Raw genomic sequence first — 57,671 nt, 5'->3', positions numbered from 1 at the left:
ACTAGAAATTTCTTAAGTTGATGGAGATGTGGAGATACCCTATGCCCACCAAGCTAAGGTTTTGAAGTACCCCCTAAATGAAAATATTCTTTCTCTATAGTTAGTTATTTTGAGAAGTCGGCTCATTTTTTCATTTTAGGGGTTATTTTGTTTTATTAGGTTGATAGCAATGGGGCGGAACCCCTAACTAGGCATGTATATTATACTCAATCAAAATTTTACTAGGGGGAAGAGTCCAATAAGCTCTTTTCCACTATTACTAAGTAAATGGACTATACCTAAAGATGATGGAAAAAACCTTCTACGTTTTAATAGAAAGCTTCTTTTTTTGTTCGAGCACTTTTTGGAATTTTATATAGCAAGCAATTCGCCACGGAACAATGTAGCAAATGATAAAGGTGAAAAATAACAGACCAAGTGTACCTGAATCGACTGTCGTAATGTCTTGTCGGATAAAATAACGTAAAAGGAGCATTAGGATAAAAGCCACGACAAATTTCCAGCTTTTCTTTGCGTAAATGTTACCATGCTCTCTAATTTCGTAATCTGACAAAATGATAATAAGCACCGAAAAAGCAAGCCCTAAGACAACACTTACGCATAATTCAAAAAACGTCGGGTGCCCTAATTGAAGAAAAAATGAAAGTCCCGGCGTTAAGTAAATAAGTGGCAGGAATATTCGCACCCCACTTCCCTTGATTGGTTTATACATCGAACGAATCCTACGTAGTAAAATGAGCGCGCCAATAAATAAAAACAAATAAGACGGCATAACAGTTTGCATATACATCCCCCTTTTTATAATCTTCTGAATATTAATATACATATTATTCCATGCAACTGTAAATATATTTGTTATATATTATGTTTTCCAATTCATCAAGAAGAGGGAGAGAGGCTGGTTAGGATAGGAGTAATTCCAAATCTATAAAGCAAAAAAAGATTAGTATTTCACTAATCTTTTTTTGTTGTCGGTTTACTAACGATAACGATAATTATGTAAATGAGCTGTCCATAGGGACGGCTTATTGTATTTTTTGCTTAGTGTGGTTATTTCTGAAATGCTGGCGGTACCCCATCACAATCAAGCTAAGAAAAGAAAATACCCCTATAAGATTCAATTCAAATCGTACTTCTAAGTAGGACTTAGTTTTACGTGTTAGTAATAAGTTCACGACTTCTGCACGACTTCTGCACATATTTATGGCGATTCTATGTCATGATACATTCATAAAGTGAAATATTTCACAAAGAGGGGAACCAATACATTACACTATAGTTTATATGTAACGTACGTATACCCCGAAATATGATTGCCCTTGTTATACTTTTACATCAAAGCCCACATTCCACTACAAAGCATAACAAGAAGGGGACATAGACATGAATAATCGAATTTTAAAACATTTACAGAACATGACAATGAACAAAAAAACTTTTGGAGCTGTTGCATTAACAGCTGGAATTATTGGAACGACACTTATTCCTCAAAATGCATACGCTCACGGTTTTGTTGAAAAACCAGGTAGCCGTTCCGCTTTATGTAGCCCAACTTATGGTGCACTAAATGTAAACTGCGGAAGTGTTATGTATGAACCACAAAGTTTAGAAGCTCCAAAAGGTTTTCCGCAAGCTGGCCCGATTGATGGACAGATTGCTTCTGCAGGCGGCAAATTTGGTGGTATTTTGGATCAACAAACAGCGGATCGTTGGTTTAAAAATACAATCACTGGTGGGGAAAATACGTTTACTTGGAAATATACAGCGCCTCACTTAACAAGCAAATGGCACTACTACATTACCAAAAAAGGCTGGAATCCAAATAAAGCGCTAACAAGAGCTGATTTTGAGCCGATTGGAACTGTACAACATGATGGTTCTGCAGCTTCAAATAATATAACTCACACAATCAATGTACCTACTGATCGCAGTGGATACCACGTGATCTTAGCAGTATGGGATGTAGCGGATACAGCGAATGCGTTCTATAATGTAATTGATGTGAATCTCATTAATGATGTGAAACCAGACACAGAAGCTCCAAGTATTCCAAATGGACTTCAGGCGCAAAAAGTAACAGCAAATAGTATCGAACTAACATGGAACGCTTCTACGGATAATGTAGGGGTGAAAGGATATCAAGTCTTCCGTAACGGAGAAATGATTGACACCGTACCAGGCACTCATTTTATTAATAAACAGTTACAACCAAGTACGCAGTACACGTATACTGTAAAAGCGATTGATGCAGCTGGCAATGTATCAAAAGAAAGTAAAGCAATTACAGTGAAAACAACAGTTGAAACGCCAGATACAGAAGCGCCAACACAACCAAAAGGATTACATAGCATGGGAACAACAGCGTCAAGTGTAGACCTAATGTGGAGTCCATCTGACGATAACATTGGCGTAGACCATTACGATATTTATAGAGAAATTGCAGGGTCAATGAAAAAAATTGGAACTTCTAATACGACTTCTTATTTAGAGAAAAATTTACTTGCGAATACTACATATAAATATACAGTGAAAGCTGTGGATGTAGCTGGAAATGAATCCATACAAAGTGACATATTCACAGTTACAACAAAAACTGAAAACGCTTCATATGAAGCGTGGGATGCAAAGAAAGCATATAAAAAGGGAGATAGAGTTCTACACGAAGGAAAAGTATATGAAGCAGTTCAGAATTACCAGGGGAATGGGGACCCGAACTGGATCTATGCTTTATCATTATGGAAAACAGTGTAATCTTTATCTAAATATAAATTAAGGGATAACGGGCTTTGATGACTCAAGTTAACATCGAGAATTCACTTTGAAATTTATAAAAAGACGACATTTCATATGTCGTCTTTTTAAATTGTATTTTTTCGTTACTGAGATTATAAATGTTTTATTTTTTGTGATATAGGCTCGTAAGTTTATCCCACTATTTGCGGGCAGTAAGACTCCCGCCTCAAAATTCGGCGAATGCGAGGGGGTTAGGTGCGAGATCAACTGCTCGTAAAAGCCCGATTGGTGTAGGCTAATAATCAGTGGGGGAGGGACAAAATCCCCACTGATTAAAGTTTCACTTTATCTAAAAAAGAATATAGCTGATTATTCATTAAATATAAACAAATCTATACAATTGTCTATTGATTGAAAAGGGCGTGTTAGGAAAAGATGAGGCACTGCCTCCCATACGACAACTGGCAGATTCACTTCATGTTAGTAGAAATACGACAGTATTAGCATATGAACAGCTTGTAGCTGAAGGATATATTCGTGGTGAAAATCGGAGAGGTTTTTTTGTAAATGAATTGGAACCTAATTTTTCTCAAAGAGGGGAAGGGGGTAAGGAAAAAGAAGTAACGCCAATTATGAAAGAAAGTATTATTAACTTTAAAGTATAGAGTTTCTGCAAAATATAGATTCGAATTTTATAGTAGACATGAACGATCAAACTAATTCCCTTTCTTAAGAGGCCTTTAGAAAATAAATATTTCGTTTTGGGGGAATAGAAATTTCTTAAGTTGATGGAGATGTAATAGTACCCAAAACACTATGATTGATAGTGTTTTTTTATTTGTTAGCATCTTACAAATTTTGTTGAAATGAAATAGTTGGTGTAGGGAAAATATTTTAGGAGCTGAATAGGGTGAAGAGATATTTTGTCAATAATCGAAATAAGAAAGAATTGGTCCTTCTCTCAAACAATGATGTAAATGAATAGCTTCTACAACTATAGATGAATTGGATAAGAAATAAAAAAACACTGCGATTGGTAGTGTTTTTTTATCAGATATATTTGAATCATCTACGGACCAGAAAAAGAGTAATTCATTTATGTGGGCGATTATTGACTATTAGTCGCTCAAATGAAGAACAACAATTAAGCTTTTATTATATTTAAAACCGATACCCTATTAGTAGTGAACAATAGATAATTTTGCTTTACTGTTTTAATTAAAATACGATCAGTTGTACCATATGCTGTTCCAATGCGAATTACATCTTTTTCTTCAACACCAGCATATGTATTATCTTCGATTACCTCAATAATCTCACTTAATGGAATATGAATCTTAGCTAATTGCCATGAAATAATTAATTCTTCATTTGTTTTTTTAACATTGATACCTAGCATGTTATCAAGACCTTCCTATATTAAGATGTCGCTTTTTATTTTATTATACAAATTTTGGGATGTTTTTTCTATTATGTAATGTGATTTTTTTATTTGGTTACATGTTTTATGCAACTAACAAAGAGGATGATGTTCACTACTACTCTCATTTCTGCTATAACGAATTCTATAATAGATAGTAGAACGTATATTTGGTATAATCGAAACATGCTATTTGAAACGATGTACATAGTTTATGAAATTCATGACAATAACTAAATTAAAAAGTTCCAGTACATATAGAATTCAGTTCATGTTATACAAATCCATTGTTAGAAAGGAAAAGATGTAATGAATCAAATTTCATTTGAAGATTTATTTGAAGAAGAAAAAGAAAAGGTGGAGGTAGCTGAGATACCAGTACCTTTATCGCCATTGCAAAAATATATTTTGGAATTAATTGATTGTGAAGAAATAAGTGCGTTGGAGCTATGCGAACAATTAATACGATCTGGTAAAATACCAGATGAAAGATTCACAACGGATAAGCCGAAAGCATATGGGCAAGTATGCTTAATATTAGAAGGTTTTGTTACAGAAGGAAAGCTTACTTTTATCAAAAATGATGAGAAAAGAGATAGGGTATATAAATTGAAAGAAGAAGTTTCTAACATATAGGATATACAGGGGAAAATGAATGATTTGTTCCCTGCAACTTTCAGTAATTTACACAAAATAGGTGTCAATCTGTCCTAGATTGACACCTAAATACTAAGCTGGTTTTTAACATCTTACATATTTACGTTTAAAACCAAGTCTTCCTCTATCAAGTTCTTTCTGAATACTTTCGGAAGCATTTAGAAAACTGCTTTTTTTGTTGTCACGTTTTACTTCTACTATACCTACTTCTTTTGCAGTCTCGACTGCCTTTTCGTGTAGTGGCACATATGAAATTGCCACAGTGTTTAGAAAATTATTCATAGCGGATTTTGTTCGTTCTGGTGAATCATGAATCGTATTCTTCACAATTTCAAGCATAGCGGAAATTTTGCTTTCGGAAAATTCATTGTCTTTGCGATTCCCCAAAAGCCAGCAGTAGCAACTCCAGCCTGCTGACATTCTAAGCTCGTCACCGCTCGCAATCCATTTATCAGCAACATCTTGTGCAATATTTGACTCTGATAAAGTCACTGCCACCACATAATCGGAAAGCATATAAAAATACGCTCCGTCAATCCAGCGATCAAAATCTGACTCACTCATAGCTTTTGGATCCGCAATAATGCCTGCAAAGTACATTGCATCGTAGTTACCTGTGGAATAAAGTTCCTCAGCTAAATCTTGATTTGATTTTATTTTCTTAGCGATCGGTTTCATAGCACCTGTAGCAACTCCAAAAACCGGCTCATGCGCGCCATTGGATATGTATGTTTTTTTCGTTCGTTCCTTACCGAGGGTCTCAAGCTCTTGCATAACTGTTTTAAAATCCATAGCTGTGCACTTCCTTCCTTAATATAAAGATCCTTTTAATTGTAATCATCTAGTTTATCCCGCTATTTGCGGGCAGTAAGACTCCCACCTCAAAATTCGGCGAATGCGAGGGAGTTAGGTGGGAGATCAACTGCCCGTAAAAGCCCGATTGGTTCAACTAATAATCAGTGGGGGAGGGACAAAACCCCACTGATTAAAGTTTCACTTTATATTTTTTATCAAGTCTTCCATACTTCTCAAATTTTATATTAATTGTATGTGAGTAGGATGTCTACTTTCTATAGTTCCTCGACAATTCAGTTAGTGATTTTAAAAGTCCAGCTATCTATAATTATGAGAATATTCCATTAAGATAAACGTGAGAGAAACAATATAGTTGTATAGCTTTCAAAATAGATTTTCGAAGTTAGGAAATGTAAAAAATATTTTATCTTTGGTTCGTTCTCCGTATTATCATGTTATTCTTTAATAAGGAAATAAATAGAATTTTAAATTAAGCATGTGAGGTTGGTTATAAATGATAAAGAATTTTACTAGAGTAGTATTAACCGCAGTTATGCCAATCGGTCTTATTACTGGTTGTGGAACTGCTGAAAAAACTGAAGCACAAGAGCCGAAAGCGGTACAAGCGGAGAAAAAGGATTATACGGATTACTCATATGGTAGCAAAGGTATATTAGTAAGCGGAAAAGCGAAAGAACGTCTACAATACGAGGTTGGATATATTGATGATAACAAGTTAATTGGAATTGATGAAAATATTGAGGACTGTATTATTTTAGATAATAAAGATGAAGCAGGTTACATTTGGAAACAAATAGAGCGCGGATCTATTATTGAAGTGCAATATGGTAAGGACCGCAAAGACATCATAGGGGTACAATTAGTAGGAGATCGTAAGCCATACGAAATTAGTGACAAGTTTGATCGAAATACGATAAATGAGATTGTCGGACAAGTTAAAGGTACTTTGTAATAGATGTATTTCGCTAGTATATGATCTATTATCATGAAATGGCGAATCGCATACATAAAAGTTTGGAATCAACGACATTTTTAATATGAAAATGCCGTTGATTTATTTTAAAAAGTAAATGGTATTCTATAGTCTTGTAGAAAAATACATATTAGAAAACATACAAATGAATTCTTCTTTTAGTTATGATGATTGTCGTAAGGTCATTGCCCAAAATAAAAGAGCACAAGCACTAACGGATACACCTAATAGGCATACTCCATTCCATCCATATTTTGCATAAACATTTGTTGAAAGAATTGCACCCGTTGCACTACCGATAGAATAAAAAATCATGTAACTGGCAGTGATTCGACTTCTTGCTTCAGGGCGCACTGTGAAAAGCATACTTTGATTGGTGACATGTACAGCTTGCACAGCTAAATCTAAAAGGATAATGCCGAAAATTAGTAACAATGGAGAGTGGTTAATAAATTTAATTAGGAGCCATGAAAGTACTAATAAAGATAAGGCTATGCCAGTTGTTCGTTGTCCGAATCCTTTATCAGCTAATTGTCCCGCTTTAGTAGCAGCTAATGCACCCGCAACTCCAGCAAGGCCGAATGCACCAATAGCTGTATGTGATAGATTATGTGGTGTTGCACTTAGAGGTAATACTAAAGAAGTCCATAAAATACTGAATGAAGTGAAAATGAGCAATGCTAATATTCCGCGAATGCGTAAGAGTCGTTCTTCTACAAATAATAAGAGAACAGAACGTATTAACTTTCGATAAGGCATAGTTGTCATTCTTTTATGTTTAAGAGTAGGTAAATTCCGATATAACAAAACAGTTACGAATAGTATAAGTGTAGCGGAGGTGAGATAAACAGACCGCCATCCAGCTAAATCTGTTAATGTGCCTGCAAATGTACGAGCAAGGAGAATACCTATTACAACGCCACTTGTAACGAAACCTACTATGCGTCCACGTTCTGCAGGATGAGCTAAAATTGATGCGTATGCGACAAGTGTTTGCGTAACAGTTGCAAGAATACCTACTAAGGACATACCTATAAAAAGTACGGTGCTTGAGGGAGCGAACCCGATTACAATTAAAGCGAAAACAGATAAAAGCATTTGAACAATAATGAGTCTCTTTTGGTTTAATAAGTCACCAAGTGGAACGAATAAAAGTAATCCGAGTGCATAACAAACTTGAGTAATAGTAATTACAATGCCGATAGTTGAATGACTAATTTTAAATTCATTTGATAATGAATCAAGTAGTGGATGAGCGAAGTATATATTTGCCACAGCCATCCCGCAAGCTATTGCGAATAATAGAATCATATAGCGGGACATGGATGCACTGACAGGTGAATGTAACTGGGTATTATTATGTTTTAGAGTGGTCATCATTTCTTCTTTACTATTCATAAAATCAGCTCCTTTTTGTATTAGTGAAAATAACATACCAAACGGTATGTTATTTTGTAAGTAAAATATAATCCTGAAGAAATAGATATGTCAAGTTTATTTTGAGGTAATTTTGGTTTCTTTTGACACGTTGTTTATAATTTAATACTATATATAATATACTGATTGGTACATAAAATGGTGATTTATCCCGTAAAAGCCCGATTGGTTCAACTAATAATCAGTAGGGATGGACAAAACCCCCACTGATTAAAGTTTCACTTTATAATTTTAAAAAGTAGATGAAGAAAGGAGAGGGTTTTAAATGGCTCGACTACGCGAATTTGATGAAGAAAAAGCTTTGGATGCTGCTATGCAACTTTTTTGGGAGAAGGGATACGTTGCTACTTCATTAAGCGATCTAACTGCTAAAATGGAAATACAAAAACCGAGTTTATATTCAGCCTTTGGTGATAAAGAGGGTTTATTTGAAGCGGCATTAAGGAGATACACAAATTTACATGCAGCTAGTATACGAACAAAACTTCAAAACGAACAATCTGTAAAAGAAGCAATTCGGACATTTTTTGAAAATATGGTGGAAGAGGAATATAAAAAAGAATTAAGTAAAGGCTGTTTTTGTATTAACACAATGGTTGAGCTTGCTCCTCATAATGAAAAATTTGAAGTATTGACTAGAGAACATCAAATGTATCTCTCAGTTATATTTCAAGAATTAATTACAAAAGGAATTCGGTCAGGAGAACTGCAAAGTGATTTGAACGCTAAAGCATTAGCACAAACATTAGTCACTTCTTTAATCGGATTAACAGTACTAATGAAGTCTCGGCCAGAACGTTCAGTTATAGATAATTCGGTATCTATAATAGTATCGTTATTAAAATGATTTTTGTAGAAGTGTATTTCAACTAACCTTATCAATTTTAGCCACTTTCACCTATAAGCTTTCAATCGTAAAGTACTGGATTATCTACTAAAGAAATTCAGTGCTTTTGTTTTTGTGAATAATATAATTTTATAGTTGTACACAATGTACGAATATTGTAGGAGGAAGTGTAATGAAGAATTAGATGAGAGATTGAAATGATTAGACGAGAATAAAAACACTATATAAGCCTCTTTCAAGCCCCCTTCAAGCCCCTTATAAGCACCTACCAAGTAATAAATCATTAAACAAAAACAAAACAAAAACAACTACAAGAACACAAAAGCGCGAAAAAATAAAACCGTCGTCGTAGTAGTAAAAAAATTTGGAATTCAAATGCCAAAACCATTACCTCATTCCTATATTTATATTGAAGGATTGGAATTTTCCTATTTGCTAGCAAAGAGTGGAGGGAAGTAGATGGCGGTATACCGGAATGTGCAGGTGAACTTTTGGCAAGATGAATTCATATTAGATTTAACGCCAGAGGAGCGTTATTTTTATATATATTTGTTAACTGGTACGAAAACGAAGCAATGTGGTATTTACATATTACCGCAGCGTTTGGCAGAGCTTGAAACAGGTTACAGTATGGAAACTGTTGAAAAGTTATTGAACCGCTTTGTTGAATACGGGAAGATTTTATATGATACGGAAACGAAAGAGTTATATATTACAAATTGGCTACGCTATAATCCCATTTTAAATACGAATGTAGAGAAGTGCGTGTTACGTGAGTTAAAGACTGTGAAAAGTAAAGGATTCATACATAGTTTTTTACGTAAATGTCTTGAAGAAGAATTGAAGATTCCATTATTACTACAGCATTTTGGTATGCCAAAAGAAGAGGATAATAGTAGTTCACAAGCTGTTATGGAAGAAAAGGAAGATGTGAAAGAGGTAGAAACGGTAGAAGAGACTACTCCGCATAGTGAAGTTTATAAGTTTTACGAACAAAATTTTAGTAGTCTATCTTCATATATCGTAAAGGAATTGAGGGAATGGATGAAAAGAGTTTCAGGAGAGACAGTACTAGAGGCACTTAAAATTGCGTTTGAAAATAATAAGAGAACGTTCGCTTATGTAAAGGGGATTTTGAGGAATTGGTGTAAGAAAGGGCAAGTAAACTTTAGTAAAGGAAAGAAAATAGTGCGTAAGAGAGAGGCATTGAGTTTGTATGATCCATAGCATGGGAAAGTAAGGATTTTTTCTTTTCTAAAAGGTTCTTTTACGATAGAAGCGAATAGTTTGAGAAAGGAGGGGGTTATATGGAAGTCGTCATAAAGAAAAAACGAAGTAAGGGAAAGAGAATTTTTATTTGGTCTAGTAGTATTGTACTATTGTTGGTTCTTTGCACTGCAATTTTTTTGAACGTATATACGCTGAGATCTATGCCAAAGATAGATGGAACGATAAAGCTAGAGGATTTACAACATGCTGTTACAGTGAAACGGGATAGTAAAGGGGTACCGCATATTAAAGCGGAAAATGCACATGATTTATATTTTTCGCAAGGGTATGTACAAGCGCAAGATCGTTTGTTTCAAATGGATTTAAGTAGAAGGCAGGCTTCTGGAATGTTAAGTGAAGTTGTTGGGGAAGTAGCTGTTGATAGAGATAAGTTGTTTCGAACACTCGGTTTACGGCGAGCAGCGGAAGCGTCTGTTAGTCAATACGATGGGGAAGCGAAATATGCTTTACAGTCGTTTGCTGATGGGGTGAACGCTTTTATACGTGAGGCGAAAGAGGAAAGAAAATTACCAGTTGAATTTACGCTATTAGGTTATGAACCTGCTAAGTGGTCAATTGTGGATTCTTTAACAATTGGAAAGTATATGGCCTTTGATTTAGGAGGGCATTGGCACGGACAAGCGTTTCGATATTGGGCGCTGAAAAATCTTCCGGAAGAGCAAGCAAATGAGCTATTTCCTACATATCCGAAAGATGCACCTAGATTGCTAGCTGAATTGAAAAATACAAATGTGAATGTAGCGCAAAGTTTTTCAAAAACGGTAATTCCGCCGGAGTTTAATGGGAGTAATAACTGGGTTGTGAGTGGTGAGAAGAGCGCTTCCGGTAAGCCTATTTTAGCGGATGATCCGCATCTTTCTCTCGCAACACCGTCCATTTGGTATCAAACAGAGTTAGAAATGAAAGATGTAAATGTGAGTGGAGTTATTTTCGCAGGTGTTCCTGGTGTTATGCTAGGGCATAATAAGGAAATTGCATGGGGCGTTACGAATACAGGACCAGATGTACAAGATTTATATATTGAAAAGCGAAATCCTAATAATGAAAATGAATTTTTGTATAACGATAAGTGGGAAAAGGCTACTGTTGTTGATGAATCTATTAAAGTGAAGGACGGAAAAACAATTCCTTATAACGTTACAATTACGAGGCATGGTCCAGTTATTTCGGAATTTGCGGATAAGGGTAAGGAGAAGACGAAAACAGTATTTGCTCTGAAATGGACTGCTTTAGAACCTTCAGCTGAATTAAAGGCAGTTTTAAATATGAATAAAGCAAAAAACTGGAATGAGTTTGAAGCTGCCCTTCAAGATTTTCACACACCGACGCAAAACTTTTTGTTTGCATCAAATGATGGCACAATTGCTTATAAAGCGAATGGAAATATACCGATACGTAAAAAAGGCGATGGTAGCTTGCCAGTTCCAGGATGGACAGATGAATATGAATGGGAAGGGTATATTCCATTTGATCAGCTACCAAAAGTAATAAATCCGACACAAGGGTTTATTTCAACTGCAAATAATAAAATTGTTAATGATGATTATCCGTATCATATTAGTAATACGTGGGCGCAGCCATATAGGCAAATGCGTATTCAAGAGTTTTTGCAAGAGAAGGAAAAGTATACGGTGAAAGATTTAGAAAATTTACAGATGGATCAAAAGAATTTATACGGGAAAGAGTTTACTCCTATATTTTTAAAGGAGTTAAATAAAACAGCTTTAACTGAAGTAGAGAAAGAAGGCGTCAAAGAATTAACAAAGTGGAATTTTTACGATAGTAAAGGTGAAGCGGCACCCTTAATTTTTCATTTGTTAATGAAGGAGGTTTCGAATACGTTATTTTCAAAAGAAATACCGAAAGATGTAATGGAGCTATTTGAAGGGAAGCAACAAGTTGTCGATGAATTGATCCGTAAGCAAATAAACGGTGAAAATAGTGCGTGGTTTACGAAGTACGGAGGCTTCACAGAAGTTGTGCATATATCGTACGCAAATGTAATGAAGAAATTAAAGAAGGAGTATGGATCCGATGTTGGAGAATGGAAGTGGGGCGATTACCATCAACTTGCTTTTACACATCCAATTTCGAAGTCATCTAGTATATTAGCATTACTTGCATTTAATCGTGAGAAACCAGTTCCAATTGGCGGAAGCCAAGTTACCGTTCAAGCAGCAAGTTATAACGATAACGGTATTGTATATCATGGGGCTTCTTGGCGATTCGTTATTGATACGAAAGATATGTCAAGCGGTTATCATATAGTGGGACCAGGGCAGTCGGGACATTTTAGAAGCGAGTGGTATCATGATCAAATAGATGATTGGGTAAATGGAACGTATCATACGACTACGCTGAATACAGCGGGAATAGAAGGGAAAGTATTAACGTTACAGCCACGATAATGTTAGAAGAGATTCTTACTATGTGTAAGGGTCTCTTTTTATGACGTAACAAAATTTGGTCCAATTAAGTTATCAGAAGGAATGCAATAATTTCAATCGTAAAAGGATAAAAAAAGGAGCGGAAATCCGTTCTTTTTTTATTTACCTTACTATTTTTAGGGGCTTAATATGAATAAGTAATGAATAAAGGATGAATAACACTTTTATTAATGAAAATCTTATTTATTTTTTCTAGAATATATGTGAAAAGTTGCATAAAATAATCAGGAAAGCCAAAAATTATAGGGGGAAAGTTGTGAAGAAAAATAAGAGTTTAATAAGTTTTTTAGGAGTGTTTATCATGTTGTTTTCTTTTTGTTTTCAAGGAAATGTACAGGCAGATGTTAATACTGTTCAATCTGGAAAAATAAAATCAGGAAACGTAACGGTATGGGAAGTTGGAAATGTAGCAAAAGTATTGGCTGATGTGGAGCGCTTAAATTTAAATACAGTAAATGTACCGATTCAAGTTGATGTTTCGAATGTGACTTCTACTAACATGGTGATTAATCAGGCGCAAAAGCAACAAGCTATTATTTTAATTCAAGAATTATTAAAGCGTAATATTCAAGTTATAGTGGAACCGTTCCCGTATATTCAGCAAGGGAATGTTGGGGAGACGGAATGGAATCCAAATAATATTAATGATTTCTTCTGGAATTGGAAGACGGTTGTTCTACAAGATATTTTTAATTCTATTACAAGTAAATATAATGTGTATGGACTAAAGATTGCTTCTAACTTCGTTAATATGGAATATGCCGAAGGATATTGGAGCGATACGATTGATTTTGTCCGTCAGCAGTATAAAGGAAATGTTTTGTATCAAATGAACTGGTGGTTAACGGCAAGTTGGGATCCCTCTTATGAAGCGAAATTTGTGGAAAAAATAAATCGTCCATATTTAAAAAAGGTGGACATTGTTAGTATCGATAGTTGGTTTGAAGTTTCCGGAAAAAGAAATCCATCGTACGGAGAAGTGAAGCAAAGTTTATTTGCGACGACAGTATATAATCGTGGGCAAAATGTTGTTCAGCAACTGGAACAATTACATAAAGCAACAGGAAAGCCAGTTTACTTTGGTGGATTTAACGTTCCAGCACGTGAACTTGGACTACAAAATCCGTGGAATCCAAATGTTTCAAATGTGTTTTCAAAAGATGTACAACTAAACGGATGGCGCGCTTACCGAGATGTATTAGAACCGAAACCGTATTTTAAAGGTTTTTCAATTTGGTTTATTGGCTCTAATGATAGTACGCATGCGTATCAAATACAGAGTAAAGAAGCAGAGGTAGTTATTAATGGGTGGTATAAAGTGAAACTTTAATCAGTGGGGGGTTGTTCATCCCCACTGATAACCAATCGGGCTTTTACGTGTAGCCCGACTCCCGTCTAACTTCTTTGTTTTACAACTGAATTTTTGAGGTGGGAGTCTTACTGCACGTTAATACGGGGCAAAAAAAAATTTATAAAATAGGTAAGTTTTGAAGTTTACTACATATATTTCTAGTGAAAGGCCTTTCACCATCTTATCACCTAGGGGGCAATCATAATGAAATTTTTGTCTTACCTTACAATAATTTTGGTGATTCTTGGCGGTTTGAATTGGTTATTTGTAGCGTTAGATTATAACGTAGTTGAGAAATGGTTTGGTTCTATGCCGGCGCTTGTGGACACCATCTATTGGCTCTTTGGTCTTTCTGCTATTTATCAAATTTTTGATCGGTTCTTTACGAACAAGTAGCTATTATTCTTTTATTATTAGAGTGTTAAGTACGATTATGTACTTAACACTCTTTTGTATGCTTATAAAAAATAGTTTGCATGTGCAAGCGATTCCATTGCGTCTTGCGCCGTAATAACAGAAAAGAAATTGACCGTGTATTGTATTGTGAGGTATAATTCAGAAAGTTTAAAAAATAAAATGAGAAATAGGGAGGTTACCTGGGTGATGGAGAGAGTGTACAATTTTTCAGCAGGACCATCAATACTCCCTTTGCCAGTGCTAGAGAAAGTGCAAAAGGAGCTTTTAAATTATAACGGGACAGGCATGTCTATTATGGAAATGAGTCATCGATCTTCTTATTTCCAAAGTATTATTGATGAAGCGAGCAGCTTACTTCGTGAATTAATGAACATTCCTGATGAGTATGATGTTTTATTTTTACAAGGCGGTGCTTCATTACAATTTTCTATGATACCGTTAAATTTAATGAATACGTACAAAAAAGCTGGGTACGTACTGACTGGCTCATGGTCTAAAAAGGCACGACAAGAGGCAGAAAAAGTAGGGGAAGTACAAGTGATTGCTTCTTCTGAGCAAGAGAAGTTTACTACGATTCCTAAACTGGATGGTTTACTAAATGATGAAAAACTAGATTATGTACATATTACAACGAATAATACGATTGAGGGGACAAAATATGTGGACATTCCACATTTAGAAAGAGTGCCGCTTGTTGCAGATATGTCCTCAAATATTTTATCAGAACAATATGATGTTACGAAGTTTGGTCTTATATATGCGGGGGCGCAAAAGAATTTAGGGCCAGCGGGCTTAACAATTGCTATTATAAAAAAAGATTTAATTGGCGGTGCAGATCGTCCTTGTCCTACAATGTTAAACTATGAAACTTACAGTAAAAATAATTCCTTATATAATACACCGCCATCCTTTAGTATTTATGTAACGAAACTTGTACTAGAGTGGTTGAAAGAACTAGGCGGAGTATCTGCGATTGAAGAACAAAATAGAATGAAATCGTCACTTCTTTATCATTTTTTAGATGAATCTAAATTGTTTACTTCACCAGTTGATCCTACGTATCGATCACTTATGAACATTCCGTTTACAACACCGTCAGAAGAACTTAACAATCAGTTTTTACAAAAAGCGAAGGAACGCGGTTTCGTTACGTTAAAAGGACATCGCTCAGTAGGTGGTATGCGTGCAAGTATCTACAATGCGATGCCAGTGGAAGGTGTACAACAATTAGTAGATTATATGAAGGAATTTGAGCTTGAAAATAGATAGGGAGATGGGGATATGTTTCGTGTTCAAACGTTAAATCAAATTGCGGAAAAAGGTTTGCAAGTCCTTGGCGGAGAGCGCTATGAAGTAGGGAATAGAATGGATCATCCAGATGGTATTTTACTTCGCAGTTATTCTTTACATCAAGAAGAGTTTTCAAAAGACTTAAAGGCGATTGCAAGAGCTGGTGCTGGTGTAAATAATATTCCTGTAGATCGATGTACAGAAAAGGGAATTGTAGTATTTAACACGCCAGGGGCAAATGCAAACGCAGTAAAGGAACTCATTATTGCCAGTCTTATTATGTCTTCACGTAACATTATTAATGGAGTAAGCTGGACGAAAAATTTAGAAGGCGAAGAAGTACCGCAGCTAGTTGAATCAGGAAAAAAACAATTTGTTGGATCAGAAATTGCGGGGAAACGTTTAGGGGTTATTGGCCTTGGCGCAATCGGTGCTTTAGTTGCAAATGATGCGTTAGCTTTAGGAATGGATGTTGTCGGATACGATCCTTATATTTCAGTTGAAACAGCTTGGCGTCTTTCTACACATGTGCAAAGAGCATTTAGTTTAGATGAAATTTTCGCAACGTGTGATTATATTACCCTTCATATTCCTCTTACGAATCAAACGAAGGGGATTATTGGTGAACACGCTATAGAGACGATGAAAAAAGGAATGCGTCTATTCAATTTCTCTAGAGGAGAACTTGTAGATGAAAAGGCTCTTCAAAAAGCGTTAGAAGAAGATATTATTACACATTACGTAACTGATTTCCCAAATGAAAATGTTATTAAAATGAAAAATGTAACAGCGACACCTCATCTTGGTGCATCTACGTCTGAATCGGAAGAAAATTGTGCGGTAATGGCAGCTCGTCAATTGCGGGAATATCTAGAGACAGGAAATATTCGTAATTCAGTAAACTATCCAAACGTAGAACTACCGTATATCGGAAAGAAACGAATTACAATTATGCATCAAAATGTGCCAAACATGGTAGGTCAAATTACAGGATGTTTAGCAGAACATCATATAAATATTGCCGATATGATTAATCGTAGTAAACATTCCTGGGCGTATACAATGATTGATATCGATAACGGGATTGATGATATAATTAAAGAGAATGTTGTGGAAAATATAAGAAAAATTTCAGGTGTTGTAGCCGTTCGAATGATTGTGTAAAGGAGAGAGGGAGTTGGCAAAAATCCGACCGTTTCGGGCCATTCGTCCAGTAGAAGAAAAAGCAGTGCAAGTTGCAGCTTTACCTTACGATGTATTAAATAGTGAAGAGGCAAGAGATGTTGTAAAAGGGAATCCATATTCTTTCTTACACGTTGATAAAGCAGAAATCGATTTAGACCCGGCACTTTCACCGTACGATGATCGCGTATATGAAAAAGCGGGTGAAAATTTAAAGCAATTTATACAAGAAGAAGTGTTCGTTCAAGATGAAGAGCCAGCGCTTTACATTTATGAACTGACGATGCAAGGAAGAACGCAGTCAGGCCTTGTCGTTTGTACATCGATTGACGAGTATGAAGATGATACAATTAAAAAACATGAAAGAACGCGTCATGAAAAAGAACTAGATCGCATTCGCCACGTAGATGTGTGTGACGCAAATACAGGTCCTATTTTTTTAACGTACCGTACAAAAGAAGAAGTGAAGCATTTCATTGCAAGCTGGAAAGAAGAACATGCGCCAATCTATAAATTTACAGCAGAAGATGGTGTGGAGCATGTTGCGTGGAAAGTTGCCGATGAAGAAGTAATTGCAACTTTAGTAAATGCGTTTGAAGACATTCCTAACTTGTACATTGCAGATGGCCATCACCGTTCAGCATCTGCAGCAAAAGTTGGACTTATGAGAAGAGAACAATATCCGAATTACACAGGAGAAGAGGAATTTAATTTCTTCCTATCTGTTTTATTCCCTCATGATGAATTATCAATTTGGGACTATAACCGAGTTGTGAAAGATTTAAATGGATTATCAGAGGAACAGTTTTTAAAGCAAATTGCACAGTATTTTTATGTGGAGGAAGCAAGGATTTCACCATATAAACCAAATGAGCCAAAATCATTTGGCATGTATGTAAACGAGAAGTGGTATAAGCTTAATGTGAAAGAGGAAACGTTTGATGCGAACGATCTCGTTAAAGGTTTAGATGTATCTATTTTACAAGATCATTTATTAAGCCAAGTACTTGAAATACATGATCCGCGCTCAGATTCACGCATCGATTTTGTCGGTGGAATCCGCGGGCTAGAAGAACTAGAACGTCTTGTGAATAGCGGTGAATATACAGCAGCGTTCGCATTATATCCGACATCAATGGAAGATTTATTAGCAATCGCAGACGCTGGGGAAGTAATGCCACCAAAATCAACGTGGTTTGAACCGAAACTGCGCAGCGGGTTGTTTGTTCATTCGTTAAAATAAATAGACTTCTTTAGTTTTGAAAAACCGAAATGATTTTTAGTTTCGGTTTTTCTTATTTAAAAAGTTTTTTTGAGGAGGGGTATCGATGAAATTGCAAGTAGGCGAAAAAATCACCTTTGAGCGAACTTTTACAAAAGAAGATGTTGTTTTATTTACGGAAGTATCTAAGGATGAGGGAATCCACCATGTTACACCAGATGAACAAGGACGATTTGTTGTACAAGGACTTTTAACATCAACACTGCCTACAAAAGTTGGTGGTGATTACAATGTGTTAGCTCGTAAGATGGATTTTGAATTTTTACGCCCCGTTTTTAGCGGTGATACGATTCGTTGTGACGTAACAATTGAACAATTTGAACCCGATGAAAAAAATCGTAAAAAGATTATTGCGACGTTTACATGTACGAACCAAGTTGAAAAAGAAGTATTAAAGGGAAGTTTTTCTGGGATTATTCTTTAATTATTAGGCAAAGGGATCAAATGAAAAAGATGTAATCATTCAATGGGGGAAACTTGGAAAGGGGTTTGCTTCATGTAATAATTAATTAAAAAGGCTTTTTCATATAGGGCCTTTTTAATTTGGGATATTTTCCTTTCTTAGGCTGATATGCATATGGCATTACCCCATCGCAATCCTCAAAAGTACCATAAAACCCCAATTAGAACTACTTGAAAGGTGAAAATGGACACTTTGAGATGACCCACATGTCCATCATGGTGAATGATAGAGAAAACAATTAACAGGACAATATAGATTACACGAAGTTAAAGGAGTAATAAAAAATCTATATATATGGAATTATATTTTTTACATAAATTTCAAAATTATGATTGTGAATCAAAAAACGACATCTCAGATTCCTTTGTAAGCATTTTAAACAGTTATATCAATGTCTTAGGTATCGATGGGAATTAAATCCCACACGAGTGATTCCAAGCTATTTAAACCTTGTCTTGTTTTTATTCATAATTTTAAGTCCATAATACTTAAGCTGATATAATACAATTTCATTTATAAGTAATCTATTTCTTTCACACTTTTCCTATCTACTCCGATATGTAGATGCTAATTATAAATAAATAATATATGATTTTCATAAAAAAGATATAGTAATATTTTGTTGTAAATTGTACTAATTTGATATTTTATGGTAATACTTTGTCGTGAATTATATCTAACGGAAAACAATTTATGAATCCATAAAGGAACTATGTTAAAATTTATCAATGAATTTACTTAAAAGGAGAATGTAATGAATAATTCCATCGATATACAACACCTGTGTGATCTCGCACATAAGGCATTTAATGCCCCTGTGCACATTTTATCTACAGACAAAAAAATTTTATATCATTCTACTTCGGATGATGTTTGTAGTCCTTTTTATTCTTCAAAAGAAGAACATCTTAGTGATATTTATCAAGAAAACGATCCCTATAACTTGCCACTTTTCAGATGTAACAGCTATCTTGAAAATTTCGTCCTAATTCATATAGAAAATCATGACTATATGAAAGGGACTATTATAATCGGTCCCACTATACATCCAAAAGGTTCAGATGATATGACCTTAAAACTTCAGAAAGAATTTAACTCTAATGATAAAATTCAAGAAAGACTAGCCTATTATCAGTGTTTATCTGAGATTAAAAAAACTGCTTTAATTGATATGGGAATTTTATTACATTACATGATTTTCAATGAAAAGTTAGATGTAGGCATTGTTTTAGAAAAAAATAAAGTACTAGAGGAAGTTCCTAATAAAATTGTGAAACCTGATTTATATATTTTAAAACGCCGACAAAATAAACCTAAAACTCACAACATGGCATTAGTACATGATTATTTTTCAGCAATCAAAGAAGGAAATAAAAAAAAGTTAATACAATATATGTATGCAGTGTCACAAGAAGATGTTGAACTTATGTTAATAGAGGATCCACTCAGGAACCAAAAAAACCTTGGAATTATTGCGATTACCTTAGCTACTCGATATGCGATAGAAGGAAACCTGCCACCAGATATTGCTTTTGCTCATAGTATTTTGTATATACAAACCTTGGAACAATTAGATAACGTAGAATCTGTAAAGCGATTGTCAGGAGACGCTTTACGTACCTTTGCAGATCGTGTGAAAGAATACAATGCACAAAAGTATTCATACGCGGTTACTACATGTATGAAACACATTAATAAAAATGTTTACGATGGAATATCTCTCAATGAACTTGCTAATCATTTGGATATTACCCCTACTTATTTATCTAAACTATTTAAAAAAGAAATGGGAATTCCTTTAAGTGAATATATTCAAAGGGAACGAGTGGAAGAAGCAAAAAAATTATTAACACTAACTACTTATTCGTTATCGGATATTTGTGCTTGGCTCAACTTTAATGACCAAAGTTATTTTACAAGGGTTTTCAAAAAAATTACTAACATGACCCCTAGACAGTACCGTGAAAAATATACCGTAATATAGGCTTGTTATCTGGTTCCGATGTAAAAACTTAAACATAGGTGTAAGTAGTCTCTAAAACTTGGACATACTGAACTTATTACTCTAGAAAGAGTATGTGATTTGTCTGGAAAATGAACCTGTATTCAAATAGACGAATTATCAACCTGATATTATTTTGTTAACGGAACAGCTTCAATTTTCGTGAGTTGGTAAAAAATAATGGGGAAATGAGGCGTATATATTTTTTACATAACGATTACGCGCTGGATTCATCGGTATGGTTCTGAATTGGAGAAATGAGGTCTGACGTCAGCTCAAACAAATACCTCTTGAAGAGTCCATGAAACATATATCCAAGCAAGAGCACAATGGAAACGATTATCCCGCTATTTGCGGGCAGTAAGACTCCCACCTCAAAATTCGGCGGATGCGAGGAAGTTAGGTGGGAGATAACTGCCCGTAAACGCCCGATTGGTGTGGGCTAATAATCAGTGGGGGATGAACAAAACCCCCACTGATTAAAGTTTCACTTTATACCATGTTGTTAATTTGAAAGAATACACTAGGCATTATTTTTCTAAGGAAAACCAAAAAAGAAGGCTGCAAAGTTTTTTTTAAGAAAGCTTTGCGGCCTTTTTATATTTTAAAACCTATTGTTATAACGATCGATAAGTAAATAGTTTATTATCTTTATGTTTAAGTATTGAAGTGGCTGGAATGAATTGTATGTCAAAGTTTTTTTATGACTATATAAAGATATTTTTGAAGAATATGGTGAATTCAAGTGAATGATAAATTATGTATTTATTGAGGTAATATTGGCGATTATTCCATAAAATTTAACAATATAACATATATCACTTGATATATCTATATTTTATGCAATTATACATAACTAAATAAAGGTAAAAAAGTATAAAAAAACCTATTAAATTATTCTATAAGTATTTTTTCTAAAATAAAACTGCTCGATTAAACTAAAATAGTTATTTTTAAACCATATACACATTAATTTGTAATCATTACAATTACAGAAGTGAAATCTAAAGTTAATTATATTGGTATAATATTTTTAACCCATATTATTACTCAACAGTTAAATTATCGAGTACAATCGACAAAATTTTGCTATTTACGCATCGAAAATTTAATGTTTTAATGAACAACATAACTGGTATGACCAGACAGAAAGGAGAAGATTACGCTAATAGGAGTAAAGTGAAGTTGCAAGTAACAGTATGTCGAGTAGAGTTTTCTTAATAATCAGTTAATTTTTGAGAGGTCTATAATCTCAAAAGGATCAAGTTTGTAATAAAAGTGTTCAAAGTTTCTGCATAACAAAAGTGAATGTATTCCGCAATAAAAGTATAAGCAATGTACAGTATAATTTCATCTTTTGTAGTCTTGTAAGGCTCTTGCTGACAAAACTAAGAGACATATTATGAAATTGATATTAAAAAAGGTCACGACAGGATTAACTGTAGAAGCAATGGTTTATCTATCTTCGCGGCTCTGTAAGTTAAACAGCAACTCTAGAGAAAAATTAATATTTTACTATTCATTGGGCAGCTCATTCAAATATAGCTGATGAATTTTTATCGTTTACTTATGAAAAATAGGGTATCTAAATGAGATGAAAGTAAAATCCTTACATCCTATTAGAAGTAAATAATAACGATAACACCCTATCTGAAAGACTTCTCCTTCCTCATGCGTGTACAAGGAGAGAGCCTAGCGCTAGGTCGTACAAGTTATATGAATCAAGTTATAAAAAACAGTGGTAAAGGAGTGTACGGAATGAAAAATAAAATAATTAAAGGATTTTTAATAACATCCATTGTAACTGGAGTAGCTATTCCTATCAATACTCTCGCAACACCAATCGTTCAGGCAGATACTCAACAGGAAAGCATGGATATTTCCTCATCATTACGAAAATTAGGTGCGCAATCTAGATTAATCCAAACGTATATTGATCAATCTTTAATGAGTCCTAATGTACAGCTAGAGGAAGTCCCGGCTTTACATACAAATCAATCCCTAATCAAGCAAGATATGAAAGAATGGTCATCGGAACTCTATCCACAGTTAATTCTATTAAATTCAAAAAGTAAAGGATTTGTAACGAAATTTAATAGCTATTATCCAACATTAAAAGCGTTTGTGGACACGAAAGAAGATAAAGAAGGATTTTTAGATAGACTTGAAGTTCTTCAAGACATGGCTACGACGAACCAAGAAAACGTACAACGTCAAATTAATGAATTAACAGATCTTAAATCACAGCTTGATAATAAACTTAAAAATCTCGATACTGATGTGACAAAAGCGCAGGTTGCCCTAAGTTCAGATGGAACAGGGAAAATCGACCAGCTAAAAAATGAATTACTAAATACCCAAAAATCGATTCAAAATGATTTACAACAAATAGCATTATTACCAGGAGCTTTAAATGAACAAGGGTTTGTTATATTCAAAGAGGTTTACAATCTTTCAAAAGATATTATTGAACCGGCTGCTCAAACAGCAGTGGCAGCGTATAACAAAGGAAAAGAAATTAACAACTCTATTTTAGAAGCAGAGAAAAAAGCAGAGAAAGAAGCGACAGAAAAAGGTAAATCTGCTCTAGAGATTGAATCAGCTAAAAAAGCAGCTCGTGAAGAAATTGAGAAAAGCAAACAAGCTGAAATAGCTGCAGCTGCAGTTACAAAAACGAAAGAGTATGACCTGACGAAAGTTATTGATCCTGAAAAAATTAAAAAAACATACAGTGCCTTCGCTGAGGTAAATAAACTAACAGCAGAGCAACGAGCACATTTAGCTGATTTAGAGGCACAAAATCAAAAATTTTATGATTTAACAAAGAGTCTAAAAGTAGCAGATTTGCAAAAATCTATGCTTCTTATTATGCAAAATGATTTACATACATTTGCAAATCAAGTGGATGTAGAACTTGAGCTACTAAAACGCTATAAAGAAGATTTGAATCTAATCAAAAATAATATTACAAAATTATCTACTAATGTTGATACAACTGACCAGCAGTCTCAAAAAGATACATTAAGACAATTAAAAAATATAACAAGTTACCTTGAAGAACAAGTTTATAAGTTTTAATATTATGAATTAAATAAAAATAATACAAGGATTATAAGAACCTATCAAAAAAATGAAAAGGAGAATAGTTATGAAAAAACTTCCATTTAAAGTGTTAGCTGTAGCCACTCTAGCGACATTTATAACTGCTACTAACGGTAACACTATTCATGTACTTGCACAGGAACAAACCGCTCAAGAACAAAAAGTAGGGAATTATGCATTAGGGCCTGAAGGACTGAAGGCAGCATTGGCTCAAACAGGGTCTCATATTCTTGTAATGGATTTGTACGCAAAAACAATGATTAAACAACCGAATGTAAATTTATCCAATATTGATTTAGGTCCAGAAGGGACTGAATTAATTAAAAGTATTCACCTTAATCAGGAACTGGCGCGAATCAATGCGAATTATTGGTTAGATACAGCGAAGCCGAAGATTCAAAAAACAGCACGTAATATTGTAAATTACGATGAACAATTTAAAAATTATTACGATGTATTGGAAGCTGCTGTACAAAAGAAAGATAAAACAGAGTTAAAAGAGGGCATAGGTGATTTAATCACTACAATTAATACAAATTCAAAAGAAGTTACAGAAGTAATTAAGATGTTACAAGACTTCAAAGCAAAACTGTATGACAATTCTACAGGGTTTAAAAATAATGTTGGTGGGCCAGATGGACAAGGTGGATTAACGGCACTATTAGCCGGAAATAATGCCCTAATTCCACAACTTCAAGCTGAAATTGAGAAGCTACGTTCTACTCAGACAGAGCATTTTAACAATGTATTAGCATGGTCAATTGGTGGTGGATTGGGAGCATTCATTTTAGTTGCTGCAGCCATTGCAGGAGGAGTAATAATTGTTGTGACTGGCGGTACAGCAACACCAGCTGTTGTTGGTGGCCTTGCAGCTCTCGGTGCAGCTGGTATCGGTTTAGGAACAGCAGCTGGTGTCACGGCGTCTAAGCATATGGACTCCTATAACGAAATTTCTAAAAAAATTGGTGAACTAGGTATGAAAGCCGATACTGCTAGCCAAGCAGTTATTTCGCTTACTAACGCGAAAGCAACTTTGACAGATCTGTATCAAACAGTGGATCAAGCGATACTGTCTCTAACAAATATTCAACAACAATGGAATAAAATGGGGGCTAATTATACAGATTTACATGATAATATCGACTCTATGCAAGAACATAAATTCTCTTTAATACTTGATGATTTAAAAGCTGCTAAACAAAGTTGGAGTGATATTCATAAAGATGCAGAATTCATTTCGAAAGACATCGCTTTTACACAAGAAACAAAGAACTAAAAATCAAAACCTTTATAGGAGGAATATGAAATGATGAAAAAAATCCCTTACAAACTACTTGCTGCATCGGCGTTTTTAACTTTAACAACAACTTCTGTAGTCTCACCAGTACCGACTTTTGCAAGTGAAATTCAACAAACTAACACTGAAGATTCTCTTTCAGCAAATGACGTGAAGATGAAAGAAACCTTGCAAAAGGCTGGATTATTCGCAAAATCTATGAATGCCTACTCTTATATGTTAATTAAAAATCCAGATGTGAATTTTGAAGGAATTACTATTAATGGATATGTAGATTTACCTGGTAGAATTGTACAAGATCAAAAGAATGCAAGAGCACATGCTGTTACTTGGGATACGAAAGTAAAAAAACAGCTTTTAGATACATTGACGGGTATTGTTGAATATGATACAACATTTGACAATTATTATGAAACAATGGTAGATGCGATTAATACAGGGGATGGAGAAACTTTAAAAGAGGGGATTACAGATTTACGAGGTGAAATTCAACAAAATCAAAAGGTTGCACAACAATTAATAGAAGAATTAACTAAATTAAGAGACTCTATTGGACAAGATGTTAGAGCATTTGGAAGCAATAAAGATCTCTTGCAGTCGATTTTAAAAAACCAAGGTGCAGATGTTGAGGCTGATCAAAAGCGTCTAGAAGAAGTGTTAGGATCAGTAAACTATTATAAACAATTAGAATCTGATGGGTTTAATGTAATGAAGGGTGCCATTTTGGGTCTACCGATAATTGGCGGTATCATAGTGGGCGTAGCAAGAGATAATTTAGGTAAGTTAGAGCCTTTATTAGCAGAATTACGTCAGACCGTGGATTATAAAGTAACATTAAATCGTGTAGTTGGAGTTGCTTACAGTAATATTAATGAAATGCATAAGGCGCTTGATGATGCTATTAACGCTCTTACTTATATGTCCACGCAGTGGCATGACTTAGATTCTCAATATTCGGGCGTTCTGGGGCATATTGAGAATGCAGCTCAAAAAGCTGATCAAAATAAATTTAAATTCTTAAAACCTAATTTGAATGCAGCGAAAGACAGTTGGAAAACATTACAAACAGATGCTGTTACATTAAAAGAAGGGATAAAGGAATTAAAAGTGGAAACTGTTACTCCACAAAAATAGGGAAATATTAATTCTGTTGCAAAGTGACCCAAAACATAGAGAGTCTATGATTACACTGTTAGACAGTAAAGCGATAATTAATAAATCCTTATATACCAGAAGGCGGAGTCTCATTAAAGACTTCGCCTTTCACTTATATATAAGTTTTATCCAAATAAAAATATAACCGTGTAGTTTACTTGTTTTTTTAAACTTTGCAACAAAAACGATTACTTGGTGACAGATTATAAAGATTTGCTTAATAATATCGAATCTATGTAACAACATAGATTCCCTTTAATATTTGATGATTTAAAGGTTTCTAAAAAAAGCTAGTATGATACTCATAAAAAATGTAGAACTCATTTTGAAAGACATCGCTTTTAAAGAAGAATAGAATTTGAAATCAAACCCTATATAGGAGGAATATGAAATGATGAAAAAAATTCCTTGCAAAATACTCGCTGTATCAACGTTTTTAACTATGACAACTACTTATGCAGTCACACCAGTAGCAGCTTTTGCAAATGAAATTGAACAAACGAACAATGGAGATATGTCTCTTTCAGCAAATGAAGAACAGATGAAAAAAACTGTACAAGATGCTGGGTTATTTGCAAAATCTATGAATGAATATTCTTATTTGCTAATCAATAATCCGGATGTGAGTTTTGAAGGAATTACGATTAATGGGTATGCAGATTTACCTAGTAAAATTGTACAAGATCAAAAGAATGCAAGAGCACATGCTGTTACATGGAATACGAAAGTAAAAAAACAGCTTTTAGATACATTGACAGGCATTATTGAATACGATACAAAGTTTGAAAATTATTATGAAACATTAGTAGAGGCGATCAATAATGGGGATGGGGATACTTTAAAAAAAGGGATTACAGATTTACGGGGGGGAATTCAACAAAATCAAAAGTCTGCAAAAGCATTAATAGAAGAATTAACTAAATTTAAAAACGCTATTGGAGAAGATGTTAGAGTATTTGGAAGCCATAAAGAGACCTTGCAATCGATTTTAAAAAACCAAGGAGCTGATGTGGAGACTGATCAAAAGCGTTTAGATGAAATTTTAGGACAAGTAAACTATTATAAAAAATTAGAATCTGATGGATTAACAATGGTGAAAATCCCTTTTATTCCCACGTTGATTTCTGGCGGTATAATGATAGGTACAGCAAGAGATAATTTAGGTCGATTAGAGCCTACATTATCAGAATTACGTAAGACTGTAGATTATAAAATAACATTAAATCGTGTAGTTGGAGTTGCGTTTCATAATATTAGTGATATGCATAGTACGATTGATAATGCTATTACTGCTCTTACTTATATGTCCACGCAATGGGATGATTTAGACTCTAAATATTCGGGCGTACTAGGACATATTGATAAAGCTGATCAAAAAGCTGATCAAAATAGATATAAATTCTTAACCCCTAACTTGAATGCAGCGAAAGACAGTTGGAAAACATTAAGAACAGATGTTGTCACATTACAAGAGGGGATGAAAATTGCAGAGGAAAAAGAACAGGCTCTTATGAATCAGCTTCGTCCATCAAACGTTTTCTACTTTTATAAAAATATTCATAACGCATACACATTTGAGATAAAGACTGGAACAAATGCACCAAATGCGTCTTATAAAGTTATGAATTTAACTAAAAACACTGTTCATAATATGTGGAGTGGAGGACCAAATACAAACATGTGGGCTGACTGGCTTTCATTCAATCCAAAAGATGAATTTGCGGTGGTAGCAGTAGTGGATGGGAAAGAATATGTTGTGTATAAAGACAAAGTAGAAAATATAATGAACTGAACCGGAAAAATAACGCAGTAATTGGAGATGGTACACTAAACTAGACACCAAGTTAAGTGAAAAATTGCAACGACATATCTCTCCTTATGCCCTAGAACGCCTAGCTAAAGAAAAAGAATTCGTTCAGCGAAAAAGTAAATATGGAGCAAAGGAGTTAGTTGCTTTATGTGTATGGCTTAACCAAAAGGTCGCAAGTACATCACTCACACAATTATGCAGTTAACTTGAAGCATTTACAGGGGTTCTTATCAACCCTGAAGAACTACTTAGCTCCCGAAAGTGAGTAATTTTATGCACAATTAAGTGAGCGTTTTTGTACATAGATTAGTCGATAGTTATATAGGTTTCATTCATTTCTAAAGATAGTTTTGCTTTATTTTGTTTTATTTTTTGAAAATATGGATAAAATTCACTTGTTTACGAACTCAGCGGATAATGGTTGTTGGATGAATTGAAATACCACGTTCCTTTAGAATTTCAGACATATTACGATAACTTAAAGAAAAAAGATAATAGTAGCCAACGGCTACTATTATCTTTTTCGAACTATTTTTCTTTAAACTATCTCATCTGTTATGCTCCTTATTTGCTTTTCCAGAGTTTATCCTAGTTTAAAAACCTTGCACCAGAACCCATATTGTTCTGGTGCAAGATTCGCTGCAATATAAAATACACAACAGCAAGGGTAAAACATACTATGTGATGGCAAATGAAACTTACGTATATGTGAAGTAAGGTGAAAGAGGGTCTGCTCATAATCAGTAGCCCTTTTTTATAACGTTTCTTTGCAGGAAAGAGTTCGCAAATGCGTTAATGATTATATTCACAATGCCAGTTTATACGTTTGTAATAACGTATAAAAAAGAGTACCTTTAGACATGCAACATATAACTTTTTAATTAAGCATATTCCCCTTTTTCGGAGAATCAACAAAAACACTTTGTTTAAAAATTTTCACAACAGAGCCAGATAACGTGTTAAAGTATTAATTGCTGTGCATGCAATTATAAAAAAAGAGTCTTACGAAATGATGTTTAGCTTATACGATTTTAGGAAATTAATAGCATTTTATACCGCTATTATTAACCTAATTTCCAAGAAATAGGGGTGATTGTAGGATGACTAAACCTTTTAAAAAAAATAGTCGCTATATGGTTGGATTGGACAGTCTAAGGGGCCTAGCTATACTAGGTGTTATTTTGTATCATATTAATTTTAATTGGATGCCTGGGGGATTTTTAGGGGTTACTGTATTTTTTGTACTTTCAGGTTATTTAATTACAGATATTCTAGCGATGGAGTGGAAGAGAAATAAGAGAATTGATTTGAAAAAATTCTGGCTTAGTAGGGCAAGGAGATTGCTACCAGGAATGCTTGTTATGCTCGTTATAACGTTGGCATGGATTACGGTTTTTCATAGCTCTTTACTTGAAAAAATGCGTGGAGATTCATTAGCGGCGTTATTTTATGTTAGTAACTGGTGGTATATTTATCATAAATTATCGTACTTTGATAATTTTAACCAGCTTTCTCCATTGAATCATTTTTGGTCGTTAGCAGTTGAGGAACAATTCTATGTTGTATGGCCGTTTATCATTAGTTTAGGGCTTTACTACATAAAAAAACAATCCCGTATGATTTTATTGATTTGTCTGGGAGCTGTCGCTTCAGCTTTAGCGATGGCAATTTTGTATGAACCTGGAGCTGATCCGAGCAGAATTTATTATGGCACAGATACGAGGGCTTTTTCCTTACTTATTGGAGCGGCACTTGCCTTAATTTGGCCAAGCAATAGGCTTGCAAATAAAATTATTCCAAAGGCGCGTTTCATTCTTGATGTAGTGGGAGGAACTGCTCTTATTATTATTTTGGTTATGTTTTGGAAGACTAATCAATATGATCCATTTCTATACAATGGAGGAATGGTTCTCTTATCAATTGCAACAGCATTGTTAGTGGCGAATCTTGCTCATCCAGCTAGCCGCATTGCTCAATTTTTACGATTTAGACCTTTACGTTGGATAGGGGTAAGGTCGTATGGCATATATCTCTGGCATTATCCAATTCTTACATTGACGACTCCAAAAGTAAGTGCTGGGGATTTTTCACTAATAAGAGCAGTTCTTCAATTTCTTTTGATTATAATGATTGCGCAAATTTCATGGAAGTTTATCGAAAAACCAATCCGACAAGGTGCGCTCCGGAACATTCAGTTTAAGAACTTAAGACTTCAAAATGTCACTTTAGGTGTTAAGTTAGCTTTAATTTGTACATTATGCGTTTCGTCGATAGCCGTATTAGGGTTAACAAAAGCTAGTAAGGCTAAGGAGAATCCTCAACTAGATAAGGTGGAAGCAGTACAAACACAACCAGCGAAACATCCAGTTGCAGTTTGGGAAAATCCAACTCAAGAGACGCCTAAAAATCAAGAAGAATCAAAAGAAGTAAATTCTGCGCAACCTAAAAATTCTCTCACAGTTACTGCGATAGGCGATTCCGTTATGATTGATATTACTCCGTATTTAAAAAATACTTTTCCTGATATTAGGATTGATGCACAAATTGGTCGCCAGCTGTCAAAAGCGATTCCTGTAGTTGAACAGTTAAAAAATGAAGGGAAATTAGGAAACTATGTCATTATTGGATTAGGTACAAATGGAGCCTTTACTACTGAGCAACTTGTTTCATTAATAAAATTAATTGGAAATGAACGTAAAATGATATTTATTAATACGAGGGTACCACGTCCGTGGGAATCAATCGTGAATGAGCGATTGAAAGTAACGGCATCTGAATATCCGAATGTAACTCTTGTTGATTGGTATGCAGCAAGTGCTGGAAAGAGTGACTACTTTGCACCTGATGGTGTGCATTTAACCAAAGTAGGTGCAGAAGCATACGCAGCACTTGTAGCCAAAGCGGTGAAACAATAATTAGATGTATAAAAGATCTATAGTTGAGGAAGACAAATTTTTTGCAGTCATCAATCATTCCTGTAATTCATTATACGTCGAAAAAGCGAAGTTTGGTTGAAGACTCCGTCTTTTTTATACGGGACATGAATGGTTGCGATGCCTTTTACTATACGTGAGGCATGACGGAGGATTTGAATTTCTGCGGATTTGGAAAAGGGTCTGTCACTTTACATGTCGATGATCATGTTCTGTAAGATTCTTTAACGGACTATTTATATTTTTACTTACAAGCTGATTTATCAGTTCAGTCAGTCATATTATTAAGATGTTTGTATAGAGATTACGACGTTCAATCTCCTTAATTCCGTATATTTTAGGCGGATTCTATAGAAGTTTTTATAAATATTTTAACGATGAAATTATAAAGAAAGCCTGCATAATGCAGAGCTTTTTTCTTTTCAGTAATGTATTAAGTCATGTGTGATGATGATTGTTAGAATACGATACATGAGGAGAGTAAATTTGAAGCAAGTTATGAAATAGTAAAAAATATGAAGAAAGTAATCCTTTAAAGGCAAAAATAATCAGTCTGATATTGGTTATGTGTTCCCTCAAACTGAAAATATATATGCTGAAAAGAAAGAGTGAAGTGGAAAGTGGTCTGATGTAAATAAAGGCGGATTCAGTAGTCAAGTAAGTAACATGTTTGCAACGCTATCAATACCTCATGGAAATTCTCCGTCTGGTGGCAATTATGTGTATGTAATTCTTCCCTGGTAAGAATTAAGAAGAAACATCTATTTACGCTAAAAAAATGGATGTATCAATACTCTCTAATACACCAATGCAGCAGGTAATTTATGATACAGCTGATAATGTATGGATGGGTAATTTTTATGAAATAGGGAAAGTGGATGAAGTAGAAGCTAAAACTAGAGGGGCAATTGCAATAAACTATCAGGACAATAGCATAAAAGTAGTAATGGCTGATCTGATGAAAGAGCAAGCTAAAGTAATTTTTCTTATACCTAAAAAGATGGGTTACAGGGTAGCAGAAAAGGGCGATGAAATAACTGTTAAGGAAGATACAAGCTCTTGGATAATTGAAAGGGATAGTTCGGATAAAAGTAGGAAAAGTGCACAAGTGTATTTTGAAAAGTAAAAGTTAAAAAATAGATTCCGATATGCAAATTGTATAATGGTTTCTATATAAAACACGAATAAAAGTCAAGAGTTTTTTTGAAAGCCTTGACTTTTATTATGCTTGCAACTTATGTTTCTAGTACAAAACTAAATGATAGCAAAATATACACGAAAATATAAATTCACTTCGACTATTTAATGGGTATCAGTTCGAAAAATACGTATTTTGTTTTGGAGTTTTAAAAATTTATTCTCATAATCGTTAAATATTTAGTTTGGAGCATTTATGAAATTATTTTTGTACCTCAACAGAAATTATATTCATTTTTCCTAAGTGGCCCGTGAAATAATTTCTTGTTCATCAAGTAAGGACTTCAAGCTGGATAAAGAGATTGTTTCGAAATTCTCTTTCGACATACGTTTTCGATAATACGTAGGTGTTTCTCCAGTCACTTTTTTAAATATGCGGCTAAAGACTACTAAACTACGAAAGCCCACCTGATAAGAAATGTTCTCTACTGATTCATTTGTCATTGAAAGTAAATACGCTGCGTGATTAATGCGTACCCTTAAAATCCAGTCCTTCATGCTCATCCCGAACTGATTTTGAAAGACCCGCGAGAGATGGCTTCGATTGACCGCAAGATGATCTGCCACATCACTTACTGTAATCTCCTCTACATAGTGCTCTCCAATATATGTCATCGCTTCAATCGCAAGTCGTGAAAATTTTTGTTTTACTCCTGCTGAGAATTCGACACCATCTGTAAGTAATACTCTTAAAAACCGATAGGTCAACTCATTCAACTTTAATTCATCCTCTAATGTACCGCGGGAGCAATTCATACACTCCAAGATAATATCCGAATATTGTTGAATATTACTTGAGGCAACAGAGTAGTTATCTTCTTTAAAACTCGAATAATGAATAATTTCTTCTGCTACCTTCCCACCAAATGACAGCCACGCATACAACCATGGTTCTTCTGCATCCGCGCGATAAAAGGTCGACTCTCCTGGGGGAATGAGAAAAATATTTCCTTTCTTTAATGAATATTTTTTATCTTTTACATAGTACATTCCTTTTCCATCCAACACGATATGAATAATGTAGCTGTTACGTACAGTTGGCCCAAAAGCATGAAAAGGCAGTGTTTTTGAAAAACCACAAAAAGCAAAATAAAGTTCGCTTGAGAAGTGATGCTGTTCTTTTTTCATAAAGATTGCTTGCTCCATGGAATTCTCCCTTCGTCGTGATACCTATAACCTAATCTTCTTATTGAAGGAAGAAATGCAACAAAAGGTTAAATCAAGGTCACAAAATGATATAAAACAGAAAGCGCTTTCTTGTTAAACTATACTGGAGAAAGAAAATAAAAGGAAGGAGATTAATGTAGTTCGTTAGTTTTTTTATATTTCACTTTGTAAACGCTCTTTTATCATTATTAAAATTAACTGGTGGAAAAAATTACAAAAAAGGAGAATGAACATGAATGGAAATTTAAAACAACGTGTTTCCTATGCCATAGGTGCATTTGGTCATGACATATTTTATGCAACTTTGAGCACCTATTTTATGGTCTTTGTTACGAGTGCAATGTTCACTGGGGCTGATAAAGCAACAACTGGAAAAATGATTGGAATTATTACGAGTTTAGTCGTAGCAATTCGATTGATAGAAATTATTTTTGACCCGATTATTGGAGGAGTAATTGACAACACAAAAACGAGATTTGGGAAGTTTAAGCCATGGTTAGTCATTGGTGGTTTAGTTAGTTCTATCCTTCTTGTATGCATATTTACTAATTTCTTTGGTCTGGCAATTCATAATACTACATTGTTCATCATTTTGTTTGCAATTGTTTATATCTTACTCGATAGTTTTTATTCATTTAAGGATATTGCTTTTTGGTCGATGATTCCAGCGTTAAGCACTGAAACCAAGGAACGAGAAAAATTGGCAACATTCGCACGACTTGGTTCATCACTTGGTGCAAATGGGACTACACTAGCAGTTGTACCAATCGTTACCTTCTTTACTTTCTTGATGACTGGTGACCATTCTCAAGGTGCCTCTGGTTGGTTTTGGTTTGGCGTGATTGCTGCTGTTATTTCTGGTGGAACAGCGATTGTTACAGCACTTGGCACAAAAGAAAATGATAGCGTAATTCGTCAGCAACAAGAAAAAGTAGCCTTTAAGGATGTTTTCAAAGCTATTGCTAAAAACGATCAGTTGATGTGGCTAGCGCTTTCATATATTACATATGCGATTGCTAATGTTGCAACTACTGCTGTGTTATTCTTCTTCTTCAAATATATTCTAGGAAATTCAGGTGAGTTTTGGATTGTGGGATTAATTGCAGCTGTATTAGGCATAATTGCTGTTCCACTTTTCCCAACGCTCACGAAATTAATGTCAAGACGTTTTGTCTATATTGGCGGTATTGTGATGATGCTTCTGGCATATGTATGTTTCATCTTAGCTGGAACCAGTTTACCAATGGTTATTGTGGGATTGGTGCTCTACTACTTCCCTCAGCAGCTAATTTTCCTTTCAGCTTTGATGACTATTACCGACTCAGTTGAATATGGACAATGGAAAAATGGTACTCGAAACGAAGCTGTGACTTTATCAATTCGTCCATTACTCGATAAAATTGCCGGGGCTTTATCAAACGGAATCGTTGGATTTGTAGCTGTTGCCGCTGGGATGACTGGCAATGCTACAGCAGCAGACATTACAGCAGAAGGTGTCTCAACGTTTCATCTTTATGCGTTCTATCTTCCAGCAGCACTCATGATTTTCTCTGCCATCATTTTCGCATGGAAGATTACATTAACAGAGAAAAAACATGCACAAATCGTTAAAGAACTAGAAGCAAAGCTAAATCATGGCAGGGAAGCAACTGAAGAGTTCAATTCTAGTGCTGCACTTTCTCATTCTAAATAAAGGAGTAGAGGATATCTAAAATGAACATTACAACAAAAGATTTCGGTGCGGGTTATACGATTATCACTATTACCAATCTGTACGGCCTGCAATTGACTGTTTCAGATTTAGGTGCTCGCATTACAAGTTTAAAGATACCAACAACGAATGGTCTACGTGAGCTTGTACTTGGTTTTGATACGGCAAAGGAATATCTTGAAAAGGATTTATATATTGGTGCCTCAATTGGACGAGTAGCTGGAAGAATTCAAAATGGAACTTTTCAAATTGATGAGAAAATCTATAAAGTACAAATTGATGAGACAACCGGAAGCACTTTACATGGCGGTACCCCAGGATTTGAAAGTAAAAAGTGGCAATATCAAGTTATCGATAATTATGATGAGGTCTCAGTGGTATTTCATACGGTGAGCCCAGATGGTGAAAATGGTTTTCCGGGTAATCTTGATGTCGAGATACGTTACACGTTAACTAACACAAATGTTTGGAAAGTAGAAACTAGGGCGACGAGTGACAAAGATACCTTGTTTAATCCAACAAATCACGTGTACTTTAACTTAACTGGTGATGTAACGCAACCTGTAGATGAACACACATTATGGGTGGATAGTGATAGATTTGCACCACTTGATTGGGGAAGTATTCCAATTGGTGAAAAGTGTCCTGTAGAAGGAACAGCGTTTGATTTTCGAAAACCAGTTAAACTCAAAGAAACCTTCGATAGTACTTTTGGTCAAAAAGAATTAGTGGATGGAATTGATCACCCATTTTTCTTGAACCGACCTGAGCTATCACATAGTTCAGTGAAACTCATTAGCCCGGATGAGGTGGTTACAATTGAAATATCCACAAAAGAACCAAGTGTCGTCATCTTTACGGCAAATTTTGGTGAGGATACGCCTCTCATGCATGGAAAGCAACTTGCAAACCACGGGGGAATTACCTTTGAAACACAAGTTTCCCCGGGTGCTGAGCAGTATTCTGATTTTGGAGATATGGTTCTTAGGGTGGATTCAACTTATCAAGCGATGACAGAATTTCATATTATTTGAGATTATATTTTGGATAGTCTCTTTAAATATGAAACATGTATAGGAAAATTTAGATACTGCTATCAGAATGTATTTAAAATACGATGTTGTGTCTATAAATAATGATGAACGGTTAGAAGTGGCCAGTGAATACTGAGATAATTCCCTTATTTAAAATGAATGCAAAAGGAAGTTGGATACTTATGGAAAAGAAACGTGAACTAGTTTTAAAATTTGCTGAGGTATTTGGTCCTCAAGAAACAACCCAATATTTTTCTCCAGGACGTATCAACTTAATCGGAGAACATACAGACTATAATGGTGGCTATGTATTCCCCGCTTCTATTACTTATGGAACTTACGGAGTAGCTAGACGTCGGGAGGATGATAAAGTATTAGTTTACTCAACGAACTTTAAAGAAGTTGGTGTGATTAGCTTCAAGTTGAATGAATTAGATTACGATAAAAATGCGAATTGGGCAAATTATGTAAAAGGGGTTATCTTAACACTGAAAGAAGCAGGTTATAAAATAGACTGTGGCTTTGAGTTATTAGTTGAAGGTACGATTCCAAATGGAGCAGGACTTTCAAGTAGTGCTTCACTTGAATTACTTGTAGGCGTAGTATTAGAAGACCTGTTCAACTTAGACGTGAAGCGACTTGAATTAGTCAAAATGGGTAAAAAAGTTGAAAATGAATTCATTGGTGTGAATTCTGGTATCATGGATCAGTTTGCTATTGGATTTGGTGAGGAAGACAAAGCGATTCTCCTGGATACCAATACATTAGAGTATGAAATGGTACCAGTAATTTTAGATGACTATGCTATTGTAATTATGAATACTAATAAACGTCGTGAACTAGCAGATTCAAAATATAATGAGCGCCGTGCTGAATGTGAAGAAGCACTCGCGCGTCTCCAAACGAAGTTAGAAATTAAAGCACTTGGAGAACTAAGTAAAAAAGAATTTGATGCAAATCAAAATCTTATTGGGGATGAAACCTTAATTAAACGCGCAAAGCATGCAGTTTATGAAAATGAACGCACAAAAAAAGCCAAAGCAGCTCTTACTGCTAGTGATTTAGAAGAATTCGGAAAGCTATTGAATGCTTCTCATACATCTTTAAGAGATGATTATGAAGTTACAGGGCTTGAATTAGATACATTAGTAGCCACTGCCCAAAAACAAGAGGGTGTACTTGGAGCGCGTATGACTGGAGCTGGGTTTGGTGGATGCGCCATCGCATTAGTAAAAGAAAGTGAAATTCACACTTTTAAAAACAATGTTTATGATGAATATCTCAAAGTTGTAGGATATGCGCCTGTCTTTTATGTGGCACATATTGGTAGTGGAACTACAGTGATTGGATGATGAATGAGGTGAAAACGATGAGCACATGCCAAGCAATTTATGATTTTACTACACTTGCAATCAATAATGGAGCCATTGAGGAAGGTGACCGAATTTATACACACAATCAATTATTACGTTTGATTGGCGAATCGAACATGGGAGAGATTACTAGTGTAGTCGAAACGGACCCACATGTGCTGTTAGATACGCTTATGGGTAAAGCGACGGAAAATCTAATTATCTCTAAAAGCCAAGTTAATCGTGATATGTTTGAAGCGCTTTTAATGGATGTGATCACACCACTTCCATCTAAGGTTAATGCGAATTTTCAGAAGGCATATCGTAAAGGTCCTAAACAAGCAACAGATTATTTCTTTGAACTTAGTAAACGCAATGATTATATAAAGACACGTGCGATTGAAAAAAACATTCATTATTTAGCAGAATCAAAATATGGTGAACTGGAAATTACCATTAATTTGTCCAAGCCAGAGAAGGATCCCAAAGAGATCCTAGCGGCTAGAAATACACCGAAGGGTAATTATCCAAAATGTTTACTTTGTATTGAAAATGAAGGATATTTCGGTCGCCTAAACCATCCAGGTAGAAGCAATCACCGAATCATTAATATTGAACTAGATGGAGAAGGATGGGGGTTTCAATATTCACCATATGCATACTTTAATGAACACTCCATCGTATTGTCTAAAAAGCATCGACCAATGAAAATTTCTGGTGAGGCATTCTCTCGTTTATTTAGTTTTGTAGAAATCATGCCACATTATTTCATTGGTTCAAATGCGGATTTGCCTATTGTAGGAGGATCTATCTTAAGTCACGATCACTATCAAGCTGGACGCCATAACTTTCCAATGGCAAAGGCTAAAATTCTTAAATCATTCGAACTATGTGACTATCCAAATATTTCTTGCGGTATTGTCAACTGGCCAATGAGTGTGATTCGACTCTCTTCTTTAAACAAAGAAGAACTAATTAATGCCAGCACCTTTATCCATGAAACTTGGAAAAACTATTCAGATGAACTCTTACAAATTCGTGCGTATTCAAAAGAGGGCACAAAACATCATACGATTACACCAATTGTGCGGCGTCGCGAAGAAAAATATGAAATTGATCTTGTACTGCGTGATAATAATGTGAGTGAAGAATACCCTGATGGAATTTTTCATCCACATTCAGATGTACAGCATATTAAGAAAGAAAATATCGGGCTTATTGAAGTCATGGGCCTTGCGATTCTCCCTCCACGTTTGATTAAGGAGCTTCATGAAGTTGTGCTGTACTTGTTAGATAAGGAAGCCAATGTTCTTGAAATCCATCAAAAATGGGCAGATGAATTAAAAACCCAGGGCGGCTATACGGAAGAAAACATCCAAAGCTTTCTTCAAACTGAAGTTGCAAAAAAATTTGAACGAGTCCTAGAAGATGCTGGTGTCTATAAGATGAATAAAGAGGGTAGAGCAGGGTTTGATCGTTTTATAAAAGAATTACAAAGTGTAAATCGAGAGGTAATGCCTAAATAACAGTTTTAGTTTTAGGTAGTGCAGGTTATATTGGTTCACATCCCGCAAGAACAATTATCAGGTCAATATAAAATTTCACTAAAGTTAAAGGTATATCCCGTTGGAAGGATATACCTTTTTGATTTTTTGAAAGAGGATAATGAAACTTTGATTGTTAGTTAAGTTTAGAAACTGCAAATTTAGCTGTGATATTCATCTTCTTCATATACGAAGAATTTGCACCTGCTTGAAATTGTACAGAAATATTACCGTCTTTTTGTGCTTTGAATACGCGACCATATGGTGAATTAGCATTGTAGGTGCCAATTACTTGGTTATCTGCATCAAAGACCGTATAAGAAATTGGGAACCCAGAATTTTGTACAAAGACTGTAAGTTCTTCTCCTTTATTGTAAATAATCCATCATCCTCTAACTTGACTTTAGAACCATCAAGAATTACATTTTCATCCTGATAGTTTTGAAAAGTAATCGGTGCTCCTGAGGCACCAGAATGAGTTACGTGTACCTTTTGGTTATAAACGCCACCTCTTATGTAAATTGTGCTTCCTTTTTTTTATTTTACCGATGTATGCTGCTCGTAAAAAGTCTTCCATACAGGTGCATGTTTATAAGTTGAAATATCCACTTGTAACAAGTTGTTATGTAAATGAGAGGAGCTACGCATAAGGATACAATTACTTACAAATTTTAAAAGATTTCCGTTTGTGTAACAAGAAGCAAAATATATTTATGATAAAATATAGAAAAAGATGATTAAGAAGGGACAATTAAAGTGAAACCAACAATTTATGATGTTGCGGAAAAAGCAGGTGTATCAATAGCGACTGTATCTAAGGTAATTAATCAAACAGGGCGTATTAGTGAAAAAACAATAAACAAAGTAAATAAAGTAATGGATGAATTAGATTATCAGCCAAGTAGTGTAGCAGCAGCGTTAACAGGTAAAAAAACATATACAATTGGGGTACTTGTCCCAGATATCTCAAACTCCTTTTTTGCAGAAGTAGCAAGAGCTTTTGAAAATAGTGCACGAGAATCAGGGTATACACTCATTTTATGTAGTACAGACCATCAAACAAAACGTGAGCACGAGTACCTTGATTTATTATTTAAAAAGCAAGTAGATGGCATTATCATTGCGACGGAGCTAAATGATTATAAACTAGTTAAAAAAATCGTGAACCGAGATTTGCCACTTGTATTATTTACCGTAGATCATCCTTCCATTACAACTCATGTTGTGACAACTGATGATACGAGGGGAGGCTATCTAGCTGGGAGTTATCTGACGCAGAAAGGCCATAAATCTTTAACGATTATGATGGAGAAGGATAGAAAAAGTAGCTTAGGAAGACTGAATGGTTTCAAACAAGCTCTTACGGATTCAGGGATTTCATTAGATGATGATGCTATTATTAGCTGCTATTCGACAGTTGAAGATAGCAAACGTGCAAGTAAAGAATTACTTAATTTGCCTAATAGGCCTACAGCGGTTTTTGCTTGTACAGATTTAATTGCTATATGTCTTATGAATGAAGCAAGAAAACAAGGACTTTCGATTCCGGAAGATTTATCAATTATCGGATTTGATAATACAATCTATGCTGAGATTGCAGATCCAGGGTTAACGACGATTGAACAGCCAATTACACAAATGGCAGCCTGTACGTTTGAACAACTTTTAAAAACGATGGAAATGAAGGCGCATGCCAAGCAAAAAATTACAATTATTCCTCAATTAGTAGAGCGATCCTCAGTAAAGGATATTACATGATAGTTTTTTCTAGCCTACTTGAATGCAACAAAAAGAAGGTCATCGTAACTACGTGCAGTTATGATGACCTTCTTTATTATTAAGAATCTATACCGAGAATTGCTCTCCGCTTTTCGTATTTAAATCCTGCTTAATCTCATTTTCCTTTGGAATAGTCAGGAAATGAGTTAAAAATGCACCAAAGAAGTACAAACCAGCAAAGATCCACATCACACCGCCAACACCTAATGGACCGATAAAAGCAGTTACTACTAATGGACCAACGAAAGCTGATAATCCAGAACCTAAATTTAAGACCGACATTGCAGCTCCTTTATTTTCAGGAGATAAAGATGGAACTAAAGCTGTAAGAGGTACATAACCGGCAAGTGTTGCTCCGTAGCAACATGCAACAAATAATATTGCCCAATAATTATGTCCTACCATCTGTGGTACATAATAGAGTGCAAGAGTTACAATTCCGCAACCGACTCCTCCGAACCATTTAATCGTATTTACCCAACCAAACTTGTCCCCAACAATACCAAAAATAATATTAAACACCATATTTACAAAGAATAGAGTACCCCAAATTTGTAGCCATTCAGTCATCGTAAAATTATATTTCATCATATAAGTAGGCAGAAAAACAACAAATCCAAACTGAGCGGCCGAGTTTATAATTTTAACAATACCACCTATACCAACTTTAGGATTTTCAAATGCGATGGTAATGCCTTTTAGTAATTCACTTGATTTGTTAGCGCTTACGGTTTGGGCTTTAAATCTGTCTTTATTTACAACAATTGAGAATAATCCCCCGACGACAACAAAAATTAAAGCACTCCATAAAGTAGCGATTTCCCCAATTTTAGGAACCATATAGCTAGAATAAAAGGCTCCTATAACACTAAGCCCAAGCTGGAATACGAACCAGAACCAGCCAACTGCTCTTGAAAGCATTTGCTGAGGAGTACTGTAAGATACCCAAACTAGGAAAGAATAAGCAAATAAGGGATACCCAAATCCTCGTAGAGCGTAGCAAAGTAATATTACGGGATAATTCATATGTTGAATTCCTATACCTATGAACCCGATTGAGCCTAAAATGAATGATACTAAACCAAATGTCATTACTTTTCTTGGTCCCCACATTTGTACAAATACCCCCGAAAACCAGGAAGAAGCAGATACAGTAATTCCGTAAATAGTAAACAGAAAAGCAGCGTGTTCTAGTGTTAGGCCTTTCTCAACGAGATAAGGGGATAACCATCCTTGTTCTAAACCATCCCCAATCATAAAAACAATAATCCCTATGTATCCCCAAGTTAAATTAGAAGGGATACCAATCCTGTCCATAAATGTTTTGTTTGAACTAATTGCGTTCATTCTCCCACCACCGATAAATTATTTTTGGTTAAGCGCTTAATTCTTTTTGATAAAAAAAGTATACGCTTACATCGTGGGGTCGTCAATGAAATTTTTTGACAATTTACAACTTTCTTTCATAAGAGTGCGATCTATTTACATATTGGACACTAAAATAATCGTGAGTATGAATTGAAATAAAGAACATAAGGATAGGATTTTATTATTTATAAAGTTTAGTTTTCTTTGTTGTATCAGTATTTTAATGGGGGGATTTGTAACTGTTTAAAACATTTGTTTCTTATTATTACTTTGTAGTTTGATGTAGTACGTTTGTTGAGGGAATTTGAAATTCGGATCAAAAGAAAAGTATTCAAAAAAATAAAAATGTTTTCAATTTAGGGTCAAGTGTGTATAATGAAGAAAAATAGGGAAAGCGCTTAACTTAATTTTAAAGTGCTAAACCTTATAGACTTTCATTTTGTTTCTTAAATTTTAATGAAGAGGGAGAAATCATATGAATGTTTTAACGATTGGGATTATTGGTGCTGGACGAATTGGGAAACTACATGTTGATAATTTGCAGCTTATGCCACAAGTAAAAATTAAAGCGGTTTCAGATGTAGTGATTAGTCATCTAGAAAAGTGGGCTCAAGATAAAGGGATTTCCACTTTGACAACAAGCTATCAGGATTTATTAGCAGATCCAGAAATTGATGCTGTATTTATTTGTTCACCAACAAATACACATGCGCAAATTATTAAAGAAGCGGCTCTTGCGAAAAAACATATTTTCTGCGAAAAGCCTGTTAGTTTCTCAGTAGAAGAAACATTAGAAGCATTAGAAGTGGTAAAAGAACAAGGGGTATCACTTCAAGTAGGTTTTAATCGTCGTTTTGATCCTAATTTCAAAAAAGTTTATGATCTTATTCAACAAGGAGAAGTGGGAAACCCACATATTTTAAAAATTACGTCTAGAGATCCACAACCGCCAAGTATAGAATATGTTCGCTCTTCGGGTGGACTGTTTATGGATATGATGATTCATGATTTTGATATGGCTCGGTATGTGATGAATAGTGAAGTTGTTGAAGTATTTGCATATGGAACAACATTAATTGATCCGTCCATTCAAGAAGTAAATGATGTTGATACGGCAATTGTCACATTGAAATTTGCGAATGGAGCTTTAGGGGTAATTGATAATAGCCGCCAAGCTGTTTATGGATATGACCAGCGTCTTGAAGTGTTTGGTGAAAAAGGAGCGGTCGCTGCGGATAATTGCTGTCCGACAACAGTACAAGTTTCAAAAACAGAAGGTGTTGTAAAAGATAAGCCGCTTTATTTCTTCTTAGAGCGCTATACGCAGGCTTACATTGAGGAAGTAACACAATTTACAAAGTCAATTATGGAAGGACAAGCCGTTATTTGCAGTGGTAATGATGGGTTACAAGCAGAACGAATTGCGAAAGCTGCGAAGGAATCGTTACTAAAAGGAAAACCTGTTCAAATTGAACATAAACAGACTGTATTAAATCAATAAAGAGAGCGTTTACTTCTAGATAGTTAAAGAGTCGTGAATCGTATGGTCATAAAAATTTCTTAACCATATCATTTACCTTTACATAAAGCAAGGGAGGTAGTAACAATGAATCCACTTAATTTTAAAGAAAATAGTCCATTAGACCTAATTGCAGTTGGACGGTTATGCGTTGATTTAAATGCGAATGAAACACAACGCCCTATGGAAGAAACGAGAACATTTACTAAGTATGTGGGGGGATCTCCTGCGAATATTGCAATTGGTGCGGCACGTCTTGGTTTACAAACAGGATTTATCGGTAAAGTGTCTGATGATCAAATGGGCCGTTTCATTACAGGGTACCTAAAGGATAACAATATTAATACAGATCAAATATGTATTGATCGTACTGGTGCAGTGACAGGTCTAGCTTTTACAGAAATTAAAAGCCCTGAAGATTGCAGTATTTTAATGTATCGTGACAATGTCGCAGATTTAAACCTTGATCCGACAGAAGTATCTGAGGACTATATTAAACAATCAAAAGCACTCTTAATTTCAGGAACAGCTTTAGCGAAAAGCCCTTCTCGTGAGGCAGTATTTTTAGCGCTAGAATATGCGCGTAAGCATGATGTAGTCGTATTTTTTGATGTTGATTACCGCCCTTATACATGGCAGTCAGAAGCTGAAACGGCTGTGTATTACAATCTAGCGGCTGAAAAGTCTGATGTCATTATTGGAACGCGTGAAGAGTTCGATATGATGGAAAAACTATTAAACTACGAACAAGCTAATGATCAAGTCACGGCTGAAAGATGGTTTTCTCATCATTCGAAAATCGTCGTAATTAAGCACGGCGGGGATGGTTCAATCGCTTATACGAGAGACGGTCAATCTCACCGCGGCGGTATCTTTAAAACAAAGGTACTAAAGACGTTCGGCGCTGGTGACTCGTATGCTTCTGCGTTTATTTACGGCTTAATGCAAGGGCTTGAGATTCCTCAAGCGATGCGATTAGGAGGCGCTTCTGCTTCGATTGTTATTTCCAAGCATAGCTGTTCTGATGCAATGCCAACGAGTGTAGAGATTTCTGCATTCATGGAAACGGCTGAGGAAATTGTATAGAAACTTCATAAACCAATAATCAAGTAAGAGCGTATCCTATGGACGCTTCTACATTAAATAAAAGGGAGAGAATGAATATGACAGTACAAACAGCACAAATTGTAAAAAACTACATTGGCGGCGAATGGGTAGAATCCTCTTCAACTAAGATGGAGGCTGTATATAATCCTGCAACAGGAGAAGTAATCGCTCAAGTACCACTTTCAACAAAAGAAGATGTTGAACAAGCTGTACTAGCAGCAAATAAAGCATTCAAATCTTGGTCTAAAACAGCTGTACCAAAACGTGCTCGTATTTTATTTAAATATCAACAATTACTAGTAGAGAACTGGGAAGAGTTAGCGAAACTTATTACGATTGAAAATGGAAAAAGCTATAACGAAGCTTACGGTGAAGTTCTTCGTGGTATTGAGTGTGTGGAATTTGCTGCAGGTGCTCCTACATTAATGATGGGAAAACAGCTTCCTGATATTGCGACAGGTATTGAGTCTGGTATGTATCGTTATCCAATTGGTGTTATAGGCGGGATTACACCTTTTAACTTCCCGATGATGGTTCCATGCTGGATGTTCCCACTTGCGATTGCTTGTGGTAATACATTTGTGTTAAAACCTTCAGAGCGTACACCACTTCTAGCTGTAAAATTAGCCGAATTAGCTGAAGAAGCTGGTTTACCTAAAGGTGTATTAAATATTGTCCATGGTGCACACGATGTAGTAAATGGTCTTCTTGAACATAAATTAGTGAAGGCAATTTCATTTGTAGGTTCTCAGCCTGTGGCAGAATATGTATACAAAAAAGGAACAGAAAACTTAAAACGTGTTCAAGCACTAGCGGGTGCGAAAAACCATTCCATTGTATTAAATGATGCAAATCTTGAATTAGCAACAAAGCAAATTATTAGTGCTGCATTTGGTTCAGCTGGTGAGCGTTGTATGGCTGCTTCTGTTGTAACAGTACAAGAAGAAATTGCAGATCAATTAGTTGGTAGATTAGTAGAAGAAGCAAATAAAATTGTGATCGGAAATGGTCTTGATGAAGATGTATTTTTAGGACCAGTTATTCGTGGTAACCATAAAGAGCGCACAATTGGCTATATCGATTCAGGTGTAGAACAGGGCGCTACATTAGTTCGTGATGGACGTGAAGATACAGCAGTAAAAGGAGCTGGTTACTTCGTTGGGCCAACAATTTTTGACCATGTTACAAAAGAAATGAAAATCTGGCAAGATGAGATTTTTGCTCCTGTTTTATCAATTGTTCGTGTGAAATCATTAGATGAAGCGATTGAAATTGCGAATGAATCTCGCTTTGCAAATGGTGCTTGCATTTATACAGATAGTGGGGCAAGTGTACGTCAATTCCGTGAAACAATTGAATCAGGTATGTTAGGTGTTAATGTTGGGGTTCCAGCGCCAATGGCATTCTTCCCGTTCTCTGGCTGGAAGGACTCCTTCTATGGTGATCTTCATGCGAACGGTACTGACGGCGTTGAGTTTTATACAAGAAAGAAAATGCTTACATCTCGTTGGGAAAAGTAATCATTAAGAGAGAAGTAGAATCTCTCTAGTTGTTCGTAAGCGAAAGTAACGGAAGTATTACAACATAAGAAGGAAGTATTAGGAGTCTATCAGATTCCTGATACTCCTTTTTCATATGCAGAATGACTGATAGAGGGGAGCAAATAATATGCAAACTGTCAGAATGACGACGGCGCAAGCATTAGTGAAATTTTTGAACGAGCAGTACGTAGAGTTTGATGGAGAGCGACAAAAGTTTATTAAGGGAATCTTTACTATTTTTGGTCATGGAAATGTAGTAGGCCTAGGTCAAGCTTTAGAAGAAGACGCAGGAGAATTAGAAGTATATCAAGGGAGAAATGAACAAGGGATGGCAAATGCTGCGGTTGCTTTTGCAAAACAAAAACATAGAAAACAAATTATGGCATGTACTTCTTCTGTTGGTCCTGGATCAGCAAATATGATTACCTCTGCTGCAACAGCTTCTGCAAATAATATTCCCGTTTTACTGCTTCCAGGTGATGTATTTGCAACGAGACAACCTGATCCTGTTCTTCAACAAATTGAACAAACGCATGACCTATCTATTTCTACGAATGATGCTTTTCGTGCGGTAAGTAAGTATTGGGACCGGATAAATCGTCCTGAACAATTGATGACAGCTATGATTCATGCCATGCGTGTTTTAACGAATCCGGCAGATACAGGAGCTGTAACAATTTGTTTACCACAAGATGTCCAAGGAGAAGCGTGGGATTTTCCAAGTTACTTCTTTAAAAAGCGTGTTCACCGTATTGAACGTCGTCTACCTACAAAAGCCAGCTTAGCGGATGCGGTTGAAATGATTAAGAGAAAGAAAAAGCCAATTATGATTTGCGGTGGTGGTGTAAGGTACGCAGAAGCGGCAGAGGAACTCAAACAGTTTGCTGAAACATTCCACATTCCATTTGGAGAAACACAAGCTGGGAAAAGTGCGATTGAAAGTAGTCATCCATATAATCTCGGCGGCATTGGGATAACTGGAAATTTAGCAGCTAATACAATTGCAAAGGAAGCGGATCTTGTTATTGGGATCGGGACGAGATTTACTGATTTTACAACGGCATCTAAACAATTATTTCAAAATGAGGAAGTTGAGTTTTTAAACATCAACATTTCAGAATTTCATGCGAATAAGCTTGATGCGTTGAAGGTTATAGCAGATGCGAAAGAAGCGCTTCTTGCTCTAATCGATGAACTGCAAGTAATTGATTATCGATCCAGTTATACAGTAGAAATTGCAGATGCGAAAGAAGCTTGGTCTACAGAATTAGCACGTCTACATAATATTCGCTTTACAGGTCAAGATTTCACGCCAGAAGTCGAAGGTCATTTCGATGAGGATTTAAATGAGTATGTGGACGCACTTGGTACACAATTAACTCAGACTGCAGTCATTGGACAAATTAATACATTACTTGATGAAGATGCAATCATCGTTGGTGCGGCAGGAAGTCTTCCGGGTGATTTACAAAGAATGTGGGCATCGAGAAAACCAAATACATATCACATGGAGTATGGATACTCTTGCATGGGCTATGAGGTTGCAGGCGCACTTGGTGCAAAGCTAGCTGAACCATCGAAGGAAGTATATGCAATGGTAGGGGATGGCAGTTACCAAATGCTTCATTCTGAGCTCGTCACAAGTCTTCAAGAAAACAAAAAAATTAATGTTTTATTGTTTGATAACTCCGGATTTGGCTGCATTAATAACTTACAAATGGGCAACGGAATGGGGAGCTTTGGAACAGAGTTTCGCTACCGAGACCAAGAAACTCGTAAATTAAACGGGAGTATTATGAAAATTGATTTTGCGGCTAGTGCGGCTGGATATGGTGTGAAAACGTATCGTGTTACATCGATAGAACAATTACAGGAAGCCCTTAAAGATGCGAAAAAACAAACGGTTTCTACATTGATTGATATTAAAGTATTACCAAAAACAATGACAGATGGATACGAGTCATGGTGGCATGTAGGGGTTGCAGAAGTATCTAATAGTCAAAGTGTACAAGCTGCGTACGAGAGTAAATTAAATAACTTGCAAAAGGCAAGATCTTATTAGGTCAGGACACAAAGAGAGTTTTTTATCTACATGCATATTTTTTAGGAAGCTCTCTTTTTAACGACAGATAAGAGAATTTGGCGAAATTCTATAACATTTTGCAAAGAGGAGAGACAAGGGGATGTTCAAAGAAAACACGATTAAGCTTGGAATTGCACCAATTGCTTGGACAAATGATGATATGCCGGAGCTAGGAGCAGAGAATACGTTTGAACAATGTATTAGTGAGATGGCACTAGCTGGATTTAATGGAAGTGAAGTAGGTAATAAATATCCGAGAAATATAGCTACATTAACAAAAGCTTTAAAATTACGAAGTTTAGAGATTGCTAGTGCATGGTTTAGTGCGTTCTTGACAACGAAGCCGCTTGAAGAGACGGTACAAGCATTTATTAAACATAGAGATTTCTTGCATGATATGGGTGCAAAAGTCATCGTTGTATCAGAGCAGGGTCATAGTATTCAAGGTTTAATGGATGTACCGCTATTTCAAAACAAGCCCGTTTTTACAAAAGAAGAGTGGGATAAGCTTACGGAGGGTTTGCATCACCTCGGTAAATTAGCTCAGGAAAAGGGTCTGCATATTGTATACCATCATCATATGGGTACGGGTGTTCAAACAACGGCAGAAATTGAAAAGTTAATGGAAATGACTGATCCAGAGCTTGTATCTCTGCTTTTTGATACGGGTCATCTTGTTTTTTCAGGAGAAGAGCCGCTTTATATTTTGAAAAAATATTTACCTCGTATTAAACACGTACATTTAAAAGATATTCGCCAGGAAGTAGTAGATGCTGTAAAGGAAAACGATTTAAGCTTCTTACAGGCAGTGAAGAATGGTGCGTTTACAGTTCCAGGAGATGGCGTAATTGTATTTGACGAAGTGTTTACTATCCTTGCAAACTCTGATTATAAAGGGTGGTTTGTGGTAGAAGCAGAGCAAGACCCGGCTTTAGCGAACCCTTTTGAATACGCATTAAAAGCCCGAAAATTTATACAGGAAAAAGCAGGTCTTTAATTTTCGCATTGTGAAATTACAAGTTTCAATGACGTATAAAGAATATGTTGTAGTAGGAAAAGGAGGTGTCATATGAAACCAACAATATATAGTGTTGCTGAGGAAGCTGGTGTATCTATATCAACTGTTTCAAAGGTAATTAACCGGACTGGGAATATTAGTGAGCGTACAAGGAGAAAAGTACTTCAGGTTATGGATCAACTAAATTACCATCCAAGTGTCGTGGCATCTGCTTTAACAGGAAAACAAACAAAAATGATTGGTCTTCTCATCCCTGACATCTCCAATCCATTTTTTGCTGAAGTAGCAAGAAGTATTGAGGACCGAAGCTATGAGCTAGGATTTCATGTGATGATATGTAATACAGATAATGATGCACAGAAAGAAAAGAAGTATTTATCCTTGTTAACTCGTCAAAGAATTGATGGTCTTATTATCGCTTCAGCTTTCCGAAATGCTAGTTTACTTGAGAATATGGTAAAGCAGGATGTACCTGTTAGTTTAATCGCTTCCGAAATCTACAATTTACCCGTTAACACTGTAACCGTAGATGATTATAAAGGCGCTTATTTAGCTACTTCCTATTTACTATCTTTACAGCATAGGAAGATTGCTATCATTACAGAGGATGCCAAAAGTAATCAGCTTCGCTTACGTGCTTTTAAAGATGTTTTGAAAGAAGAGGGGATAATTGTACCCCGAGATTATGTAGTGAAAACGGAAGCGACAATTCAAAGTGGATATGAGAGTGCTAAGCAACTCTTGAGACTACCAGAAAGGCCGACCGCGATTTTTGCCTGTAATGATTTATTGGCGATTGGGGTCATGAAGGTTGCTAAAGAAGAGGGTCTGAATATCCCTGAAGATTTATCAATTATTGGTTTTGATAATACCGTACTTTCTACTACGACAACCCCTATGTTAACGACCATTGCCCAGCCAATGAAGCAAATGGGTACAAAGGTAGTAGAATTGCTCGTTGAAGAAATGAAACACCCAAAACTTTGTAAGGAACGTTTGCTTCTTACCCCTGAGCTAATTATTCGGCAATCAACTTGTCCTCTTATATAAGGAGTAAAGAGACGGGACGTTTGTTTTTACATTTAATAAATAATATTGAAAAAGGTGAATGTGTAATGCCATTAGTTCAAATGAAAGATATTTTAATAAAGGCAAATCAAGAGAATTATGGTGTCGGAGCTTTCAGTGTCGCTAATATGGAAATGGTAATGGGAGCTATTAAAGCAGCAGAAGAGTTGCGTTCTCCACTTATTCTACAAATTGCGGAAGTTCGTTTGAATCATTCGCCAATTCATCTGATTGGTCCTTTGATGGTAGCTGCGGCGAAAAAAGCGACTGTCCCAGTAGCAGTTCACTTTGACCATGGTATGACGATTGAAAAGATTAAAGAGACGTTAGAAATTGGTTTTAGTTCGGTTATGTTTGATGGCTCTCACTATCCATTGGAAGAGAATATCCAAAAGACAAAAGAAATTGTAACGCTCGCGAAAAAGTACGGAGCGACGGTAGAGGCTGAGATTGGCAGAGTTGGTGGTAGTGAGGACGGATCAGAAGATATTGAGATGTTGCTGACAAGTACTAAAGAAGCAAAACGATTTGCAGAAGAAACAGACGTAGATGCGTTAGCTGTTGCGATTGGAAATGCGCACGGTATGTACAATGGAGATCCTAATTTACGATTAGATCGTCTACAGGAAATTAATGAAGTAGTCCATATTCCACTAGTATTACATGGTGGTTCTGGAATTAGCCCAGATGATTTCAAGCAGTGTATTCAACATGGTGTTCGAAAAATTAATGTAGCAACAGCCACATTTCAGAATGTAATTACTGCGGTTAACACTGCCGCCCAGAATACTCCTTATTCAGATTACTTTACGTACCATCAGGATGTTATTGAGGCCGCATACGAAAATGTTAAAAATCATATGCGAATATTCGGAAGTGAAAACAGAGCATAACCAAAAAAGCTTTCTTCATTTATATATAGAAGAAACTTGGAATTTAGTTAGATGAAAAAGGTAGAAAATTATAGAGTATCCATTAAACAAGGGGGAGAACGCCATGTTAGGAAAATTAGGTGAATTAAAAGAAGGGTATAATGTATTAACAGAAATGAACGGTCAATGTAGTGATATGTTAATGGATATAGGCATATATAAGATGTCTAGTGAAAAAGAAGAGCTGTTATTAGATAGTAAGAATGAAACGGCAATTCTTTTACTAGAAGGGACAATACGTTTAGAGTGGGAAGGAATTGAACAAGTTATTCAAAGACAGTCTATTTTTGAAGAAAACCCTTGGTGTTTACATGTAGCTAAAAATGTGAAGGTTACAATTACTGCTCTTTCAGATAGTGAAGTGCTTGTTCAAAAAACAGATAATGATCAAGAATTCGCGTCCAAGCTGTATACTCCAAATGATTGTCAAAGTGTTGTAGCTGGAGAAGGAGTATGGGAGGGAACAGCGCAGCGTGTTATTCGGACAATTTTTGACTATAACAATGCAGCATATTCTAACATGGTGGTAGGAGAAGTTATTTCTTATCCAGGACGATGGTCTAGTTATCCGCCACATCATCATGATCAGCCAGAGGTATATTATTATCGCTTTAACAAGCCACAGGGATTTGGATGTGCAATGGTTGGTGAGGATGCTTATCGCGTTGTACATAATAGCTTTATTACAATTCCAGGTGAGCTTGACCACCCACAAGCAACTGCACCTGGATATGCAATGTATTTTTGTTGGATGATTCGACATCTTGAGAATAACCCATGGAATGATCGTATCATGGAGGAAGACCACAAGTGGTTATTAGAACCAAACGCGAAAATTTGGCCAGAAAAAGAATAGACGAAAATATCACCCTACGTACATTAATAGTAACGTGAATAGTCCGAAACAAATGTGTTTCGGACTAGGGGTTCAATATTTTATCCATTTTCATTCAACATTCGTGTAAAAAATAAGAGTCTTAATTTTCTGATTTTTAAAGCGAGAAAAATATATTACGTTAATCAATAGATACTCCACCAGAGACACTCGGTATTGTTGGTGCTGGTGTATCTCCACCATTAAACGAAGATTGTTGTGATACATGTAAACTAATCATGCTACATGCTAAAGCACTTACTACTACCATACTTAATACAACTTTTTTTATTTTTTTCATTATTTTAACGCTCCTTTTCTCAAATGTTTCTTTTCAGCATTATTGCTAATATAGAAATATTTGCTCGCCTTAACATGGTTATCTGCATCATAAAATTGGATTGCTAAAATCTCTGCATATTCTTTTACACAATCCCACATTTCCTCTTTTTCAAAATAAGAAATTGCATCAGTAACTACTTTTTCTAGTTTAATTCTAGGTAGTTCTGTGATTAGTTCATTTAAAACTGCGAAACGATGCTTATATTCCTCATTTCCTGATTCATTTGTATACTTCATTCCTTGCTCGATATATGATTTTGCTGTTTCAATGCCTTCTAAATTATAATATGCTCTTGCTAAGACAAATAATGCTTTAAAATGATTCGGTATGGTATTTATAATTTCAGAACTCTGTCTGATCGCCAATGGATATAAATCTTGAATATTATATAACCAGCCCAAATTATAACGTACTCTTAATAATAATTGTTCTTCATCATACTTCTTAAAAACATCAATAACCGTATTGAGACACTCTTCAGCTCTTTCAAACTCTCTTAAATCTATACAAGCTAAACCGTATACATTGTCGCATAAAGCAACATTGATTTCATAGCCTACATGATTCAGGTATATTTCTTTGGCCTTTACTACATGTTGAATCGCTTCAAATGGTTGATAAGATTGATAACAGTAAGTTGAAAATCTATACTTAAACTCGGCTTTTTCTACTTCATCAGGTATATCAATTAAAAGTTCTTCCGCCTTTTCATAGTGTGTTTTCGCTTCAGTATAATTTGCTATAATTGTAGAGTGGATTGCCTTAAAGAAATAATAATAGTAAGCTAAAAATAAAAATTCATCTTTGATATTAGGGAGTTTTTCTATTTGATTAAAAGAATCTTTTGTAATACTCATTCCATCTATCAAGACTTTATATCTAAAATTCAGTAGGGAATAATAGAATGATACATATTGGTCTGTTTCTAGTCCCTTTATACTTTCTTTTACTTTTAGATATGTTTGTTTTGCTTCTTTTACATGATATAAACGAATTTCTTCATACCATTCATTTAATAATTCCATCAATTGCTTATTACTTTTTTCTTGAACAGTCATAATATCCCCCATTTCTCTGTAAAGGCTTATTCTGATAATAACAGGAATTAGATACAAAAAATTTAACTACGAGTTTTTTTCACTAATATACAGAATATTCTGAATCCAATGAATGTCCATGCTTTTAAATTTGAAAAAGTATAGTTAAGACAGTACAAGTTTCGTTAATGGATTTTTTTGATCTTTTAACGCATTATCCGAAAGAAGTCTCCTTCCTCAAGCGTGTTAAGGCCGATAGCCCAGCGGTAGGTGGGAGATGAATTTCGGTTTGGCGTAGCACTATGGTAGAAAAAGAGAGAGCTTATACAGTTATTGTATTGAGAAATATATAGGGCTTATTAAGCTTCAAGGACTTCCTCGAAAATAAATAGAAGTATCCACATATCTATTTACATTGAAGAGGGAGCGTTGGTTTATGATAAGTTTTGGGATTAATTTACGCACTATTATTAGTTATATACAAGAGAGTAGGAATCGTAATAATATACAGATTTTAAGTAAGTTGGGTATAAGGTTATTTGATATATATGGAGAACCATTACCTGTATCAGATGTTAATCGAGAATTAGTAACGGCATTAAAACGTCAGGACATAAATAAGCAAAGGTATATATTAAGTCATTTACAAGGATAGAAAAACCGATATTATGCTGTGTTTCTTCATAAGAGACGTTTTTATTTTGCGTAGAGAGGAGCACTTGATACTATTTGTTTGATAGAAAAAGATTCGTTTACAGGAAAGCGTAGACAAGTGAAGAGAAATGGCATCATTATCCGTTGTAGGTTGTCTTTTACTGATTAAAAACATATTGAATTACGGCGATCAAAGCAGACACTGATGTTGCAATCTTATTTGGACAGATATAACGTCACCACAATTGTCGTGCTAAATGCGAGTACGTACATGCATGTTGAACAAAACTTAATATCTGATGTTATCTAAAATAGGTATACGCTATATTAAGTATTACCAGTAGACCGCTGTAAGTAAGAGCTTATCCTTTGAACTACTCCAACACGGCCTGAATAATCTCTTCCATGCACGAAAAACGTGCATCGTAATCCACACAATCATAACCTAATATCTAGCAATGGGAAGTGTTGTTTTGGCTAAGCATATATTGATGTATCTGTAATGATGACCTCAAAAAGCTTTTCATATCTTCAATTTTTTAGTATAAGAATACGTTGGAAGTATTGATATGATTGATTTAATTTAAAACAGACCGCCCCAATAGGCGATCTGTTTTTTGCTAGGCTTGACGACTGCTATACTTTAACTCATCTTATATTGCGTTTAGTTTAAGTATTGAGAGTAAAAGAATAGTAATAGAAAAATTAATGTTTTGCTGAATAATTTATTAAATAAGCTTAAAGGAATAAAAAGTTCTCCTATTGTAAGGCTTTTGAGTTTATTCCTATTCGATCTTTTTATTAATTCTTTAAATGTTTGGAAGTTTATTTTATTAACGAAAGACCAACCTGGCATAGCTTTTGTATCTGAATCTATTTTGAAAATGATATGAATACTATGGGCATGAAAACCGCTTATACCTAAAATAAGCATAAATCCTAAAATAATGAACCAAGTCATTTTTCAACATCTCCTTTCAGTATTTAATATTAAGATATTAAAACCGTTGAGGAAGTGTGCTATTGTCCATGAAAAATATTGAGAATTTGTTGAGGGAACGTTGAGAATGTTGCAATGCTATTAGTCGCAGAGGAGTTAATTATACTTTGTAATATTTACGAAACAAGGAAAATAAAAAGAGAACAGTTGCGTAGACTGTTCTCTTAAGGAGCGGAAGTGCTGAACATTTTAAATGACAAGGATTCAAGCATGCCGTTACTAGTATGCGCATATATTTCTAATTCATACAAGAAGGCAGCTATAAAAAATAGCTGCCTTGCCTCAGGGAGAATTCAAGAAAATCAGAGATTCATCTTGGATATAGATTATCTGTTATCAACCTATTTATAGTATTGGAAAAGATTTTATAAATTATTCACTCGTTAAAGTCACTTTATTATATAGAAAATGGCTTGCAAAGTGAAGAGAGCAACCTTTGAAAGGAGCTCTTTATAAGATGTGTATTAGGACTTGAAAGAGGTATCAATGACAATTTAGAAGGAGATATCTATATACAACATATGGAGATACTATGGAAAGATGACAATGAAAAATAAAAAGAGCAGCAGGTTTGTTTTATCTTATGTTTTTACGCATTAGTTGAGTAGGTCCTTTTGAAAATAAAAAAAGATGCATTATGCTATCTCCCTAAAACTATTAACATATTATACATTCCTTGAAAACTAATAATTTAATTATATAAGTAAATTAATGTAATATATTAATTCTAACAGAAGGGAGGATTAGCCATGCAATTAGTTTGCTTTAAAGTAGTAAATGGTCAATACTTTTTATTTGTAGAAGGTATCTAGGTTTCCTATACTAATTTCAGCGGTTGCTGCAGCTCTATTAATTGGTTTAGGATTAATCCCACTTTGTTCATAGTTTAAGGAATTCCAAACAGTTCTACCTTTCAATCGATAGACCCCTCAAGTATATGAATACTTGAGGTTTTTTTATAATAGACAAGAAAAGACACCCTAAGGTGCCTTCTCTTGTTTTGGTAAATAAGAAGTAAAGTTTCCAATCTAATTGGAATAATACAGCAGCTGGTTAGAGTTTATCACATTTTTTTGTTGAATGAACATGCATTATTACATATCAATGTACCTCCCTCTATTTTCCATTTGATAAAATGGAATCCTAATATTATCAAAATTTAAATAAATATTTCTACAAATTCAATATATTTACAAATTTTACAAAGATAATACATTTAAGGTGCAAGTTATAAAAATATTAAGGGGGAATTTTTATGTTCAAGAAATTAGTAGTTGGGGCTTTAGCAACAGGTATTGCATTGACTGGGGGAATTGGAGCAGCGTCAGCAAGTACAGAAAATGTATCAAATACACCAAGTTCTATAAAACAATTAGGAGTATGCTATCCAAAAGAAAACGGTAAGTATGTAAGAGAAGTGAAAAATTCTAACGAGATTTTTGCTAATTATTTTACTGAACAAGCTTGTGGTGGGACGGTGCATTGGTATTTGAAAGGAATCAAATATACAAATGAAAATGGCGGGACATATATCGGTAAGTATGAAGGTTGGATTCAATAGTGTGTTAATTTTAATACAGTAAGTAGATTGTAAATAAATATTACGCATTCAGTTTTTTACTAAATAAGCAGGGCATCATTCTAATTAGAATGATGCCCTGCTTATTTTAAATATGATCTACTGAGCTACTTTTTCAATTGTAGGCATAACAGCAATTGATGGAAGAGATTTAGTCCATGCAGCTGCATATACATTTAATTTCTCACCTAATGCGTAGTTTTCACCATCTGAAACAGGAACTCTTAAAATCTTATTCTGAGGAACTAACTCCCACCAATCATTTTGATAAGTAAGTGCTTCATCCTTTGTAGAAGTAGCAGCAACTGACTATATTACAGGAGCATTCACGGTGGGATATAACGGAGAATTGAAGAGTGAAGTAGGATTCAAAAGCATCGCCCAAAAGGTGGTTGTTATAAGTTATTTACCTACCAAAATAATCAATCTTTGTTTAAAATATAAGATTACTATTTTGTTATATCGAGTAATTATTTACATTATTTAATAATTACTTAATACATTATTAATGTGGTTACCTTACAAAAATGTAAGATTATTTTAATTGACACTCGTGTATATAAGTAACTATACTAGTTACACAATGTTGGTGAATATATTTAATAGTCTCTATCTATAAGTGTATGTCTGAGGATTCTTTTCGGAATAATAGTTCGATTTTAAATTCCGTATATGTAATATAGTGATAATACCAACTTAATCTATTCTTTATTCTAGGTCGTATTATTTAAAGATTAACTATAAATGATATATTTACCAACTTGTAATAACTTGTTAGAGGTGTTACATTTTGAAATACAAATTAATTGCTACAGGAATTCTTGCTGGAAGTCTACTATCCTACTCATCTAGTACATTTG

The 57,671-nt window shown here is 35.1% G+C and carries 44 protein-coding genes and 9 pseudogenes; 39 read left to right on the top strand and 14 right to left on the bottom strand.

Annotated features, from left to right (window positions below; genetic code table 11):
- Positions 1 to 301 precede the first annotated feature (301 nt).
- Positions 302 to 784 (bottom strand): CcdC protein domain-containing protein, encoded by a 483-nt coding sequence (locus ACQKNR_RS16385; protein ID WP_427318792.1) that lies wholly within the window; start codon positions 782 to 784, stop codon positions 302 to 304.
- 599 nt (positions 785 to 1,383) lie between these two features.
- Here ACQKNR_RS16385 and ACQKNR_RS16380 point away from each other — a divergent pair.
- Positions 1,384 to 2,751 (top strand): lytic polysaccharide monooxygenase, encoded by a 1,368-nt coding sequence (locus ACQKNR_RS16380; RefSeq protein WP_427318791.1) that lies wholly within the window; start codon positions 1,384 to 1,386, stop codon positions 2,749 to 2,751.
- Between the two features lie 372 nt (positions 2,752 to 3,123).
- A pseudogene (locus ACQKNR_RS16375) lies at positions 3,124 to 3,395 on the top strand (GntR family transcriptional regulator); the annotation flags it as partial.
- A gap of 482 nt (positions 3,396 to 3,877) precedes the next feature.
- Here the strand turns inward: ACQKNR_RS16375 and ACQKNR_RS16370 are convergent.
- Complete coding sequence (locus ACQKNR_RS16370; RefSeq protein WP_427318790.1) at positions 3,878 to 4,132, bottom strand: hypothetical protein; 255 nt, start codon at positions 4,130 to 4,132, stop codon at positions 3,878 to 3,880.
- Between the two features lie 330 nt (positions 4,133 to 4,462).
- Between ACQKNR_RS16370 and ACQKNR_RS16365 the strand changes: the two genes are divergently transcribed.
- Entirely contained in the window at positions 4,463 to 4,789 is a 327-nt protein-coding gene (locus tag ACQKNR_RS16365) for a DUF3895 domain-containing protein (RefSeq protein ID WP_427318789.1), read from the top strand.
- 105 nt (positions 4,790 to 4,894) lie between these two features.
- On the opposite strand, the gene ACQKNR_RS16360 is transcribed toward ACQKNR_RS16365, so the two are convergent.
- The gene (locus tag ACQKNR_RS16360; protein WP_427318788.1) at positions 4,895 to 5,602 is read right to left on the bottom strand and encodes a DNA alkylation repair protein; all 708 of its coding nucleotides are present in this window, start codon (positions 5,600 to 5,602) and stop codon (positions 4,895 to 4,897) included.
- A 517-nt stretch (positions 5,603 to 6,119) separates the two neighbouring features.
- On the opposite strand from ACQKNR_RS16360, the gene ACQKNR_RS16355 reads away from it, so the two are divergent.
- On the top strand, positions 6,120 to 6,578 hold the full coding sequence (locus tag ACQKNR_RS16355; RefSeq protein ID WP_427318787.1) for a hypothetical protein: 459 nt from the start codon (positions 6,120 to 6,122) through the stop codon (positions 6,576 to 6,578).
- A 183-nt stretch (positions 6,579 to 6,761) separates the two neighbouring features.
- Here the strand turns inward: ACQKNR_RS16355 and ACQKNR_RS16350 are convergent, their stop codons facing one another.
- Complete coding sequence (locus tag ACQKNR_RS16350; RefSeq protein ID WP_427318786.1) at positions 6,762 to 7,997, bottom strand: MFS transporter; 1,236 nt, start codon at positions 7,995 to 7,997, stop codon at positions 6,762 to 6,764.
- 304 nt (positions 7,998 to 8,301) lie between these two features.
- On the opposite strand from ACQKNR_RS16350, the gene ACQKNR_RS16345 reads away from it, so the two are divergent.
- From ACQKNR_RS16345 to ACQKNR_RS16275, 15 genes and pseudogenes are all read left to right on the top strand, one after another.
- Positions 8,302 to 8,883, top strand: a complete 582-nt coding sequence (locus ACQKNR_RS16345) for a TetR/AcrR family transcriptional regulator (RefSeq protein WP_427318785.1) — start codon at positions 8,302 to 8,304, stop codon at positions 8,881 to 8,883.
- Between the two features lie 459 nt (positions 8,884 to 9,342).
- Positions 9,343 to 10,110 carry a DnaD domain-containing protein gene (locus ACQKNR_RS16340; protein WP_427318784.1) on the top strand — a complete coding sequence of 256 codons (768 nt, stop codon included), beginning with the start codon at positions 9,343 to 9,345 and terminating at the stop codon, positions 10,108 to 10,110.
- Positions 10,111 to 10,190: 80 nt separating this feature from the next.
- Positions 10,191 to 12,581 (top strand): penicillin acylase family protein, encoded by a 2,391-nt coding sequence (locus ACQKNR_RS16335; RefSeq protein WP_427318783.1) that lies wholly within the window; start codon positions 10,191 to 10,193, stop codon positions 12,579 to 12,581.
- A gap of 295 nt (positions 12,582 to 12,876) precedes the next feature.
- Positions 12,877 to 13,950: a glycoside hydrolase family 113 gene (locus tag ACQKNR_RS16330; protein WP_427318782.1), complete on the top strand. Its 1,074-nt coding sequence runs from the start codon at positions 12,877 to 12,879 to the stop codon at positions 13,948 to 13,950.
- A gap of 225 nt (positions 13,951 to 14,175) precedes the next feature.
- Complete coding sequence (locus tag ACQKNR_RS16325) at positions 14,176 to 14,367, top strand: DUF378 domain-containing protein (RefSeq protein WP_193411888.1); 192 nt, start codon at positions 14,176 to 14,178, stop codon at positions 14,365 to 14,367.
- Between the two features lie 207 nt (positions 14,368 to 14,574).
- Complete coding sequence (gene serC, locus ACQKNR_RS16320; protein ID WP_427319057.1) at positions 14,575 to 15,657, top strand: 3-phosphoserine/phosphohydroxythreonine transaminase; 1,083 nt, start codon at positions 14,575 to 14,577, stop codon at positions 15,655 to 15,657.
- 12 nt (positions 15,658 to 15,669) lie between these two features.
- Complete coding sequence (locus ACQKNR_RS16315) at positions 15,670 to 16,842, top strand: phosphoglycerate dehydrogenase (RefSeq protein ID WP_427318781.1); 1,173 nt, start codon at positions 15,670 to 15,672, stop codon at positions 16,840 to 16,842.
- A gap of 13 nt (positions 16,843 to 16,855) precedes the next feature.
- Positions 16,856 to 18,103, top strand: a complete 1,248-nt coding sequence (locus ACQKNR_RS16310) for a DUF1015 domain-containing protein (protein WP_427318780.1) — start codon at positions 16,856 to 16,858, stop codon at positions 18,101 to 18,103.
- 85 nt (positions 18,104 to 18,188) lie between these two features.
- Entirely contained in the window at positions 18,189 to 18,566 is a 378-nt protein-coding gene (locus tag ACQKNR_RS16305; RefSeq protein WP_427318779.1) for a MaoC family dehydratase, read from the top strand.
- A 793-nt stretch (positions 18,567 to 19,359) separates the two neighbouring features.
- Complete coding sequence (locus ACQKNR_RS16300; protein ID WP_427318778.1) at positions 19,360 to 20,589, top strand: helix-turn-helix domain-containing protein; 1,230 nt, start codon at positions 19,360 to 19,362, stop codon at positions 20,587 to 20,589.
- A 1,776-nt stretch (positions 20,590 to 22,365) separates the two neighbouring features.
- Positions 22,366 to 23,685 carry an HBL/NHE enterotoxin family protein gene (locus ACQKNR_RS16295; protein ID WP_427319055.1) on the top strand — a complete coding sequence of 440 codons (1,320 nt, stop codon included), beginning with the start codon at positions 22,366 to 22,368 and terminating at the stop codon, positions 23,683 to 23,685.
- A 70-nt stretch (positions 23,686 to 23,755) separates the two neighbouring features.
- Positions 23,756 to 24,985: an HBL/NHE enterotoxin family protein gene (locus tag ACQKNR_RS16290; protein ID WP_427318777.1), complete on the top strand. Its 1,230-nt coding sequence runs from the start codon at positions 23,756 to 23,758 to the stop codon at positions 24,983 to 24,985.
- A gap of 30 nt (positions 24,986 to 25,015) precedes the next feature.
- Entirely contained in the window at positions 25,016 to 26,140 is a 1,125-nt protein-coding gene (gene hblB, locus ACQKNR_RS16285; RefSeq protein ID WP_427318776.1) for a hemolytic enterotoxin HBL binding subunit HblB, read from the top strand.
- A gap of 412 nt (positions 26,141 to 26,552) precedes the next feature.
- The gene (locus ACQKNR_RS16280; protein WP_427318775.1) at positions 26,553 to 27,953 is read left to right on the top strand and encodes an HBL/NHE enterotoxin family protein; all 1,401 of its coding nucleotides are present in this window, start codon (positions 26,553 to 26,555) and stop codon (positions 27,951 to 27,953) included.
- Between the two features lie 64 nt (positions 27,954 to 28,017).
- Positions 28,018 to 28,173: pseudogene (locus tag ACQKNR_RS16275) on the top strand (IS4 family transposase); the annotation flags it as partial.
- 208 nt (positions 28,174 to 28,381) lie between these two features.
- Here ACQKNR_RS16275 and ACQKNR_RS16270 read toward each other — a convergent pair.
- Positions 28,382 to 28,489 (bottom strand): annotated as a pseudogene (locus ACQKNR_RS16270) (IS6 family transposase); the annotation flags it as partial.
- Positions 28,490 to 28,592: 103 nt separating this feature from the next.
- On the opposite strand from ACQKNR_RS16270, the pseudogene ACQKNR_RS16265 reads away from it, so the two are divergent.
- Positions 28,593 to 28,688 (top strand): annotated as a pseudogene (locus tag ACQKNR_RS16265) (N-acetylmuramoyl-L-alanine amidase); the annotation flags it as partial.
- A gap of 383 nt (positions 28,689 to 29,071) precedes the next feature.
- A complete protein-coding gene (locus tag ACQKNR_RS16260) occupies positions 29,072 to 30,886 on the top strand; it encodes an acyltransferase family protein (protein WP_427318774.1) in 1,815 nt (604 codons plus the stop codon).
- Positions 30,887 to 30,940: 54 nt separating this feature from the next.
- Here ACQKNR_RS16260 and ACQKNR_RS16255 read toward each other — a convergent pair.
- A pseudogene (locus ACQKNR_RS16255) lies at positions 30,941 to 31,132 on the bottom strand (IS6 family transposase); the annotation flags it as partial.
- 438 nt (positions 31,133 to 31,570) lie between these two features.
- Between ACQKNR_RS16255 and ACQKNR_RS16250 the strand changes: the two are divergent.
- Both ACQKNR_RS16250 and ACQKNR_RS16245 read left to right on the top strand, forming a co-directional pair.
- The gene (locus ACQKNR_RS16250) at positions 31,571 to 31,648 is read left to right on the top strand and encodes a hypothetical protein (protein WP_427319053.1); all 78 of its coding nucleotides are present in this window, start codon (positions 31,571 to 31,573) and stop codon (positions 31,646 to 31,648) included.
- A 34-nt stretch (positions 31,649 to 31,682) separates the two neighbouring features.
- On the top strand, positions 31,683 to 32,030 hold the full coding sequence (locus ACQKNR_RS16245; RefSeq protein ID WP_427318773.1) for a polysaccharide lyase beta-sandwich domain-containing protein: 348 nt from the start codon (positions 31,683 to 31,685) through the stop codon (positions 32,028 to 32,030).
- A 311-nt stretch (positions 32,031 to 32,341) separates the two neighbouring features.
- Here the strand turns inward: ACQKNR_RS16245 and ACQKNR_RS16240 are convergent, their stop codons facing one another.
- Positions 32,342 to 33,247: an AraC family transcriptional regulator gene (locus tag ACQKNR_RS16240; protein WP_427318772.1), complete on the bottom strand. Its 906-nt coding sequence runs from the start codon at positions 33,245 to 33,247 to the stop codon at positions 32,342 to 32,344.
- A gap of 253 nt (positions 33,248 to 33,500) precedes the next feature.
- Here ACQKNR_RS16240 and ACQKNR_RS16235 point away from each other — a divergent pair, with 253 nt between their 5' ends.
- The 4 genes from ACQKNR_RS16235 (at position 33,501) to galT (ending at position 38,891) form a co-directional block, all read left to right on the top strand.
- A complete protein-coding gene (locus tag ACQKNR_RS16235; protein ID WP_427318771.1) occupies positions 33,501 to 34,961 on the top strand; it encodes a glycoside-pentoside-hexuronide (GPH):cation symporter in 1,461 nt (486 codons plus the stop codon).
- Between the two features lie 20 nt (positions 34,962 to 34,981).
- Positions 34,982 to 36,013, top strand: coding sequence for a galactose-1-epimerase (locus tag ACQKNR_RS16230; RefSeq protein WP_427318770.1), 1,032 nt, complete (start codon positions 34,982 to 34,984; stop codon positions 36,011 to 36,013).
- Positions 36,014 to 36,195: 182 nt separating this feature from the next.
- Positions 36,196 to 37,365, top strand: coding sequence for a galactokinase (locus ACQKNR_RS16225; RefSeq protein ID WP_427318769.1), 1,170 nt, complete (start codon positions 36,196 to 36,198; stop codon positions 37,363 to 37,365).
- Positions 37,362 to 38,891, top strand: coding sequence for a UDP-glucose--hexose-1-phosphate uridylyltransferase (galT, locus tag ACQKNR_RS16220; RefSeq protein ID WP_427318768.1), 1,530 nt, complete (start codon positions 37,362 to 37,364; stop codon positions 38,889 to 38,891). Before ACQKNR_RS16225 ends, galT begins: the two co-directional genes overlap by 4 nt.
- 154 nt (positions 38,892 to 39,045) lie before the next feature.
- Here the strand turns inward: galT and ACQKNR_RS16215 are convergent.
- Both ACQKNR_RS16215 and ACQKNR_RS16210 read right to left on the bottom strand, forming a co-directional pair.
- Positions 39,046 to 39,282 (bottom strand): annotated as a pseudogene (locus tag ACQKNR_RS16215) (hypothetical protein); the annotation flags it as partial.
- Positions 39,267 to 39,446, bottom strand: a pseudogene (locus tag ACQKNR_RS16210) (DUF5123 domain-containing protein); the annotation flags it as partial. The pseudogenes ACQKNR_RS16210 and ACQKNR_RS16215, both read right to left, overlap by 16 nt.
- Positions 39,447 to 39,665: 219 nt before the next feature.
- On the opposite strand from ACQKNR_RS16210, the gene ACQKNR_RS16205 reads away from it, so the two are divergent.
- On the top strand, positions 39,666 to 40,667 hold the full coding sequence (locus ACQKNR_RS16205; RefSeq protein ID WP_427318767.1) for a LacI family DNA-binding transcriptional regulator: 1,002 nt from the start codon (positions 39,666 to 39,668) through the stop codon (positions 40,665 to 40,667).
- A gap of 87 nt (positions 40,668 to 40,754) precedes the next feature.
- Here ACQKNR_RS16205 and ACQKNR_RS16200 read toward each other — a convergent pair whose 3' ends face one another.
- Positions 40,755 to 42,035 (bottom strand): MFS transporter, encoded by a 1,281-nt coding sequence (locus tag ACQKNR_RS16200; protein WP_427318766.1) that lies wholly within the window; start codon positions 42,033 to 42,035, stop codon positions 40,755 to 40,757.
- Positions 42,036 to 42,531: 496 nt separating this feature from the next.
- On the opposite strand from ACQKNR_RS16200, the gene iolG reads away from it, so the two are divergent.
- From iolG to ACQKNR_RS16160, 8 genes are all read left to right on the top strand, one after another.
- Positions 42,532 to 43,557 carry an inositol 2-dehydrogenase gene (iolG, locus tag ACQKNR_RS16195; RefSeq protein ID WP_427318765.1) on the top strand — a complete coding sequence of 342 codons (1,026 nt, stop codon included), beginning with the start codon at positions 42,532 to 42,534 and terminating at the stop codon, positions 43,555 to 43,557.
- Positions 43,558 to 43,662: 105 nt separating this feature from the next.
- Positions 43,663 to 44,661 (top strand): 5-dehydro-2-deoxygluconokinase, encoded by a 999-nt coding sequence (iolC, locus tag ACQKNR_RS16190; RefSeq protein ID WP_427318764.1) that lies wholly within the window; start codon positions 43,663 to 43,665, stop codon positions 44,659 to 44,661.
- 77 nt (positions 44,662 to 44,738) lie between these two features.
- Positions 44,739 to 46,202, top strand: coding sequence for a CoA-acylating methylmalonate-semialdehyde dehydrogenase (locus tag ACQKNR_RS16185; protein WP_427318763.1), 1,464 nt, complete (start codon positions 44,739 to 44,741; stop codon positions 46,200 to 46,202).
- Between the two features lie 148 nt (positions 46,203 to 46,350).
- Positions 46,351 to 48,285: a 3D-(3,5/4)-trihydroxycyclohexane-1,2-dione acylhydrolase (decyclizing) gene (gene iolD, locus ACQKNR_RS16180; RefSeq protein ID WP_427318762.1), complete on the top strand. Its 1,935-nt coding sequence runs from the start codon at positions 46,351 to 46,353 to the stop codon at positions 48,283 to 48,285.
- 121 nt (positions 48,286 to 48,406) lie between these two features.
- Positions 48,407 to 49,303, top strand: a complete 897-nt coding sequence (gene iolE, locus ACQKNR_RS16175; RefSeq protein WP_427318761.1) for a myo-inosose-2 dehydratase — start codon at positions 48,407 to 48,409, stop codon at positions 49,301 to 49,303.
- Between the two features lie 72 nt (positions 49,304 to 49,375).
- Complete coding sequence (locus tag ACQKNR_RS16170; RefSeq protein ID WP_427318760.1) at positions 49,376 to 50,374, top strand: LacI family DNA-binding transcriptional regulator; 999 nt, start codon at positions 49,376 to 49,378, stop codon at positions 50,372 to 50,374.
- 65 nt (positions 50,375 to 50,439) lie between these two features.
- The gene (locus ACQKNR_RS16165; protein WP_427318759.1) at positions 50,440 to 51,285 is read left to right on the top strand and encodes a class II fructose-bisphosphate aldolase; all 846 of its coding nucleotides are present in this window, start codon (positions 50,440 to 50,442) and stop codon (positions 51,283 to 51,285) included.
- Between the two features lie 103 nt (positions 51,286 to 51,388).
- On the top strand, positions 51,389 to 52,180 hold the full coding sequence (locus ACQKNR_RS16160) for a 5-deoxy-glucuronate isomerase (RefSeq protein WP_427318758.1): 792 nt from the start codon (positions 51,389 to 51,391) through the stop codon (positions 52,178 to 52,180).
- A gap of 160 nt (positions 52,181 to 52,340) precedes the next feature.
- Here ACQKNR_RS16160 and ACQKNR_RS16155 read toward each other — a convergent pair whose 3' ends face one another.
- Together ACQKNR_RS16155 and ACQKNR_RS16150 are read right to left on the bottom strand one after the other, a co-directional pair.
- Positions 52,341 to 52,499, bottom strand: coding sequence for a Phr family secreted Rap phosphatase inhibitor (locus tag ACQKNR_RS16155; protein WP_427318757.1), 159 nt, complete (start codon positions 52,497 to 52,499; stop codon positions 52,341 to 52,343).
- Positions 52,499 to 53,599, bottom strand: coding sequence for a hypothetical protein (locus ACQKNR_RS16150; RefSeq protein ID WP_427318756.1), 1,101 nt, complete (start codon positions 53,597 to 53,599; stop codon positions 52,499 to 52,501). Before ACQKNR_RS16150 ends, ACQKNR_RS16155 begins: the two co-directional genes overlap by 1 nt.
- A gap of 415 nt (positions 53,600 to 54,014) precedes the next feature.
- Between ACQKNR_RS16150 and ACQKNR_RS16145 the strand changes: the two genes are divergently transcribed.
- Positions 54,015 to 54,233: a hypothetical protein gene (locus ACQKNR_RS16145; protein ID WP_427318755.1), complete on the top strand. Its 219-nt coding sequence runs from the start codon at positions 54,015 to 54,017 to the stop codon at positions 54,231 to 54,233.
- A 663-nt stretch (positions 54,234 to 54,896) separates the two neighbouring features.
- On the opposite strand, the gene ACQKNR_RS16140 is transcribed toward ACQKNR_RS16145, so the two are convergent.
- The gene (locus ACQKNR_RS16140) at positions 54,897 to 55,193 is read right to left on the bottom strand and encodes a hypothetical protein (protein ID WP_427318754.1); all 297 of its coding nucleotides are present in this window, start codon (positions 55,191 to 55,193) and stop codon (positions 54,897 to 54,899) included.
- Positions 55,194 to 56,487: 1,294 nt separating this feature from the next.
- Between ACQKNR_RS16140 and ACQKNR_RS16135 the strand changes: the two genes are divergently transcribed.
- Positions 56,488 to 56,793, top strand: coding sequence for an LCI fold-containing protein (locus tag ACQKNR_RS16135; protein WP_427318753.1), 306 nt, complete (start codon positions 56,488 to 56,490; stop codon positions 56,791 to 56,793).
- A 117-nt stretch (positions 56,794 to 56,910) separates the two neighbouring features.
- Here ACQKNR_RS16135 and ACQKNR_RS16130 read toward each other — a convergent pair.
- Positions 56,911 to 57,117 (bottom strand): annotated as a pseudogene (locus tag ACQKNR_RS16130) (DUF3221 domain-containing protein); the annotation flags it as partial.
- Here ACQKNR_RS16130 and ACQKNR_RS16125 point away from each other — a divergent pair.
- Positions 57,101 to 57,208, top strand: a pseudogene (locus tag ACQKNR_RS16125) (phage holin family protein); the annotation flags it as partial. The pseudogenes ACQKNR_RS16130 and ACQKNR_RS16125 sit on opposite strands and share 17 nt — an antisense overlap.
- Between the last annotated feature and the right edge of the window lie 463 nt (positions 57,209 to 57,671).

Origin of the sequence: Bacillus sp. NPDC094077 (genome assembly GCF_050279465.1) — a bacterium.
GTDB lineage: Bacteria > Bacillota > Bacilli > Bacillales > Bacillaceae_G > Bacillus_A.
This window is presented reverse-complemented; position numbering and strand designations above follow the sequence as displayed.

Coding starts and splice junctions, on each gene's coding strand:
- ACQKNR_RS16170 (WP_427318760.1), top strand. CDS start 49,376: ATGAAACCAACAATATATAGTGTTGCTGAGGAAGCTGGTGTATCTATA.
- ACQKNR_RS16135 (WP_427318753.1), top strand. CDS start 56,488: ATGTTCAAGAAATTAGTAGTTGGGGCTTTAGCAACAGGTATTGCATTG.
- ACQKNR_RS16235 (WP_427318771.1), top strand. CDS start 33,501: ATGAATGGAAATTTAAAACAACGTGTTTCCTATGCCATAGGTGCATTT.
- ACQKNR_RS16315 (WP_427318781.1), top strand. CDS start 15,670: ATGTTTCGTGTTCAAACGTTAAATCAAATTGCGGAAAAAGGTTTGCAA.
- galT (WP_427318768.1), top strand. CDS start 37,362: ATGATGAATGAGGTGAAAACGATGAGCACATGCCAAGCAATTTATGAT.
- ACQKNR_RS16185 (WP_427318763.1), top strand. CDS start 44,739: ATGACAGTACAAACAGCACAAATTGTAAAAAACTACATTGGCGGCGAA.
- ACQKNR_RS16165 (WP_427318759.1), top strand. CDS start 50,440: ATGCCATTAGTTCAAATGAAAGATATTTTAATAAAGGCAAATCAAGAG.
- ACQKNR_RS16305 (WP_427318779.1), top strand. CDS start 18,189: ATGAAATTGCAAGTAGGCGAAAAAATCACCTTTGAGCGAACTTTTACA.
- iolD (WP_427318762.1), top strand. CDS start 46,351: ATGCAAACTGTCAGAATGACGACGGCGCAAGCATTAGTGAAATTTTTG.
- serC (WP_427319057.1), top strand. CDS start 14,575: ATGGAGAGAGTGTACAATTTTTCAGCAGGACCATCAATACTCCCTTTG.
- ACQKNR_RS16290 (WP_427318777.1), top strand. CDS start 23,756: ATGAAAAAACTTCCATTTAAAGTGTTAGCTGTAGCCACTCTAGCGACA.
- ACQKNR_RS16230 (WP_427318770.1), top strand. CDS start 34,982: ATGAACATTACAACAAAAGATTTCGGTGCGGGTTATACGATTATCACT.
- ACQKNR_RS16365 (WP_427318789.1), top strand. CDS start 4,463: ATGAATCAAATTTCATTTGAAGATTTATTTGAAGAAGAAAAAGAAAAG.
- ACQKNR_RS16355 (WP_427318787.1), top strand. CDS start 6,120: ATGATAAAGAATTTTACTAGAGTAGTATTAACCGCAGTTATGCCAATC.
- ACQKNR_RS16335 (WP_427318783.1), top strand. CDS start 10,191: ATGGAAGTCGTCATAAAGAAAAAACGAAGTAAGGGAAAGAGAATTTTT.
- hblB (WP_427318776.1), top strand. CDS start 25,016: ATGATGAAAAAAATCCCTTACAAACTACTTGCTGCATCGGCGTTTTTA.
- iolG (WP_427318765.1), top strand. CDS start 42,532: ATGAATGTTTTAACGATTGGGATTATTGGTGCTGGACGAATTGGGAAA.
- ACQKNR_RS16370 (WP_427318790.1), bottom strand. CDS start 4,132: ATGCTAGGTATCAATGTTAAAAAAACAAATGAAGAATTAATTATTTCA.
- ACQKNR_RS16150 (WP_427318756.1), bottom strand. CDS start 53,599: ATGACTGTTCAAGAAAAAAGTAATAAGCAATTGATGGAATTATTAAAT.
- ACQKNR_RS16300 (WP_427318778.1), top strand. CDS start 19,360: ATGAATAATTCCATCGATATACAACACCTGTGTGATCTCGCACATAAG.
- ACQKNR_RS16350 (WP_427318786.1), bottom strand. CDS start 7,997: ATGAATAGTAAAGAAGAAATGATGACCACTCTAAAACATAATAATACC.
- ACQKNR_RS16340 (WP_427318784.1), top strand. CDS start 9,343: ATGGCGGTATACCGGAATGTGCAGGTGAACTTTTGGCAAGATGAATTC.
- ACQKNR_RS16160 (WP_427318758.1), top strand. CDS start 51,389: ATGTTAGGAAAATTAGGTGAATTAAAAGAAGGGTATAATGTATTAACA.
- ACQKNR_RS16250 (WP_427319053.1), top strand. CDS start 31,571: ATGTTTGCAACGCTATCAATACCTCATGGAAATTCTCCGTCTGGTGGC.
- ACQKNR_RS16260 (WP_427318774.1), top strand. CDS start 29,072: ATGACTAAACCTTTTAAAAAAAATAGTCGCTATATGGTTGGATTGGAC.
- ACQKNR_RS16380 (WP_427318791.1), top strand. CDS start 1,384: ATGAATAATCGAATTTTAAAACATTTACAGAACATGACAATGAACAAA.
- ACQKNR_RS16245 (WP_427318773.1), top strand. CDS start 31,683: ATGGATGTATCAATACTCTCTAATACACCAATGCAGCAGGTAATTTAT.
- iolE (WP_427318761.1), top strand. CDS start 48,407: ATGTTCAAAGAAAACACGATTAAGCTTGGAATTGCACCAATTGCTTGG.
- ACQKNR_RS16140 (WP_427318754.1), bottom strand. CDS start 55,193: ATGACTTGGTTCATTATTTTAGGATTTATGCTTATTTTAGGTATAAGC.
- ACQKNR_RS16325 (WP_193411888.1), top strand. CDS start 14,176: ATGAAATTTTTGTCTTACCTTACAATAATTTTGGTGATTCTTGGCGGT.
- ACQKNR_RS16200 (WP_427318766.1), bottom strand. CDS start 42,035: ATGAACGCAATTAGTTCAAACAAAACATTTATGGACAGGATTGGTATC.
- ACQKNR_RS16360 (WP_427318788.1), bottom strand. CDS start 5,602: ATGGATTTTAAAACAGTTATGCAAGAGCTTGAGACCCTCGGTAAGGAA.
- iolC (WP_427318764.1), top strand. CDS start 43,663: ATGAATCCACTTAATTTTAAAGAAAATAGTCCATTAGACCTAATTGCA.
- ACQKNR_RS16345 (WP_427318785.1), top strand. CDS start 8,302: ATGGCTCGACTACGCGAATTTGATGAAGAAAAAGCTTTGGATGCTGCT.
- ACQKNR_RS16280 (WP_427318775.1), top strand. CDS start 26,553: ATGATGAAAAAAATTCCTTGCAAAATACTCGCTGTATCAACGTTTTTA.
- ACQKNR_RS16155 (WP_427318757.1), bottom strand. CDS start 52,499: ATGAAAAAAATAAAAAAAGTTGTATTAAGTATGGTAGTAGTAAGTGCT.
- ACQKNR_RS16240 (WP_427318772.1), bottom strand. CDS start 33,247: ATGGAGCAAGCAATCTTTATGAAAAAAGAACAGCATCACTTCTCAAGC.
- ACQKNR_RS16385 (WP_427318792.1), bottom strand. CDS start 784: ATGCAAACTGTTATGCCGTCTTATTTGTTTTTATTTATTGGCGCGCTC.
- ACQKNR_RS16295 (WP_427319055.1), top strand. CDS start 22,366: ATGAAAAATAAAATAATTAAAGGATTTTTAATAACATCCATTGTAACT.
- ACQKNR_RS16225 (WP_427318769.1), top strand. CDS start 36,196: ATGGAAAAGAAACGTGAACTAGTTTTAAAATTTGCTGAGGTATTTGGT.
- ACQKNR_RS16145 (WP_427318755.1), top strand. CDS start 54,015: ATGATAAGTTTTGGGATTAATTTACGCACTATTATTAGTTATATACAA.